The organism is Nitrospinota bacterium, assembly GCA_029881495.1.
Classification (GTDB): Bacteria; Nitrospinota_A; UBA7883; order JACRGQ01; family JACRGQ01; genus JAOUMJ01.
This window is the reverse complement of the sequence record JAOUMJ010000020.1, coordinates 1-54484: the sequence shown is the minus strand read 5'-3', so window position 1 is coordinate 54484 and position 54484 is coordinate 1. Positions and strand designations below refer to the sequence as shown.

Here is a 54484-nt window from a genome sequence, read left to right as displayed (position 1 = left end):
TCGAACGTGAGCCTCCGGCGCGACCGAAAAGGGAGCGCAAGCAAACAGGACGTTTGCTTAGGAGCCGAATCGGGGTCGAGCGAGCATTGCAGGAGCAATGCGAGAGTGACCGTATCCCCGTCTCCCGCTCCAAATAATAACTCGATAATACCGCCAAGACCGACGCTCCAAACAGTTCCGATTTCCCGACAGGGGATCGAACGTGAGGCTCCGGCGCGACCCTACTGCAGAGGGTTAACAGATTTCATCAATCAATCAATCAGACCAGGGAGCCCCAATACCTATTCCAAACGCCACGGATTTTGTAAATGTGTTTACTTCAACCGAAAGGGTTCCCAATTCAATCCAAAACTGCAACCCAGCATTCAGGTTTATCCCGCTCTTCGTTCTTGATGGTCGTTCGATATTATAAATTTCTGTTTGAGCAGGATAACCTGCCGGCATTCCAGGGAATTCCTTCTGCCTTTCAAAAACATCATAACCTGTCGCATTGCCATACCCGATCCCCGCAAAAGCTCCCACTCCACCTGCCTCTCCAATGCCTAGAGTTTTGGTAACCCCTACAGTGATAACTTCACTATTCCATCGGCTTTCAAATTTATCCGTGCTTAACAGCTCGCTTTCAGTCTTGGGAAATCCCATATCATTATCGACGGTATATTGTTTACCAGCATAAAAACCAAATGGAATCGCATTGGTATAATAAAATATCTTTGGGCCAATAATCATAGGCACTCCATCTGTCTTTCCGGCGAGGCCTGCAATCCCTAAAAAATGATTGCCGGCTTCAGCATGTTTAAAAGGAAAAAACAAAAGCAATACCAGAAAGACAATGTAACGAATTCCTGCCATAAACAATCTCCCTATATTAATTTGAATTTAATGCTATAAGAATACAATAAGAACTTGCTAAATTTTCCACCTTTTTTAGCCTTTCCCCAGTGTCAACGAAATAATAAATATAATTTTACCTGCCAATCTGTCACGAAAAGGACATGATTAAATAGCCAACCTCTTGAAACTGTACAATGTTTATAATTGCCATCAAATGTAACGTTATAATATTGCGTATTTTTTAAAATAATTTCTAAAAGGGAGTGAATTTACAAAATAACTATGACGATTCAAGTCTGATATTTTCGTCTGTCTATAAGTCTCAGGAACCATAAATTACACGTTTATTTTTTTATGCTATCGACCAATGGTTGTCGATCGATATTTGCCTGTAATTTTAATTGCTGTAATCACACTTCTACTTTATTGGCAGGGGCATCTTTTCCGCTATCCTCATTTTTAACTTGAAGAGTTTTTACACAAACTTGCATAAAAACATCACCAGTCAGCGATGACACATTCATTCATCTAATCTGTTTCCTTGTTGCCAATTTATAAAGCGGATAGAATGACGGGATGTTTGTACTTAAAGCCAAGAAACTCGACCCTAAAGCGAAACTCCCGAATTCGGCGCACCCGGGCGACCTGGCGTGCGACCTCTTCGCGCTTGAAGAGACCGTCATCCCGGCAAAGGGACAGGTGAAGATAAAGACCGGCATCGCGCTTGAGTTCCCCGATGGGTGGGGGGGAATAGTAAAAGACAGGTCCTCGCTCGCGTCCGCACGGCTATACACCTCCGCGGGGGTAATTGACGCAGGGTACCGAGGCGAAGTGATGATCCTCATGAGGAACGACAACGATAGCGACTACACCATAGGGAGGGGGGACAAGATCGCGCAGATAGTCCCTCTGCAGGCCCAAAATTGGCGGATAGTGGAGGCTATGGAGCTCTCCGATACCGTCCGCGCCGAAAACGGTTTCGGCAGTACCGGCAAACGCTGAACAAATCAGGCAACGAACCTCGGATCTTCGAAAATAATCCCCTCTTTCCCCTGAAATTCCATAAAAATCAGGCCACAGCTTGACTAGGCCGTTATAAGGTCTTATTCAACTACAAGAAAATAGCAAACAAACCGAAATTTGGAGGAAATATGGGTAAAATTGTAGGAATCGACCTCGGTACGACCAACTCCGTCGTAGCCGTTATGGAAGGTGGAGAGCCAAGGGTCATAGTGAACGAGGAGGGTTCCAGGACTACTCCATCAGTTGTGGCCTTTACAAAAGATGGAGAAACACTCGTCGGGCAGGTGGCCAAACGCCAGGCGGTTACGAATCCGCATAACACCATTTATTCGATAAAAAGGTTTATGGGTCGCCATTACAGCGAAGTAACCGAAGAGGCGAAAATGGTTCCTTATGAAGTGAAGGAAGCTTCGGGCGGAACTGGGGTTGTCATAAAAGTCGGCAAGAAGGAACATACGCCGGAGGAGATATCGGCAATGATCCTTCGCAAGCTGAAACAGTCGGCGGAAGCGTACCTCGGCGAAAAAGTAACCGAAGCGGTTATCACCGTGCCGGCCTACTTCAACGACGCGCAGAGACAGGCGACCAAAGACGCGGGAAAGATAGCTGGTCTCGAAGTAAAAAGAATAATCAACGAACCGACAGCCGCGGCGCTCGCCTACGGCCTTGATAAAAAATCTGATGAAATGATCGCCGTATACGACTTCGGCGGTGGTACGTTCGATATCTCCGTCCTTGAGGTAGGAGATAACGTCGTCGAGGTTAAATCGACCAATGGCGACACCCACCTGGGGGGTGACAACCTGGATCAGAAGATCATCGACTGGCTGATAGCGGAGTTTAAAAAGGACCAGGGTATCGACCTCTCCAAGGATGCCATGGCCCTGCAGAGACTGCGCGAGGCGGCTGAAAAGGCGAAGATGGAACTCTCCACCGTGACCGAAACCGACATCAATCTCCCTTTTATCACTGCTGACCAGTCGGGCCCGAAGCATATGAACATGAAACTTTCAAGGGCGCAGTTCGAGAGGATGGTAGACAGCCTGATAACCAGAACACTCGGGCCGCTCAAAAAGGCCCTGGCTGACGCATCCCTTTCACCCAGCGACATCAAGGAAGCCGTTCTTGTGGGTGGTTCCACAAGAGTTCCGAAAATCTCCAACCTCGTGAAGGAATACTTCGGCAAGGAGCCACACAAAGGTGTGAACCCGGATGAAGTCGTTGCCCTCGGCGCGGCTGTTCAGGCGGGCGTACTCGCGGGAGACGTGAAGGACATCCTTCTTTTGGACGTTACCCCGCTATCGCTCGGCATCGAAACCCTCGGCGGCGTCATGACGAAACTGATAGAGAGAAACTCGACTATCCCGACCAGGAAAAGCGAGGTATTTTCAACCGCGGCAGACAGCCAGACATCTGTGGAGATACATGTTCTCCAGGGTGAACGCGAAATGGCCTCCGATAACAGGACGCTTGGAAGGTTCCACCTGGAAGGGATACCGGCGGCGCCTCGCGGAATTCCGCAGATCGAAGTGACTTTCGATATCGACGCTAACGGAATAGCCCATGTCTCCGCCAAGGATAAGGGTACAGGCAAGGAGCAGAAGATCACCATCACATCGAGCACCGGCCTTTCCGATGACGAAGTGAGCCAGATGGTTAAGGACGCCGAATCCCACGCGGAGGAGGACAAGAAAAAACGGGAAAAGGTCGACGTGCGCAACACGGCCGATTCGCTAATTTTCCAGACCGAAAAGACCCTCAAGGAAAACGGCGACAAACTGCCGGATGCGGTTAAGAAGCCGGTGGAGGACGGCATTGCCGAACTGAAATCCGCGATGGAGTCGGACGACATCGAGAAGATGAAATCGGTAATGGAGAGCCTCAAGGAGAAGGCGCACAAGATGGCGGAAGAGATCTACAAGACCGCCGCCGCGGGAGCGCCAACCGATGGGGACTCCGCTTCTGGCGGAGCCGCTGGAGGCAACAAGGATAACGTCGTCGACGCCGAATTCGAAGACGCCGAAAAGAAATAATCGAACAGTCTATGCCGGGGCGGGAACTCTTTCTCCCCCGGCTTTTTATATACCAGGCGGCTTAACAAACCGCATATCAGCTTTTATACCTTCCAACAAACTTCAGCATATCCGCAACTCCCCCTTTTGATAGCGCGTTGTCGGCATGCAGAAGATTAAAGAGCGCCGAAAAGGCGAAAAAGCCGAGGAGATATTCATGGTACGGAACTACCAATATGCCGGGAAGCGCCGAGAAAACTATCGCTGCCGCCAAAGGGAGTGCCGCATCCCCCCTCGCTCCGTAAAACCACGCGGCGGCTATCCCGACATTCGCGAATAGAAGAAAGAACATCAGCAACACGCCGCCCTTCGCCGAAATATTCTGAAAAGCGAAATAGGGGTGTTCAGACAAAATCCTTATTACCTCTCCTTTCAGTATCTTTTCATATCCGGACGTAAAAGGGGCAACCCCAGGCTTTATCTCGTTCGCCCTGCTGAATCCAACGTCGTCCCTGTACTCCGCGACAAAAGGATTTTTCAGATAGCCAAGGCCTATATAAACCGAATGCCATATCGTGTTCCCGGTCTCCTCGCTTGTGTATCCGGGGCGGTTTTCCAGAAGATACCTGTCCCTCTCCCCCGCAAGATGACCAAAGAATAGAGATGGAATAACAAACGAGACCAGAAGAATGGCTGTATTAAGAGCTGCGCCACTGCGGGAAACTCCCCTGGAAAAGAAAAGGTAAAACACCAGAAAGATGAGCGCTCCGCTCCCGGCGTGCGCCCTTGTTTCGTTGGCAAGACCGCATGCAAGACCGGCTATCGCGAGAAGGATAAAATCCCTTTTCGCCTCCCCCTTTCCATACAGGAGGAGGAACGGAAGCACCGTGAACATAACAACCGCCGGGGCGATGCTGTAAAGATCGCCGACCCTGAATGAGATGAATCCTGTCAGCAAGAGATTCAAAACAGCCCATACCCTCCCCTGCTTCGTTTTACACAACTTGACGGCAGACACAACCGCTACAAAAAGAGAGATGGAGAGTATCCCGATAAAAAACGTGTCGATGCCGGCTTCTATTGAAACTCCAAAAAGGCGGGCAATTTTCGGAACAAAATAATAGATCGCGGGGTCGTCGGCAAATCCTGCCGCCTTGAACCCGCTACCATCAACCGCGACGAGAGGAACACCGCTCTTCTCAAGCCCTGCCAGCGTATCCGCCAGGAGTTTATGACGGTAATCCATCAGGGAGATTACTATGTCAGCCCCCTTGCCCGTTTTATCGCCCCTTCCAGCTCCGCTATATTCTCTACTACGGTAACGCCGGGAAAACTTTTCAATCTCGCCGTGTTCTCAAGATCCACCGGACGCGGAAATACCTTGACCGGCTTCGTCGCGCCGGTCGATTCAACGACCTCTTCCAGATCGGTGGGGAACACTACTATCGGTACTCTCGCCTTCCCGGCCTGCGCGAAGAGGTTCGTGATAAGAGAATCGGATATCCCGCAGACAAACTTGGCGACCGAATTGGACGTAGCAGGCGAAATTACCAGCAGATCGTATTTCCCTGTGAAGAAACCTTTCACTGCTACGGTGGATGCCGACCTGTCGGAAAGCGGCTTTGAGGGGAGCGGCACCTTGTAGATGGAAACTACCTCTATCCCTGCCGGAGAGACGAATACATCGGCCTCTCCTGCTCTACCGATAACGTCGGCGCTCTCCCTCAGCATATGCCCCGCGCCGGTTATACCCCAGGCGATTTTCCCCATATCATCTCCATTACATAATCTATTACCCGTTATGTTAATATCACAGCCACTGATAGGAAAGGGCAAATATTTCTAATGACTGACGCTTTCGAAAAAAAGGTCGCGGATATTTTCCCGCTTTTAGGGAGACGGATCGTGACCGAAGTCCCCTACAACGACCCAATGGAGTACTTCAACTCTATTGAGACCGGAGCCGAAGGGGATATCCTGCTCCTTGGCGGCGATTCCGTTTCCGGAAACGGGAGATTCTCCATCGCGGCGGTAAAACCTCTCTTCACCATATCGGCAGAGAAAGGGGAAACGCTCCTGAAATATGGCGGCGAGACCTTTACTTTCAGAACATCGCCGGAAGAAGTCATCGATATCCTGCACCGGCATCTGCCGAAAGAGGAATCATCCATCCCCTGCTTCGACGGCGGCCTTGTCTTCCTTCTGCCGTACGAGCTAAATCGCCGTTTCGAAAAGCTCCCCGCGCGAAAAAACAGAGCAGGCGAAGCTCCGCTCTGGTGCGGAATGTACGCCACCGTCCGCATTTTTGATTCCCTTTTATCAAAGGCGCACGACGTCTCGTTCACCGGTGAATATCCGGTTTCAAAAGACAACAACTCCGCCGAACAGGAGCAACAGTATTTCATCTCCCCGTTTGAATGCGATGAAAGCAAGGCAGACTACATCCGCAAGATAAAAGATATACAAAGTAGAATAGCCGAGGGGGACGCATACCAGGTAAACCTCTCCCGCAGGCTCACAGCCTTGTTTGAAGGCTCCCCGCTTTCCCTTTTCAGGGATCTGGCAATTATAAACCCGTCATCTTTCGGCGCGTATATAAATGGAGGCGATTTCCACTTCATTTCAATGTCCCCAGAACTTTTTTTCAGGACGGAAGGAAATCACATCACGACAAAACCGATAAAGGGGACATCTCCCCGGTCCGAAGATCCAGACATCGACGCGCAAAATAAAAATATTCTAAAGCTCTCCGAAAAGGACAAGGCGGAGAACGTGATGATAGTCGACCTTATGCGAAACGACCTTTCAAGGATCTGCTCCCCCGGATCGGTAAAGGTCTCCTCCCTTTTCAACTGCGAATCGCTTCCGACAGTTCACCACCTTGTATCAACCGTGGAAGGGGAATTGAAAAATGAGATATCTTTCCCCCGGATCATCAGAGCGCTCTTCCCCGGAGGCTCCGTAACCGGCGCGCCAAAAATAAAATCGATGGAGATCATTCAGGAACTCGAAACTACCCCGCGAGGTTTCTACTGCGGAGCCTTGACCTGCTGCGGTATCAATGGAAACATTACCGCGTCGATACTTATACGCACTCTGACCATCGCCAACGGCAAGGCCGAATACAGAACAGGCGGAGGAATCACAGCCTATTCCGACCCTGAACAGGAATTCGCCGAAACAGGATACAAGGCGAAGGTGCTCCTTGAACTTCAAAAGAAAGGCGACACGCAAAAATGTCTGGAACCTACTCGATAGTAAACGGCGAACTGAGACTGGTGGACGATCATTCGGTGAACGTCAAAGACAGAAGCTTTTCGCTCGGGGACGGCCTTTTCGAAACCGTGAAGGTGAAAAACTACATGCCGGTATGGATATCCGAACATCTGAAAAGGATGGAGAACTCCGCCCACTTCGCCCGCATAGGATATCCCGGCAAGAACAGGATGATAAAACATATCGATACGCTTATCGAAAGCAACGGCATCAAAAACGGATTTCTTCGGATAACGCTTTCACGCGGAACATCCGAAAAGGGGAGCTTCGGCGATATCCCCCTGGATTGCACTTTCGCAATAATCGGCTCCGAGAGTGAAACCCCCGCAGACCCGCTGAAAGCAAAATTCGCCCCCTGGCCGTCAAACGCCGACGACCCGGCGGTGAAACACAAAACAACATCGAGGTTTTCAAATGTCCACGCCTGGATGAAAGGCAAGGAGCAAGGGATGGATGAACTACTCTTCGTGAACACAAGAGATGAGCTCGCCGAAGGGGTATTCTCCAACATCTTTTTCGCGAAAGGGAAAACCCTCTGCACACCGTCGCTTGAATGCGGAATACTCCCAGGAATAACGAGAGAAAAGATTATCGACCTCGCCCGGCGGATGCAGATCGAAGTAAGCGAAGGGGCGTTTCGAAAATCTGATATTCTCGATGCCGATGAAATCTTTTTCACGAACTCCCTGTCGCTGGTGCGCTACTGCGCCGAGTTTGAAGGAAAAGAGCTCGGCGAAGGGAAATTCGCCAAATCGCTAAAGAGGGACCTGGCGTCAATTTTGTAATTCGTCGCTCCCCCAAATCGCGCCGCCGGACAAAGATAATAGATAAGAAGCGAATATCTCTCTGCCCCCTGCTCCCTCACTCCTTTCTGGAATGAAAGCGGAAGGGGTGTTTCAATTTCCAAATCCGTCCGCATGCTCCTGACCATTCGGCGCCTCCGCCTGATAAAATAGCATTCATGGGAAAAATGAAGGCGTGGCTTATCGAAGAGACCGCACCCGCGGAAGAAAAAAAACTTGCACTGCGCGAGGTCGAAAAACCGGAGCCTGGAAAGGGGGAGGTGCAGATTAAAATCTCCGCCTGCGGAGTCTGCCATACCGACCTTCACGCCGTGGAGGGGGAGCTTCCTCTCCCGACGCTCCCGATCATCCCCGGCCACCAGGTAGTAGGCAAGGTTTCAGGGAACGGTGAAAGCGCAAAAAGATTCAAGCCGGGGGAAAGGGTCGGCATCGCATGGCTCCGTTCCGCGTGCGGGAAGTGCGGATACTGCCGCAGTGGCCTTGAGAACCTGTGCGATTCTATCAGCTTCACCGGCTTCCACTCCAACGGCGGTTACGCCGAATACATCACCGCGCCGGAAGATTTCGTATACCCCCTTCCTGACCACTTTGACGACCTACATGCCGCCCCCCTTCTCTGCGCTGGGATAATAGGCTATCGCGCGCTTAGACTCTCGGAAATTAAGAGCGGAGAGACGCTCGGCATTTTCGGTTTCGGCGCATCGGCGCACATTGCTATCCAGATAGCGATACACCGCGGCGCGAACGTTTATGTTTTCACCCGTTCAAAGGAGCACAGGGAACATGCCATGAAACTTGGAGCCGTCTGGGCAGGCTCTGCCGATGATCCATCCCCCGCTCTTCTTTCCGCCGCGATATCTTTCGCCCCCGCCGGCTCGCTCATTCCAAAAGCGATGGAGAAGCTAGACAAGGGGGGAACTCTCGCGCTAGCCGGGGTATATGTCGACGATGTTCCGCGCATGGATTATGAGAAACATCTCTTCAACGAAAAGAGGATACTCTCCGTAACAGCCTCGACGAGGAGCGACGGCATCGAGCTGTTAAGGGCATCTGCCGAGATCCCCGTAAAGACCGATATAAAACCTTACCCTTTCGAAAGAGCGCCCGAAGCGCTTATCGACCTGAAACATAGCCGGATAAACGGCGCTGCTGTTTTGCGTATCAAATGATCCATTTTCACCTCTCTTTGGAGCGTGGGTACAGTCAGAAAACCGCTCACGTGGGGGGAAACCGGTAAAAATCGGGTATAATCAAAAGACAGATTTACCAGAGATTTGATCCTTTTACACGCTATTAATTGAAATTGAGGAGATGATTATGCCGCTTCCACACACCATGCCAACACCTCTCAGATTGTTGTCTTTCGCGCTCTTCACCGTTTTCCTTATCGGATTGCCAATACATTCCGCGCATGCCGCGGATGATGCCGCTCTCCGCGATGAGGCTCTCGGATACTTCGAGCCGCTCCCCGACAAACCGGTATTTAAAAACGAAAACCCGGCCAACAAGGAGAAGCTGGAACTTGGCAAGATGCTCTACTTCGAAACGCGTCTTTCAAAATCGAATGTATTTTCCTGCGCGTCGTGCCACAATCTCTCAACAGGCGGCGTGGATAACAACCCTTTCTCCACCGGGCATAAATGGATGGTCGGCGGAAGGAACGCTCCAACGGTGCTGAACGCTTCGCTACACATCGCCCAGTTCTGGGATGGACGGGCCGCGGACGTGGAGGCGCAGGCACAAGGGCCGATACTAGCCGATGTTGAAATGGGGGCAACTCAAAAACTCGTGCTTAAAAGGCTCGGCTCGATACCGGAATATGTCTATCGATTCGGAAAGGCGTTCCCAAACGAAAAGGAACCTCTCAGGTATGAAAACATCGCTAACGCCATCGGCGCCTTCGAAAGGACACTCCTCACCCCTTCAAGATTCGACAGCTTTCTGAAAGGGGACAACAAGGCGCTCACAGAGAAAGAGAAAGAGGGCCTGCGCATCTTCATGAACATCAATTGCGCCGGTTGCCATAACGGACCAGCGGTAGGAGGAAACGGATACCAGAAATTCGGCGTGGTAAAAAAACCGAAAAACATGGAAGACCTGGGGCGATTCGGCGTGACCAAGGCGGAAGAGGATAAAAATGTTTTCAAGATCCCCTCGCTCCGAAACATTGAGCTGACATACCCCTACTTCCATGACGGGCGGCACTGGAAACTCGAGGACGCGGTAAAGGATATGGCACTCTACCAGCTAGGTGAGCCTGTCTCAAGGGACGACGTCGACGCGATAGTGGCGTTCCTTAAATCGCTGACAGGCAAGATGCCCGATATAGTCCTCCCGATACTCCCGCCGTCGACCGATTCGACGCCGATACCGGACAGAAACTGATCCATCAACCGGCAGAGGGGCGAGAGCATACGCTCCTCTGCCGGTTCTCTATACCTATCTGAAACTCTTACGACTCACATGGTCGCCGACACGGCGCATCCAGGCAAGCTCCTCCTCGCTCATCGCCCCGCGGTCAAGAGCGGCGAGAGCCTCCCCCATCTGTGCAGTGTCGGCGGGGCCTGTCATGCAGAGGTCGAAATTTGGATTCGACAATACGAACCTGTAACAGTCCGAAGCCCGCGGCACCATTTCTCCGGCGGGCATTTTCCCCTTCTTTAACAGCTGTCCCCACGAAGTGGCCGTATAGGCAACCGTGCCGGGACGATCCCCTTTCAGCATCGGGAATACGTCCGAGTCCGCCCCCCTGTGGGCGGCGTTGTACCGTATATGAAATATATCTCCGACACCCTTCTCGGCGAACACCGGGAACGCCGGCCTGTTGTGCCCCGAGATGGCGATATGGCGAACAAGCCCCTTCTCCCTTAGTTCCGCGCAGATGTCGAGTATCTTCGGGGAGGGGGTAGAGTTGTACCAGCCGAGTAAGAGCGCATCGGCATAATCAAGGCCGGTTTTCTTTAGGAAGCTGTAAAAACTTCTGCGGAACTGCCAGCCCCATCTCGTATAGACCTGGGCGACTATGAAAAGCTCATCCCTCTTCCCGGCGGCGCAAAGATTTTTAATCGCTTCATTCATCCCTTTTTTGCGGAATGAACCGTGATAGAAATAGTTGCACCCCCGCTCGAACGCCATCTCGACCGCGCCAGCCGGCACACCGTAGCCGCCGGAGACGGCAATCCTTCCAACTACCCTCCCTGTCTTGCCAAGCGTTGTTTCGCGGAACGAATTTTCCGTGACTGACGATGATCCCAATTTGCCACCCCCCTCTTCGAATTGTTAAATTTCAATTTTCCAGAACGAAAGATCTATTTACTCGGTTTCTCCAGATCCCGGGCAAATTTTCATTGCCATGAATGCGCTGTTTACCAGTAATAGTATACTAGCTGTTGAGAGCAATTTTCGCTCATCGACTTGAAAGAACAGCGAGGGCTCGCTTATAGGGAGACTTTATTCAGCTATGGCAAATTCGGAAAAGATCGCGACAAACCGGGTGAAAACGGCTTCCAGAAGCCGGGTGCGGAGAAGGCTCTTTTGTTGCTATAATATGTTACGTTTCATTCAAACCAAAGGGAGAAAGATGCTCAGTTTAGGGAGAAATATATCCTACATTTTTTGTAGGTTGGCCTCACAATTTTGGAAAATTCGCTTTTGTAGAGATTGTCACCACCTCCTCGCTTCTTTTAAGGAGATAAAACTGGAGCAAGTTTCCTACGTAAAAAAGGGAATTTACGTCAATTTTTTAACGCTCCCCTCTCTCTATGTGGTTATTTTTCCGGGATTTTCAAATATTGGAATGATTACTGCATACTTTTTGACGCAAGAAGGGATAAATGAATGAAATACGTCAAAGTTTTGCATCTGGGTAGATATACCTGGTTGTCAGCGATATTGTTTGCGCTTTTAGTGGCCAATCTGTCATACGCGCAGGAGCCTCCGGCGGGTGCATCACCCGACTTTCAACCGGTGAAGAGTATAGAACTGCCGCCTGAAGACGAGCTTCCACCGGATGGTGAGCCACTTGAGCTTCCGCAGGATGAAACCGTATTCGACGATACCGCGCCTCTCCCCGGGACAACACCGCAGCCTGGGAACAGACAGCCGGTAAAAAGCCTCCTCACAGGTGAGGCCTTTGAGCAGACGCGAAACCCGAATCTCTACGAACGTGTTCAGACGCTTATCATGGCGATGAATTTCTCGAAAGAGGAACTTTTATCTATCAGTCCGCGCGTGAACAAGATCGCCCTTTACCGGAACGCCGACAAGCAGAACAAAATGCTGCCAGCGAAGATATACGAGCTTATCGAGAACGGGCTAACACGCAAACTTCTTGAAACCGGCAGGTTCCAGATATTCGAATGCATGGAGTGCAAATCGACCCAGCTCATCCTCAAGGAGAACACGTTCACCATCCTGAGGGCCGTGGAATCGAACCAGCGGCTCGCGGAAATTGCAAAGAACATAAAGGTCGACGGCTTTTTCCTCTGGAACGTATATGTTGAAAACGACAAGCTGTTTCTCAATTTCAAGGTCGTAGACGCAAAGACAGGGGAGGTCGTATGGGCGAGAAAGTTCCAGGACATCTTTGAGGAGATCGAAGAGGAAAAGGAACTCCGCCCGTACGAAGTTGCTCTGGAGACCGGCATATGGGGCTACAAATATGAGAGAAAGTCCGCCACTCTCCCAGCAGAGCATCTCGACAAGGTGGCTACTCTTAGCCTCAAGGTATTGAGAGAATCGAAGAACTCCAAACATATCATATACGGCGTTGGGCTCGATTATTTCGCCAATATCGTAAGGCCCGAGTTCTTCGACATTGCGGGAGGGGCATTTTACGGGCACCTTATCCTAAAGCTCGACAAGATATTCTTCTCCGGTGAGGGATACGAGCCGGTAGATGAAAAAAATCTGCGGAAGGAATATTTCTCCACATGGAACTACTACGTCTCCCTTGGCGAGGCGCTGTTCATGAAACACCACACCGAAATCTATAAGAGCGGCCTGACCCTTAGATTCAGCGAGCGCTTTTCCTTCTCTCTGGGATTTGTGAATATCCCTGAAAAGAGGATCGAACTGGTGCCTATCGGCGATTTCGAATCGCATATCAATTTTGGCGGAACGACGTATGAAGTCGGTATCGGATTTGTTTTTTAAATGAACAAGGTGATTGAAATGATGAAAACTGTATGGCGGTCAAACTTGGCAAGGGCGGTTATGGCCCATGTTATCCTCCCCGCCTCCATATTGCTATTTGCATTCTCCCCCCTTACAGCCTGCTCCTCTACAAAGGATATGGTGAAACAGGCGGCCAGGGAAGAGGCCGCCCGCAAGGGAGAGGATACCGGCGACCTGCCGATAAATCTCGAGCCGCAGAGGAACGGAGCAAACGAACAAGGGGCGGCGGCAGATGATACTCTTGCCACGCGCTCGCCCCAAACCGTGCAGATAAGGCGAAAGGGGAGAAGTTACGACATCGTGATGAACATCGACCCCGGCGATGAGAACGTATTTGTGCAGATGGACATTCCGGAGGAGGATGTAGCGATTTCCCCCGGCGAGCCGTCGGAGGCGCAATCCCCTTTCAACAGGGCAAGTAACCATCTGAACAAGGCGCAGAGACAGTTCTATAAGAAGCGGTACACGCTCGCCTTGAAGGAAGTGAACAAGGCCCTGCTGATAGCCCCCGACTATGCCTACGCGCACGCGCTGAAAGGCTCCATCTTTTACAGGATGAAGAAGCTCGATCTGGCGGTTCAATCGTGGCAAGCGGCGCTTCAGCACGACCCTTCCATGAATGACGTAAGACGCAAACTAGAGGAAATGGGGTACTGATATGTCAATATCAACCTTGATCGGACTTATTGCCGGTATCGCGATATTCGTCGCCGCTATCGTAAGCAGTACGAAAGAGTACCTGGTATTTGTAAATATGCCGGGCTTCGCGATTGTCCTTGGGGGAACGGTTGCCTCGACATTCATCGCGTTCCCCTACGAGGACGTCAAACGCTCGTTCCTGTCGGTATACAAGATATTCATGTCGCATGACACCACATACACAAACCTTGTTCCGAGGTTTGCGCGGTGGGCGGAGATCATAAAGAGCAAGGGGCTCTCCGCGATAGAGGACGAAGCTCTCAAGCTTAAAAATTCATTTGAAAAGGACGGTCTCATGCTCCTTATCAACGGGTACAAGAGAGATGAGATCAAGGCCAACCTGGAAAACATGATAGAAGGGATGGTGGACGCCCAGCAGGGGCAGTACAGCATGTTCAAGGTTATGGCATCGTACGCGCCTGCCTTTGGGATGATCGGTACCCTCGTAGGCCTTATAATCATGCTTCAGCAGATGGGGGAAGACCCTTCTACAATAGGGCCCGCACTTGCGATAGCCCTTACTACGACGTTGTACGGAACCCTCCTGTCGAACCTGCTGTTCATGCCGATAGCGGAAAAAATAAGGCGAAGAACCGATTACGAGGTGCTGGTGAGAGTAATACAGATGAACGGGATACTCCTACTGGCGGAAAAACAGCACCCCATATTCGTTGAAAACAAACTCAACTCTTTCATTGAGCCAAAAAAGCGGTTCAGCAGAAAGAAAAGCGGCAGGTAATGAAAAACATTAAAAGGAACAGGTAATGGCTTTCAACAAGAGCGGCTCTCCCGGAAGAAGGAGATCCGAAGAATCGGAGGAAGGAACATGGATGACCACCTATTCGGACATGGTCACCCTGCTCCTCGCCTTCTTCATTCTCCTTGCCGCGATATCGGTAGTAGATGCTTCAAAGTATGAAGAGGTCAAAGCCGGACTTATTGAATCGGTTAGCAAAAAGAAGGTTACAAAACCGTTCCATGAACTGAAAAACGAGCTGGACAAGATGATTAAACAGGAAAACCTGGAAAAGGAAATAATGGTCGACCTCTCCGCACAGGGTATAAAGCTGGAATTCTCCAGCGCCGCCCTCTTTTTGTCCGGCGACGCGGAGATAATGGATACCGCGAGACCGATCATCGACAAGGTAGCCAAATCGCTGAAAGTGATCTCATACGACGACCACAAGGTCTCGGTGGAGGGGCATACGGACGACGTTCCTATCAATACTGTGAAATACCCCTCCAACTGGGAGCTCTCGACCGCGAGGGCTACAAACGTGCTCCGCATGCTTATCGAATTCGGTATTGAAAAAAAGAGACTGCAGGCTTCCGGGTTTGCCGACATCGCGCCCAAGGCTCCAAACAGGGATGAACTTGGAAACGCTATTGCGGAAAATCAAATGCAGAACCGCAGAGTGGTAATTAAAATACACCGGTAATGGTAAAATGGAAAATATGACGATTATGAAAAATAGATGGGTGAACGGAAGGGGGCTCTTCCTCTTCAGTGCGCTTGTATTCTTTCTCACCTCGACCGGAATCACCCTGGCCCAGGATGAAGTAAAAACCACACTCGAAGAAGACAAACTCGGCGGAATTGTTTTTGAAAAACGGGTCGAGGAGAGATTAAGCCGGGATATATCGTCATACCTTGGTCATTCCCGTTTCATCCTGAGGGTCGACGCTGAAATATTCGACTCAAAAACCGAGACGATCGCTCCTAAGGCTCCGGAGCCGGTAGCCCAGCCGCTTGCGCAGGAACAATCGCAGATACAGCAACAGCCTTTGGCTCCGCAGACTTCAGTCACCCAGTTCCAGCCTGTTCTCACACCGGAACAGCAGTTCCAGCAAAACAGGTTCATCAAACGGAGAGTGACAAGGGAGGATTCAGGAGACTTTGCGTCAGGCGACGATTTTGGCGAAACACTTCCGGGCCTCCCCTTTTCGGATCTCGGATCGGACTTCGGCGATGAAGATATGGAAGACGATACAGGAAGAGCGCCGGGACAGAAAAGGACGGTAACTACCGATGAGACATTCATCCCGCCTGCCGCGACGATTGTTCAGCAACAGCAGCCTGTTTTGCCGATGCCGGTTCAGTCGCCTCCAGTCCGGGAGACGAAGCAGGAGATTGAAAAAATAATCAGGAAGATATTCGTTACCTTCATGGTCGACAGGAATATTACGAGCGAGCAGGAATCATTCATTAAGAACCTCGTTTACAAAAAGCTCGACATGGACGTCACCAGAGGGGACGGCTTTGAAGTCATAAAGATAGATTTCCCGGCAGAGAAAGTTCCAATGGACGACAGGAAATGGGAAAATCTTGCCATAGCGCTCCTTGGCATAATGCTTCTGCTGATGCTTGTAACCATATTCGGAATTTTTTTTCGTAATTGGTCCGCCGCGCGAAAACTCAGAAAGGAAAAGATGGCCGAAGCGCAGAGAATAGCCAGGGAGAAATCAGAATCCCTAAGCGAAGCCGAGAAAAGGAGAGGGCTCATCGATGAGGAGAAAAAACTCCTGAAGCTCCAGATGAAAAAAGAGCAGTACAAGCAGGAGATCGTCAGCCTCGGTGTAGGCAAACCGAGGCTCCTTAACAGCAGGATAAAGGAAGAGCTTGAGAGCAGTGAGGGCGTGAAAAAGGCCGCCATCCTCTTCTCTGTGCTCGGCTTCAACCTCGGCAAGAGCATCTTCAGCGAGCTGTCGGTAGATAGGCTGATAGAGATAGAAACCGTCATGAAGGAAGAGGAGATCGGCGAGGAAGAAACCGTTCAGTACCTTGAGAGGTTCCACGACGACACCATGAGAAAGATACTGATGGAAGATCACGGAGCCAAAAAGCAGAAAGTAAAACCGTTCAGCTTCCTAAACGATCTGGATGAAGCGCAAATAACCTATCTCGTCAAGGAGGAGGAGATAAAGGTCAAGGCTCTCATTCTCTCGCAACTTTCACCGGAAAGGATGGCCGGGGTTTTGAAAAACCTTCCGATAGAAGAGCAGGCGTCAATTGCGTACGAGCTGGCGAAATTCGAGAGCATACCTATAAACGCCTTCCAGCCGGTTGCGCAGAGGATCGCCAGACGGGCGATTGATGTGCCAAGCCTTGAAAACATTACCGCCGATGGCGTCGGCATCATGGTCAGCATGATGGACTTCATGGATATGTCGTCGCAGACAACGCTCCTCGAACATCTCAAGTCCGAGGACCCGGAGACATACCACCTGATAAAGAAGGTCTACTTCACGTTCACCGACATTCCGAAGGTGCCGAGAAACGTGCTGAAGGATTCCATCAGGGATCTCGAGAGAAGCACCATCGCCAAATCCCTTGTACAGTCCGACAAGAACGTGCAGACGGCGATACTTTCGGCACTCAACGAGGACGCAAGAAGGATAGTGCGCGACGAATACAAGATCGTTGCCAAGGACGCTACGGTCGCGGAAGTCGATCAGGCAAAGATCGCGGTTGTTACAAGGGTGCGCGGATTCCTCAAGAGCGGGGCCTTCTCCATGGAAGACCTCGACAAGACCCCTCAGCAGAAGGCCGCCCCTTCCGACCCGACCGAGATCCGCTACTGATCGCAGTCACCGATTAACGGAACATACCCTGAAAAGCGGCTGAAAATACATCTATTTGCCCCTTTACGACATTTCCAATTCCCGGCGAAAGGGATATAATACGCGCATGGCAGGGGAAACGGTAAAATTCGAAAAAGCCCTTCAAAAGCTGGAAGAGATTGTTTCTCAGCTTGAGGGGGGAGAACTGGAACTTGAGAAATCCCTGAAAATGTTCGAGGAAGGTATCCAGATGGCGCAGGTTTGCCAGAGCCAGCTTTCCGGCGCCGAAAAAAAGATCGAAAAACTCATAAAGGATCAGAAAGGAAATCTTTCCACGCAACAGATGGAAACGGACTCCACATCGGAGCAGGATGAACTCCCATTTTAAAGAAATCCGAAAAGAGATAGAATCGGAACTAAAGCGCATTTTCAATGTCCGTCAAGACATCCCGAAAAAGCTTTTTGAGTCGATGTCCTACTCCGTTTTTGCCGGGGGGAAAAGGCTGCGCCCATGCCTGGTGGTCGCCGGGACAGAAGCTGTCGGCGGAAACAGGAAGAACGCCTTGCCGACAGCGGCTGCCTTAGAGCTGATCCACACATACACACTTATCCATGACGACCTCCCCGCGATGGACAACGACGATCTCAGGCGGGGGCTCCCAACAAATCACATAAAATTCGGCGAGGCCACTGCTATCCTGGCGGGGGACGCCCTCCTAACGCTCGCGTTTGAAATACTGTCCGAATCCCCTCCCAACGGCTCTGGAATCCCTTCGGATATAATGATTAGAATAATAGGGATAGTCGGCCAAGCAGTCGGCGCGCAGGGTACCGTCGGCGGCCAGGAGGTAGACATCGAATCGGAAGGGAAAAAGGGTGATATGGAGACGCTCGAATACATCCATACCCGTAAAACCGGGGCGATGATAATTGCCGCGGTAAAGGCGGGCGGACTGATAGGAAACGCGAACGACCGCGAATTGGCTTCGCTCGCGAAGTACGGCGAGAATATCGGCCACGCCTTCCAGATAGTCGACGATATACTCGACGTAACAGGGAATACGGAAGAACTCGGAAAATCCGCCGGAAGCGACGACGCAAGGAGCAAGATGACATATCCTTCCCTTCTTGGACTCGACAGGTCCCGCGAGCTTGCTTCGGAAAAGATCATTAACGCGATAGCGGCTCTAAAGGATCTCAAGGGGAACATAAAACCGCTTGAAGAGCTTGCGCTCTTCATCGGGAGCAGGACGCACTGATGAAACACCTCCCTAATATCAAAACACACGACGACATTGCGGGTCTATCCCTGAGCGAACTGAAAGAGCTCTCGCAGGAACTTCGTGAAAAGATCATTCAAACCGTCTCGGAAAACGGGGGACACCTTTCGCCAAACCTCGGCGTTGTGGAGCTTACTGTCGCCTTGCATGCCGTTTTCGACTTTACAAAAGACAAGCTCATTTGGGACGTGGGGCACCAGTGCTACAGCCATAAACTGCTGACAGGGCGCCTCGACAGGTTCGACACACTTCGAAAAGAAGGTGGTCTCTCCGGGTTTCCAAGAAGGGAAGAGAGCCCGTCCGACCACTTCGATACCGGTCACGCGGGGACATCCATCTCCGCCGCTCTCGGGTTCGCCGCGGCGCGCGACATGAGAGGGGAAAAGCATGACGTACTCGCCGTCATAGGGGATGGTTCGATGACATCGGGACTATCCTTTGAAGGGCTTAACAACGCAGGCGCGCTTGGAAAGAACCTGATGGTGATACTCAACGACAATGAGATGTCTATCTCCGAGAATGTCGGCGCCCTTTCTGCACATCTGAACAAGATCATAAGCGGCGAGACATACAACAAAATGAAAAAAGAGGTGGATCACATACTCTCTCTCATACCCGGTATCGGTAAACAGGTGGCCACCTTCGCGCACAGAGTGGAGGAGGCAGTAAAAGGTATTATTGTTCCCGGAAGGATATTTGAAGATTTCGGCTTCAAGTATTTCGGCCCCATAGAGGGGCACAATCTTGAAACCCTCATAGATTCCTTTAGGGCAATAAGGAAACTTTCAGGCCCGCGCATCATACATGTCATTACCAGGAAGGGGCTTGGCTATGCACCCGCGCAGGCCGACCCCGGACCGTTCCACGGAACCTCGCCGTTCGATATCGCCACAGGAAAGAAAAAATCCAAAAGCAGGCCTACATACACTTCAATTTTCGGAAAAACTATTGTGGATCTTGCCGAGCATGATGAAAAAATAGTTGCCATCACCGCCGCGATGCGAGACGGAACCGGCCTTGTGGAATTTTCCGAAAAATTCCCCAACAGGTTTTTCGACGTCGGCATTTCCGAACAGCACGCGGTCACGTTTGCCGCCGCGCTGGCCGCCGACGGTTTCAAACCGGTCGTCGCCATATACTCGACTTTCCTTCAGCGCGCTTTTGACCAGGTGATCCACGACGTCTGTAACATGAATTTGCCCGTGACCTTTGCCATCGACAGGGCGGGAATCGTAGGTGACGACGGCTCCACGCATCAGGGCATTTTCGATATCAGCTTTCTTCGCGAAACACCGAACATGACCTTGATGGCGCCCAAAGATGAAAACGAGCTTCGCCACATGATGTACACCGCCGCTAACCATAACGGCCCGGCTTCTATAAGGTATCCACGCGGCAATGTGGAAGGGATCCCGCTGGAGCAGGAATACAGGTTAATCGATATTGGAAAGGCCGAGCTGATCCATGAGGGAGACGATATCGTGATCTGCGCCATAGGAAATGCCGTCGTGAATGCCGTAAAAGCTGCCGCGCTTCTTGAAAAGGAAAATATTTCCGCGGCGGTAATAAACGCCAGGTTCGCAAAACCTCTCGACATGGAGATGATCTCAAAATGGGCCAAGCACTGCGGCAATATCATAACGGTAGAAGAGAACTCACTCATCGGCGGGTTTGGATCCGGCGTTTTTGAAGAGCTGCGCGCCAAAGGGCTCGGCTCGATCGCCGGCGCCTCTATCGGGATTCCCGATCTTTTTGTTCCTCACTCCACGCAGGAAAGCGCCAGAAAAAAATACGCCCTCCATCCCGAAGGGATCTGCAAGAGATCAATTGAGCTTCTGAAAAGCCCAAAGAGCATCTCCATCATCGAACACGAAGGAAAGCATCACAATATCCAGTAGCTTAACCCTATCGCATTGCGCGGCAGGAATGAAACACGCTCTTCCCTATTCACCGCTGAAGCAGACAGCATGATAGCCGCAGTTTCCGTCGGGACACTTTATTTCCGCTCCGCTCTCGCCAAGGATATTTGAAAAGTCGGCGTCGGGTATCCCTTCAGTTCCCCTAAGGCTCCTCTCCATCTCCGAAATCATTTTCATGGAACCGGTTATCGCCTCCTCAGCTTTTTGAAGTTTCACTGTATCCATTTTCCATTCCACACACTCCGGCTCTTCGCCGCCAAGATAGACTATCGCGCACACGATCTCCTCGACACCGAGAACGCGCTCCGCGGCAACCGCGTACGCCTCCACCTGAAAGCGATAAGTCGTCTCGCTTTCGCCCCTCACAGCGTATTTGTAATCGACGATCATCACCCCCGTTTCGCCCCTCCTTAGCAGGAGATCGACCTGCCCTTTGAGGAAAAATGCATCTCCATCCCTGCCGAATCTTGCAGTAAACGGCACCTCTCTCCCTTTTTCTTCCATTTCACCGCTTCGAATTTTTTCAAAGAGCGGAGTTTTAAAAAGTCGTTCCAGCTTTTGCGAAACTTTCAGGAGTTCCGCCTCTGATGCTAGAGGCAATTCCCTTTTCGCCATTTTGATAATTTCTGTCCTCATTTCATCTTGCGGGACCTCAAGATCGAGCTTTTCAAGAATCGCGTGTATCGCGTTGCCGATCTCCATCGCTTCGTAAACACCCTTGCGCCCTCCGCGCCCGCCATGATAACTCCTCTCTGCCGGCACGCTGTACAATCTCCCAAGCATGTACTCCCTTTTACATTTCGCGAACGAGGCGAGGCTCCTTGTATCGACAAAGACCTCTTTCCTTTCATCTGCGGGTTCCATTGGCGCAACCCCTTCGCCCCCTTTGCCCAATTCAGTATTCTTCGGCTCTTCTCCGGCGGACAATACATCATATGGGGTTCGCTGTTCCCTTATCTCCTCCATAGTTGCAACGGGTATGGAAACGATATTGAACAGGGAGGGTTCGCGCTCCATCAATTCATCCAGGCCCGACAAAGCTTCACTCCTCTTCTTTTTCGGGTCCGGGCATCCGCTAAGCACCAGCATATCCTTCGCCCTGGTACAGCCGACGTAGAAAAGCCTCTTCGCGTCGCTCTTCTCTTTTTCTTCTATCTCTTCCTTAGTGGATTCAAAGACGATCCCTGAATGGGATGACAAGGTTTCCTTCTCGACATATTTTACCGCCAAGCCTTTACGCTTATGGAATATCGCCGATCCTCCTCCGCGCTTCCCGCTTGATCCAATGTCCGGCAGGAATACAATGCCGAATTCCAGCCCTTTGCTCTGATGCACGGTCATTATCTTTACAGCATTCTCCTCTTCCGATACGACAACTGCCTCGGATTCCCTCTCCTCCTGTTCATAGAGTCGCGTGATGTGCCTTACGAAATTTTTCAGCGTAAATCCCGGCTCCTGCTCCATCATCCTCGCGGTTTCGATAAGCTTCAGCACGTTGGCAACTTTTTGCAGACCGTCGTTCTGCGCTCCAAGAAGGCCGGTTATCCTGCTCTTTTCCAGAACAGTTTCGATTATTTCCGATACCGCCATCCTGTCCTTCAGATTTATCAATAAAGTGACCCATTCCGCAAAGGCGGAGAATTTCTCCCCCTCCCCTTCATCAAGCGGGGGGAGATAGGCATCCCTTGAAAAGAGGCGGTACGGCTCGACCGTTTTTCCTTCACCATCCCTCCTCAGCGTGAAAAGGGTCCTGTCCGAACATCCGCAGTATGGGGAGCGCACCGCGCCGACCCAGGATACTATGTCGCCGGGATTATCAATGAAGGAGAGAATCGAAATAAGATCCGCCACCTCCTGGCTCTTGTAGAATCCTGTTCCCCTGTGTACCGCGTATCTCACTCCATTCCGGGAAAGCGCGGCCTCGTATATAGGGAGGGGGGTAAACTTTCGCAGAAGGATCGCCATGTCGGAAAACTTTGCCTTGTTTTCACCTACCAGCCGGTTTATTCGCGACGCGATAAAATTTGCTTCGCTGAACCGCCTCTTGTCGGCGCTCTCTTCATCAGAGAAGGTATAGTACTCCACCGGCGAAACTTCGGTTTCATCCATCATAGATACGCATTCATCACCAGCGTCGAAAACGCTCTTCTCATATCTTCCGAAGTAGCTGTTCACGAATTTCACAAGACCGGGATTTGAACGCCTGTTTACATTCAGGCGGAAAAGCCCGCCGCCATTCTCTACAATCGCTCTTTCGGTTTCGTCGAACACCTCAAGGTCTCCCCCGCGAAATCCGTATATCGCCTGCTTTACGTCCCCCACCACGAAAAGTTTCCCTTCGCCGGGAGGGGCAAGTTGTTCCACTATCATTTTCTGCAGACCGTTCACATCCTGAAACTCGTCTACCAGCACATTGCGGAACATTTTTCTGTAATACGCGAGTATCCTTTCATTTCGCCTGAAAAGCCAGAGGGTCATCTCCTGCAAGTCGTCAAAATCAAGCAAGCCCCTGTTCTTCACGGACGATTCCATGTACTGATAAAACTCTCCGACAAGCTCGGCTATCTGCCTGGCTGATTCACGCGCGAGAGAAGAGACAACCGTCATTTCATATAATTCCAGCGTCTCTTTTAGCTCGGTTGCCAGCGCCTTTAGATTGCCATCTTTTTTACCTTTAAAGGTATTCAGGTTGATGGCAGATTTCATACCGCTTACGCTTTTCCGCGTGTCCTCATTCCCAATATCGCTTGAGGGTGAAAGAGCGGAAATCCCACTCACAAGCATTTCCATTATCACCTTCTGTTTCTCGGTTGAAATTTCAGCCGACATCCCGTTTAGAATGGACGCACACTGCTTCTTTTGTTCTGAAAGCATTTTCTCAGCATCATCCAGCTTTTCCGAATACTCGGACAGCAAGGCCCTTTCGGAGAAAATATCTACTCCCGCCGCTCTCATCAAAGGGAGGAGGCTCAATACGAGGCTGAAAAGCGAACTCTCAAACGCGAAATCCGAATCGAATCCGAACCTGTATGCAAGTTCGGCAACCGGCTTGTCGCCTCTCCTCAGTTTATCCAGAAGGAAACGTTCAAGCGATCTGGACTGCAACGCGCCAGTCCTCTGCGCGTCAAGTATCTCAAACTGCGGGTCTATCCCTGCCTCCAGCGGATTCTCCCTTAATATCCTCGCGCAGAAGGAGTGAATCGTTGAGATGTACGCCTTCGTCAACAGCCTCCTTGCCGTGCGAAGATGCCTTAGCAGTTTTTCCTCTTCCTTTGTTCTCTCCCGCTTTTCAAGCTCGCGCACCTCTTCATATATTTTGTCCCCTATCCTCTTCCGCATATCCTCCGCTGCTTTGTCGGTAAAGGTTATCGCGAGGATATTTTCTATCTTCGTATAACTGTCGTCGGTTTTCTCTTTCAGGATGTGCATGAATTTCTCGACGAGAATAAAGGTCTTCCCCGTCCCCGCCGAGGCGCGAACGCAGGTGTCCCCTTCGAACCCTACTATCTCCTCTGCCCTGCTACTCTCCAAGTTCAACGCTCATAACCTCTCTGTACCTGCATGCCCTTCGGTATTTGCAAAAAACACAATCCTTCGGCGTAACGGAAAAATCGCCCGAATTCATCTTCGTTCTGATATTCTCAAACCTCGAGAGGAATTCCGCGTTATCGAAGGAGAAATCGCCGTCACCCGACGACAGCGAGGCCGTTGGCGATACAGCCGATTCCTTCGGCTCCTTCTTCAAGGTGATGTAGCTTGCCACCGCCGTTTTGATTTCGGAGAACTCTTCCTTTCTTTCTGCCAAATTCAGCGCGGCGAGAAGATATACAGGAACCTGAAAACTCTCTTCGCCATATTTTTCACTCTTCACCAATTTTGAGAACTTCGATGTGTTGCTCGAATATTTGTAATCAACTACCCTCAGCATCCCTTTCGCGTCCAGAAGATCAATCCTGTCGATAAGGCCGTTGAAAGACATCTCCCCGCCCGGCAGTTTTAATGATACGGAGAAGGGTTCATCCGGGCCGAACTTCAATTCGGTAGCCACCACAGTGAAGGGCTCCTTTTCGAACGCTGTCTCTTCGGAGCGGAGATAAAGCGAGAGCGCCCTCCTTATCTGCTCCTTGGTTATCTCCCAGATGGCAGGCTCCCCTTTCAGTTCGGACTTCTCCCACTTTGCAAATACCTTTTCGGCAACGGTGTTCAACCTTTTCTCCCTCGCATTTCGAGGCTCAAGAGATGAGCGAACCTTGAATTTCCCCTTTGGCGCATAATATATCTCTAGGATCTCATGCGCGATGCTCCCCTTCACGGTCCTTTCAATATCGGCCCTTGGCAGCTCCTGCGGCTTTACCTGGAGCGGCCTGTCCATGAAATAGCGAAACGCGCAATTTGCAAACCTCTCGATCGCGGTTGCGGAAAATCCTTTCCGCGCTTCCTTCTCAACGTATCCCGAGAGCAATGGCATCTCCCCAACCTTGCCGGTATATACGCTTGACGCGTTTGCCCGGACGTCAGGCTCGGCAGACGAATAAAATTTGTCCCGCTCCCTTTCTATCATGCTCCTTTCGCACGAGTTTATGAAACTCTTTCCCGTGACCGGATGGCCAACCACGCTTCTGTAGTAATCAGCCAACGCTCCGGCGTTTTCCTCTGGCGTATTGAAAATGTCGCGCAACAGCTTTGCCTCACGCGCCGGGTGGTCTATCTGCTCGAAATATCCCTTCTCAAGCGCGACAGACCTCGTCGCTGTTTCGGCAAGCGCAGGTAAGACCGTTTTTATATCGTAAAGAAAGGTCGACTTGCCGAGTTCCTTTCCGTTCAGGTCGTGCGTGGAGTATGAAAAATATATTTTCTCCCTCGCGGAACGTACGGCAAGAAAGAAGAGGAAAGATTCTTCGTCCCACGTCTCTCCGAGCCTGCTGAAAACCTGCCTCCCCATTTTCCTCTCGGCCATTCGGGCGAGGACGGTTTCAGAGTGTTTTTCATTGAAAAGCTTTTTTTCAGATTCTGAAAGCACAGCCCCATGCTCCGATTTAAGCGGGAACTCCCCGTCGTGCAGACCGCAAACAAAAATGTAAGGGAACCTCCTCCCTGCCAGCTCATGGATATTGAGCGCGTAGACATGATTCTTCTCAGACCATTCGGGAAGCTCCGCGTTTCCAAGCGAGTTGAAAAGCAACCTCCTTAGATCCCCCCATCCGAAGCGGGACTCCCCCAGCTTATGCTCCTTGACCGCATTTTCAGCTTCCTCCACTACTTCATAGAACCTCCCCTTGCAGAAGAGGTCTCTTGTGAAGAACGGGAAGCCGAACTGGATCGCCCTGGGAGAAAATATTTTTAGCAGCTTCCTGAATATCGCTATGGTCTCCCCCGCTTTCGATGCGCGGGAGAGTTTTTCAACTTCCTTCAGTATGGAAAATACCTTTTTTAGTCCCGCGGAAATATCGTCGACTGTTTCTGCCGCTACCGGCACACCATCCATTTCAATGCCCCGTTTCAAATAAGCGGCGCATTTCTTTTCCAGCAAGGAGGGAGGACCGCTGATGATTCCGGCATCCATGAATATTTTTTCAAGATATCTCGCAAATTCACGGGAGAGGCCGATATCGAAGTAATCGGAAGTCATAAGTTTTACTATTTCATCCCGGTCATACCCGGTTTCGATTATCCTGAAAATTCCAAGAATCGTCTTTACAAGAAGATTGTTCTTTACGGGCAATCCGCGTCTTATATAGACAGGTATCCCGGCGCGGCGGAAAACATCTTCCACTATATTCGCGTAGCTCCCTGTCTGGCGGAATACAAGACAGAAATCAGACCAACTCCTCCGGCTCTCCTTGAGATCCATTATCCTTGAGGCGACTTCCTCTATCTCCCGGTATCTGCCGGAATTTTTTACCACCTCTACGCTATCGGATATTTCCTCTTCGGCATCCCCCGCCTCTTCTGAGAATATCTGCCCTGCAAGGATATCAAGCGCGGTTTTTTTCTTATTCCCGGGATCGTCTCCTGGGAGAGAATCAAACGCAAGCTCAAGCTTCCCTTCCATACCGGCCAGGCTCTGGAATTTCTGAATGTCCCGTTCCACAAAATCAAACGCCTTCCGCCTCTCATCCGGCAACGGGAAATGAACAACTATATTTACCACTTCAGCAAGCCGGGTAATCATTTCGAAACGGAAAGGTGTGTAGTGATAGATATCGAAAAAATCAATTCCGCTGAAACTCCTCAACCATGCAGGAGGAGCCACTCCGTCATGGAGTTTTTTGACAAGCTCCATGCTGATATCCGCGGAATCGTAAAGCCCCTCGGTTCGAAGCAATTTTTGATAGGCGGCAAATACCTTTTTTATCCACCCCTCCTTGCCGGGGGCAAACCCGTTTATTTTTTCAAGATCGGCTGAATCGACAAGACCGAGTTTTATCTGCTGGATCAATTCCCCAACGGATCTTACGAATCCGTCACTTGATATGAGGGGGGCCATCGCTCTATCCCTTCCGAGCGATTTTTCGGAAATTATCGACTGATTGATGAGAAGCCATCTCTCGACTTCGCTTATCGGATTATATGGCACGAGGTCGCGGGCGAGCCGACCTTCCAATTCGAAAATGCTTATCAGGTGTTTGCTGAAAACAGCCCCGGCTGAGCGATACCTTTCGGCCTCGACCTCCTCGACCTTTAAGCGTGTGGGATAGACGTGAAGACGCTCATCCATAGATCAGCGTAAATGCAAGTTGAGAAGTGCCGGTTGGAGTGTTTTTTGCACCAAGATGCTAAATCTTGATTTTACCCATGTTGAAAAAGCTTATCAGCTGGTTAATGACTTCCTTCGGAGTTTTGGAAGTCTCCTTCAGCTTTTCCTCGAAGTTCTTGTAGAGTTCGTCCTTCAATTCGAAATTGTGTACCGTGTACCCTTTTCTCTGTGATTTCGATGGACCAACCGGACCCTTAGGTCTTGGTGCCTGATGCCTCCCTTGTGCGGGGCGCGCATTAATCCCCTTGGACTGTCCATATCGAGGACCACCGCCCGAAGAGGGTCTCGTGTGGCCGCTCGGCTGCTGTCCCGCCTTGGCGCCTATCTGGTGATGAAAAAGATCTACCTGATAGTTTGAAGATACGGGTCTGCTTCTTCCCTGCGGCCCCTGTGAGCCTCTCGGTTTGCCGTGCGGAGGGCCGCCTGGGCGCTGGCTTCTGTTTCCTGAATTAGAATTATTCATTATTTTTGATCCGTAGATTAACTGCGAAAATATTGCGGAACATTTTCCATCTGCTGGAAATAGCCCGTCCCCAGATACAGCGACAAGGTAGCAGATTAAAAAACCGCTTGTCAACGGTTATTAGGCGCCAAAAAAAAGCGCTCTGCTGAACATCTTGTGTTCTTATTATAGCAAAAGAGCTTTAGAATAGCCAATTAATCGGAAATGGATTTATAATTTATGAGATTTGCACACCCTTACTTCCTGCTTTTATTGGCATTGGTCCCGTTTCTGGCGATCCTGTACCGGAGGAGATTCAGAGCAAAGAAGAGCGGGATTCGGTACTCCTCCATCGGGAGGATAAAAGCGATAGCTCCATCCGGGATTACGCGCCTGCGCCCTCTCCCTTTTACGCTGAGAATCTTTGCGATACTGCTCCTTATCTTCGCCATAGCGCGCCCGCAGACCGGGCAGGGGTACCGGGAAATTACCCGCGAGGGTATCGATATCTATCTTGCCCTTGATACGTCGACCAGCATGGACATAATGGATATGCAGCCCTCTCGGCTGGAAGCCGCAAAAAACGCAATTTCGAGATTCATCGGCAACCGGGTGAATGACAGAATAGGGCTTATACTCTTTGCCGGCACCAGCTTCACCAGATGTCCGCTTACCCTCGATTACGACGTCCTCAGATCCTTCATCGCGCCGGTTCACAGCGGACTTCTGGAGGACGGCACTGCGATCGGAATGGCGATCGCCAACGGCATCAACCGCCTGAGGGATTCAAAGGCGACAAGCAAAATCATAATCCTCCTGACGGACGGCGTGAACAACCGGGGGCTTATAGATCCGCGGTCGGCGACCGAGCTTGCGATTGCCGAGAAGATAAAAGTCTACACGATCGGGGTTGGCAGAGAAGGGATCTTTCAGCAAACCATCGACGATCCGCGATACGGAAAAAGGAAAGTTTCGGTAAAAAGTGAAATAGACGAAGCGCTGTTACGCGAAATAGCGTCTAAAACAGGGGCCAGGTATTATGCCGCTCGCAACGAAAAGGAACTTACAGGGATATATGACGAGATCGACCACCTGGAAAAATCCGAAGTGAAAAGCAATATCTATTATGAATATACGGAACAGTTCACTTGGCTCGCCGGGCTTGCGCTCTTCCCTCTTCTTTTCGAATGGATCTTGCGTAACAGGTTCCTGAGGAGTCTTCACGAATGATAAAATTCGGCAGTCATGAATGGCTATATCTTTTGGCAATTGTGCCTTTGCTCGTTCTTCTATTCTGGCTTTTCAACAAGGAGTTCGCAAAGCGTCTTGAGAAATTCGCCGACTCTTCACTCCTCCCAAAGCTCCTCTCCGGCGCCGACAGGTGGAAAAGGTTCTTGAAATTTGCCCTGCTCATGACATCGCTTACAGTTCTTATTGTCGCTCTTGCGCGGCCCCAGTTCGGTGTTGAGCCAAAGGAAGTGAAGCGTGTCGGGATAGATATCCTCGTGATGCTCGATATCTCGCTGAGCATGGCCGCGGAGGATGTTGCTCCAAGCCGCCTTGCCAAGGCCAAAAAAGAGATCGAGCGGCTTGCCGATACCTTCGCCGGAAACAGGGTGGGCCTTCTTGTGTTTGCGGGCTCCAGCGGCGTGGAATGTCCGCTCACGCTCGACATTTCCACATTTAAAATGTTTCTCAACTCCATCAGCTTCAGCTCCGCCCCTCTTTCCGGAACCGATATTTCAGGAGCTATGAAAAAAGGGATAACACTCCTTGAGCAGAGCCAATCCAAATCAAAGGTGATCGTGCTTATTACGGACGGGGAAGACAATGAAGGGAATCCCGCTGAAACGGCGAGGGAAGCGGCAAAAAAGAAAATAAGGATCTATACGGTCGGGCTTGGAAGCGAAACAGGAGCGCCTATACCGATAAAGGATAATAACGGCGATCTAGCTGGATATAAAAAGGACAGTTCCGGGAACACTGTCTTTACGCGGCAAAACAGCGACGCCCTGAATGAAGTGGCCAACATCACCGATGCGCTTTTCATATCGTCATCCGGCGGCGTATTCAACATCAATCCGATAATAGAATCTATCCGCGCCCTTGAGAAAAGCGATATCTCTTCTACGAAATTTACAACATACGTTGACAGGTTTCAGTGGTTTCTGGGAATAGCGCTCATTCTTCTGGCAGTTGAAATTCTGATATAACTGTGGCCTCTTCGCCACGGCTCTGATGGGAGCTTAACGGAAAAGTTTTTCGAAGACCCCCTTGTTCTTCCCTTTCACGCTATCGCCCGATATTTCCGCAAACTTTCTTAATATCTCTTCCTGTTCGCCCGTGAGGTTTTCGGGTGTTTTAACTATCACCTGAACGATAAGATCGCCTCTCCCTTTTCTTTGGAGCATCGGCATCCCCTCGCCCTTTACCCTCAACAATGACTGAGACTGCGTGCCCGGCGGGATCTTTATAGTAGCTTCATCAAGAAGCGTTTTTATTTCCATGTCCGCGCCAAGAGCCGCCTGCGCAAACGAGATCGGCAACTGGCATACGAGATCGTCGCCGTGACGCTCGAAGTTGTCATGCTGGCGTATATGGACTACGGCAAAGAGATCGCCGTTACGCGCGCCGTATTTGCCCGGTTCCCCTTCGCCTGTGAGTCGGAGGTTTTGCCCGCTTTCGATCCCTGCCGGAACCTTTACCCGAAGTTTTCTCTCTTTCATTTCAACGCCGGTGCCGCCGCACTTTTTACACGGATTTTTAATCACCTGCCCCTGTCCGTTGCATTTCGGGCATGTTACGGCAAACGAGAAAAATCCCTGCCTCCGTGCAACCTGCCCCTGCCCGTTGCACGTCGAGCATGTTGTAGGCCCGTACCCTTCTGCGGAACAGGACCCTTCGCAAACGGGACAGAGGATATTCTTGACAACAGTTATCTCCTTGTCCATCCCGCGGGCCGCATCCTCAAGGGATATCTCCAGATCGTATCGAAGGTCTCCCCCCTGCCCCTGCTGTTTTCTTCTTCCGAATCCGCCGGAGAAGCCTCCGCCGAAAATGTCGCCGAAAATGTCGCCAAAGGCGGAAAAGATATCTTCCGCGCCGCGAAATCCGCTGAATCCCGTCCTTTTTAAACCGTCATGGCCGAACTGGTCGTAGAGCCTCCGTTTTTCATCGTCATGAAGAACTTCATATGCCTCCGATGATTCCTTGAATTTCTCTTCAGCTTCCTTGTCGCCGGGATTTTTATCGGGGTGATATTTCATCGCGGCCTTCCTGTAGGCCTTTTTGATCTCCGATTTATCCGAGTTTCTCTCTACCCCAAGAACTTCATAATAATCCCTTTTAATCATCGCTTTTCGTACTTTCCTACTTTCACGCGCGCAGGCCTGATCAGCAGTTCGTTCAGCATATAACCAGATTGCAGCACTTCGATTACAATATTGTCTTCATCCTCATTCTCAACGGCAACGCTGGCTACAGCTTCCGCGACGGCGGGATTAAACGTTTTTCCCATGCACTCTACTTCCATAACACCTGAATTCTTAAGAATATTTACCATGGAATTCCTGATAAGTACTAGCCCCTCCCTCATCTTTTCCGCGTCTTTCGCGCCATCCGCAGAGGCAACGGCAAGATCAAGATTGTCCAGCACCGGCACTATCTGTTTCATCAGGCTCCCTATCCCCTGCTCAACCCTTCTATTGACATCTTTCTCAAGCCTTGCCCTGAACTGATCGTTCTCGACCATTTTCTCTTTGTACGCGGCAATATACTCCTTGAGTTTTTTGTCGTGCTCCTCGGCCTGAAGTTGTAGCTGTTGCACATATGTAGGGAGACGTTCAATATCGGCCTCGACGACTGAATCATTCCGGCTCTTTTCGTTCGCTTCCTCAAGAACCCAGTGCCGTCTATCTTTTATTATCAGCTCTTCTTTCGCTTCGCTCATATGATCAATCCTTCAAGCTTATCCATTGAAATATTCTTGAGGAAACTTTCCGGGAGGTAATACAAAATATCCCTCCCTTTTACTCTTGCCTTAAGCATCGTCTTATCCCTTGTAAAGCCCATGACTGTTATTTCATGCGCGCTTTTGCCGGACGCATCCGTCATGGAGATTACAGCGAGAGGAACGCTGGGGGAGCCGCTGCTACCGGTATTTGCTTTTCCTTCTTCCATTTTCACGTATTCACTGCTTAATACCGATGAAATCAGCTGTCCAACTCTCCTTATGGATACTTCGCCCTTCTGTGGCGAGTTCATCTTCCACTTGCTTCCGCTTTTTTCAAGCAGATAATTCTCCCCCTCGTAATGGATGGAGAGTTTTGATATCTCCGCCTGGAGCACCTTGAATATTTTCCGATCAATAAAATCATCGGGCCTCTTTACCAGCTTGTCGAAATCGCGCCGGGATATCCTGAACGTGTTTTCCTGGAAACTGCTTAACCCGTAAACCCTGTCGCCATAGTCGTATAATCCATAACTTCTTTTCGTCTCTTTCTCCATTATCTCCAGAGAGGAGACAAGTTTTGTTTCGCTAAGCGGGAGGTCATTATAAAACCTCTCCACCTTGGACTCTCCAAGAGAACGCAAGAATGAGATTACTTTGGCCTGGTCGACTTTCTCCCTGGTATTGCCAATAATCTCCCAGTCACCATCCTTGTTTCGCTCCATTCGACCTTCCCTGCCGCCCGCGCCCCAGGAAACCTTGCTGACATCCATGTAGTTAACTGGGAAAAAATGCATGTCCCGGAAATCGGACGGATTGCGCGGAATATCGTCAAAAAAATCGAGAGGAAGCATGGCAATCTCGCCAGCCCCTTCTCTTCTTGCGGGAACTCCGTTTTTCTCCTCGTCTTTTTTCCCAACATGCAGGTTGAATTCCTTTCCGGCAGAATTGGTAAAGGTAAAGGCGAGCGAGGGAGGATTTAATCCGATTTCATTTTCATTCACCTTGCCGTCGATGAAATTCGACGCGTACGCTCCGAATATCTTTGCCTGCAGGTCAATCATCTCTTTCTGTGTAGCTCTCGCGGTATACGGCTTTTTCATTATCCATAGATTATCCTTGTCTTTCTCAAATACTGTCTGCTTGCCATTCCTGACAATCTTGATCGAAACAATATCCGCGCCTTTTTCGGGAAAAATCCTTTTTTCCCTTAGGTCATAAAGCTTTTTTGACAGCAGGTTTTTAAAATCCGCGGAGGCCACAAACACATTCTTGATCTTTGAGCTCTGTCCGTAAACTTTCCCTCCCACCGGCGTATCATTCCCTACAGAAACATTCTGGGATCTCTTAAAGCCCTCAACGTAGAAATAGCCGTTTATCGCAGGTGACGACAGCCCATAATCGGCAAGGTTCTCCGTCCCATCGCCGATTATCGAATCGACCTGCATGCTGGAGATACCTGTTATTATCTGCTCCAGAGTAACACTGTCGGCCTTTGTCTTTATGGGGCCGGTTATTTCCCACTGACCATTGACCTTGTTGAGCGAAACGATCATTTCACCGTTATCAAGAACCACTTTCGCCACTTTTCCCGGTTCCAGGTAAACGATCTTTTTCTGCTCACTCTCCTTTCTCTCCTTTTCCAGGTCTGCCAGATATTCATACCGGTAGACCAGCAAGGCGCTTACCACGAGAACAGCAAAAATTATCGCAATGTTTTTAAATTTCAAGCACGTCTCCTGCGAACATTAATCCAAACACCAGCAACCCCTATTATCGCCGGAATGCCGACAATACTGAAAAAGGCAAGCATCCCTATTTCCGCATCCGAGAACAGCAGTGGATCCATCTCGCCTTCCCTGGGGCGTATCGCTATCTTGTCTTCATCCCCCGCCAGCCATTCAACAACATTCATAAAAAAGTCGCGGTTGCCACCCGAACCGATATAGGGGTCGGCGACAAAATCCGAATCGCCGATAACAACCATCAAACCTTTACTCTCTTTTATGTGAAGCGGATGCCCGTGACTATCCAGATCCACATCTTCCTTGTCGCCGGGAGTCTTTTTCGGGTCAACCTCTACCGCAACAGCCACGACCAGCGGACCTACATTGTCTTCCTTCTCGTCCATCGAAGCAATCCCGCGCTCAACCTTTTCACGGCTCGTCTCCCCCCATGTTCCGGGGAGGGTGAACGCAAGATTTTTCGTCTGAATCCTTTCAACACCGCTCTGGTTTGTTTTGATGGAACGAGCGAGAGGATAAATGGTTATCAGCCCAAACTCCCTGGTGATGCTGTGCTCCTCGCTGTAAGTCCCTACCGCAGGCATCAGATAATCCCCTCCAAAAGCCCGGCTGAATTTATCCACTATGATATCGTTGGACGGGTAAACGCCATATCCGTTCAGGAATTTCAATGTATCCTTGACCGTAAAGGGATCTACCATAAAAAGGAGGTTTCCTCCGTCATCAATGTATTTTCCGAGCATATCAAGTTCGCTTCCGAACAGATCCTTCTCGGGACCCGCTACTATCAAGACATCTGCGTCCTCAGGAACCTGCTTTAAGCTGCCGAGCAGAAGCGTTTCCACCAGGAAATTCTCCTTCAAAAGGGATGCTTTCGCCTCTCCGTATCCGTTTCTCCCCGAACCGTTTATATCCTTCTCTCCGTGCCCTTTTACGAAATAAACTTTTTTCCGTTTATCAGACAACGTCCTTATAAGAGCATTCGTCAACGAATCCTCCGAAATAAGGCCGGTAACCCCCTCCTTGCGCCCGTTCTCCACCCCTTTTTCCTCGACGATAAAAGTACCGTACTGTTTTATGCCGTACTTCTCCGCCATCAAAGGGCTCTTGTCGGGATCAATAAACTCCCAGCTGAATTTTGAAGAATGATACCTGTACTCCTCGAAAAGCCTTTTGGGGCGGATCCTTGTGTCCCCCTCCTGCATAAAGGCAAGAACCGTAATTTCACGATCGAGATTTTTCAGGATATTGACAGTTTGAGAGGAGAGTGAATAAATCTCGTTTTCCGAAAGATCAAACCGCTTGCTGTGCTTCACCGACAGATAGTCTATCAGAGCTATAATGCCGATAACCACAATGAGATATGCGGCCATGTTCGGAACCCATTTCATCAGTCTGCTCACCATCAGCCCCTGTACCTCCTCGATTCAAGAACGCGCAGAGTCGAAAAAACAAAGATGAAGATGAAGCTCAAATAAAAAATGATGTCCGATGTATCTATCACTCCGTTCGCGAACGAATCAAAGTGGTCGAAGATAGAAAGATAGCGAAGGATTTCGGCGAGCGCAGAGGTTGAATCCCCGGCGAGCCACGAAATGATCCAGAAAACCATTATCATTCCGAACGACCAGACCGCCGCGACTATCTGGTTTTCCGTGAGCGAAGAGATAAAAACCCCAAGCGATATATAGGCGCACCCTGCCAGCGAGAGACCAAGCAGGCCGGTAAAAGTAACGCCAAGCGGCACCGGCTTGAACATAACCAGGAACAGGTCGTAAAAGAGGGTGAAGCCGAGCATCGTTCCATACAGAGTAAAAAGTGCGAATATCTTTCCAAGCACAAGCTCCATATCCGATATCGGATATGTAAAAACAAGCTCTATCGTTCCGCTCTTCTTCTCCTCCGAAAAACTTTTCATGGTCAGGAGCGGCATCATCAGTATGAGGAGGAAACTAAGGGTGCGGTAGAGCGGGCTTATTATCCCTTCGGCTACATTGAGGCCGGGGAGATTGTAGCGGTAGTTCGAGCGTATCACCTCAAAACTGTATCTCGCGTAGTCGTTCAATATCATTATGAAAAAAAGGCCGGAGAGTATCAGGAACACGACGATAACCAGATAGGCGATAGGGCTGTAGAAATACGATTTCAGCTCCCTGCGGTATACCGGAAGAAAATTATTCATCTTCTTCCCCCTTTTTCTCCTCGTCCGTAACGAGATCCATGAAGACGTCCTCAAGAGAAACCGACTGCAGTTTCATCTCCAGAAGTCCATAACCTTTATTCACTATAGCGGAAGAGAGCGATCTCCGTATATCCCTCTCGCCGCCAGCCTCGATCGAAAAGCGGCACTCCCCCCCTTTTGCGGAATCAAGAGGGGTAAGCCCCTTTACGCCATCTATCGAAGAGAGGAAGCCGTCCATCCCCTCGCGCTCCCCTTCAATGGCGATCTCGATGACCGATTTTCCGAGCGTGCCGCTCGTCAGGTTCCGCGGTGTGTCTTCGGCAACTATCTTCCCCTTGCTGATTATCATTACCCGGTCGCAAAGTATCGATACTTCCGGGAGGATGTGCGTGCTGAGGATAACGGTCCGTTCGCCGGAGAGTTCCTTTATAAGATTTCTTATCTCGACTATCTGAAGGGGATCCAGCCCTGCCGTAGGTTCGTCGAGGATGAGCACTTCTGGATTTCCGATAAGCGCCTGGGCCAAACAGACACGCTGGCGGAAGCCTTTCGAAAGTTTGCCTATCATCTTTCCGCTCACTTCGGAAATGCCGGTCTTTCCCATCGCCTCGCTTATCGCGGATCCCTTTTCGCCTCCGTGAAGATCCTTTACGCTTGCCGCGAAATCGAGAAATTCATCGACCCTCATATCCCTGTATAGAGGCGCAGACTCCGGCACATAGCCGATACGGCTCTTCACCTGCATCGGATTTTCCGATACGTCGTATCCTGCAATAACCGCCCGCCCGGAAGTGGGGGGCATGAAACAGGTGAGCATTCTCATGGTGGTGGTTTTCCCCGCGCCGTTCGGGCCGAGAAATCCGAGTATCTCCCCCTTCTTTACGCCAAAGGAGATGGAATCTACCGCCTTGAAACCATCGTAACTTTTCGAAAGGTTTTCTACTTCAATCATTGCCTAACCTATATATATAAAACCTTAAAACATGGTTAATTGATTTCAATAAGACCGGGTGTCGGCTTTGTCAAGCTATGGCGGTAAAAAGAAATTTCGCTTTTAGCCTCGGCGGAACTCGGGGCTACTGGATTTTCATTATCAGCGCGTCGTGCCTTCCGTTTGACGGATTACTTCCATAATCACCGACGGTATCACCGGCGACATAGACCCTCTGATTTCCGTCCATATATCTCGTTGCAATGCTGTTGCCGTGGTTCACATCGGAACTACCGAATAGCTTCGACCACTGTTTCACTCCGCTGTTATCGTACTTGATGACGAATATTTCGGGCCCGCCGGAACTGATAAGACCGTCGAAAGTGATATTCTCGGTCGTACCGGTTGCGTAGATATTGCCGCTCTCGTCGAGCACTATGTCGTTTCCGCTATCCATCGAAAAGCCGCCGAAAGTAACGGCGGGCCATACCTCAAGGCTTTCAGTATCGTACTTCCCTATGAAGAAATCCCCTCCGAGAAAACCGGTAATGTATATATTGCCTGTATTGTCTACTGCAATCGCATTGCCAGAATCGGACTCGGCACCACCTATAAGTTTGGGCCAGAGCACAACCCCATTTGGATCAAGCTTGAAAATAAAAATATCCTTCTTGCCAAGGTTTGTACCGCCAAAGCCTCCCTCGGTGTAGCCGGTGACATAAACGTTGAACTCCTCGTCAACCGCAACACCGTTGGCTTTATCCAGCTCAATGGTCCCGAATGTCTTTACCCATACAACCTGCCCTTCGGAATCGAACTTTCCGACGAGGACATCCGCTTTTCCAAGATTGGTGTTTGTAAAAATATTCCCGTCGCTGTATCCGGTGACATAGATATTGCCTGCCGAATCGACCGCTATGTCGTTTGCTCTTTCAAAGCCGCTGGAACCGAACTGCTTTATCCACTTTTCGTTCCCTTCCGAATCGTACTTTGCTATGAAACAATCCTCGTTTCCCGCGTTGGTACCTGAAAGGCTACCGTTTGTTCCGCCAGTCACATAAATATTGTTGCTGGAATCTATCGCAATTCCATACCCCATGTCGTTGGACGGTGTGCCAATAAGTTTCGACCATGCTTTTACCCCCGTAGAACCATACTTGGCTATGAACATGTCGGAACTACTGTTGGAATCGGTTGTATCACCGGAATTGGAATTTTCATCCATATCCCCATGAGAAACGCCGGTGATATAGGAGTTTCCGCTTGAATCTATCGCCATCGCATTGCCGTAATCGTCCCTGGCTCCGCCGAGGAGCTGTGACCATGTCGGAGTTGACGCGTTGGGTGCAAGCGTATTCGGATCAACGTTGTCTTCAGGATCCGCGGCACACGTAATCAGAAAAAGAGACCCCGCGATAAGAACTGAAAACCTGCCAAATACATTCATCACCGCTACCCCCAAATAGTTACATGCCGGTTTCGGCATACCGCCAGTACCAAAGCACTGATACTTCATACTTCGGGCTATTATAAACAGATACAGCCGGAAGACAAAATTATTCTGGCAAGATGGAACAGCAGGCGGCGCATCCGGGGAAAATGCGGTTTTTCTTGAGCTTATCCCGGAACAGCCTCATCCTCTCCCCGTTCCATATCTTCATGAACGGCTCTTTCCTGATATTCCCCGCCGGATAATTGGAGCATGGCGTAACTTCGCCGTAAGCGGAGAGGAGCGCCGTACCCCATGGGGTATGACAGTGCTTGTTCGACATATCGAGATCCCCTCTATATATGGCGACAATATCCTCCGGAGGGAGTGCGGGAGGGGTGAGGCGCAACTGAACCTTTGAACCGGCGGAACGCCGAACCATCGCGTCTATCTCCTTTTCAAGAAGGCCGATATCGATACCGTTTTCCGGCTTCGGCTCCTTTGTGAGATCGGGGGTGCTATCCATTTCGAGCCGGTTGGTGTTCGGAATGTCGTAATGGGCTATCGGATTGAATATATCGACCCCTACCTCTTCCGCCAGCCGGTACAGCTCGTCTAGATGATTCGCGTTATGCCTTGTCATTACGCATTTAAGCGCAATGACAGGATACGACTTCCCCGTTCTCCTCTTCAGCTCGACCAGCTTTTTCACGTTCCCGATTATTTTCTGATACGAACCCTTGGCGTTCACGATATTGTCGTGTACCGCTTCCGGCCCTTCGAGCGATATCCCCACCGAAGCCATGCCGGGATGGAGCAGGGTGCGGCATCCAAGCGAAACGAATTCACGGGAGATATCCTCGGTAAGCAGGACACCGTTGGTGACAAGGTAGCTCTTCCGTTTTTCAGATGCGTATCGCACCGCCTCCATGATATCCCTTCGCAGAAGCGGCTCCCCTCCGGTAAAAACTATCATCCCCAGCCTGCTCACCTGGTCGATGGCCGATCTCATCTCGTCGAGGGTAAGCTCCTCCCCCTTCTTCTCGTTCAGTCGTGGATCGTCCATGATGTTGAGGAACTGGCACATGTTGCACCTGAAATTGCAGCGGTATGTCACTTCAATGAACAGGCTCAACGGCCTGAAGGCCCTTCCCATGCCGAAATGGTATGGAAGTTTCGTGTATGCCGCGAGCGCCATGTCGTACAGCTTCGAATAATTCATCTATTAAAGTATATCGGCAAAGTTCCCGTTTTTGTTATACCGTCTGAAACTGGTAATATGACGTTGATATCTTAAAACAAAACTGAATAACCGATTATTCAAAAGGAGGATCCTCATGTCCGATGCGCCTAAACCCAAAATCGCCGGAAAAAACCCTAAGGTACTCGAGATGGAGGAGGGAACCTACATATGGTGCGGTTGCGGACTCTCGAAGGACCAGCCGTTCTGCGATAACACGCACAAAGGGACCGAGTATGAAGGAACCGATGTCGCCGCGTTCCGTGTCGATATAGAGGAGGCCGACTCCTATCCGTGGTGCATGTGCAAACATACCAAGAAAAAACCGTGGTGCGACGGTACCCATACAAAGCTCTAAGAAGTGTTCACCCCGTTCAAGATAGGGCGTACCTCCATAAAACCGGGGAGAACTGTCATTGCCGGCATCTTGAATGTAACGCCCGACTCCTTCAGCGACGGCGGCGTTTCCTACACTCTTGAGAACGCCGTCCGAAACGGGCTCCGCATGGAAGAGGAAGGGGCGGAACTTCTCGACATAGGGGGGGAATCGTCACGGCCCGGCGCGGAGGGGGTAACTCTACGTGAAGAGCTGAAGAGGGTAATACCTGTCATAGAGGCGCTGAGGAAAAGGTCGTCCGTTCCCATCTCCATCGACACCTGCAAACCGGAAGTCGCGCTCTCCGCCATATCCGCCGGAGCCGACGCGATTAACGACATAACCGGTTTCATCGATCCCGAAATGCTCGCTGTCGCCGCGAAATGCAAAAAACCTGTCATCGTCATGCATATGAAAGGGAATCCCCGCACCATGCAGAAAAATCCGAAATACGGAGACGTGGTAAAGGAGGTCTCCGCTTTTCTGAAAGAGCGCGCAAAGACGCTTAAAAAAAGCGGCGTCAGGAATATCATCATCGACCCCGGAATAGGATTTGGAAAAACGGTGGGACACAACCTGAGGCTCATTCATGAAACAGGGAGGCTCGCGCGTCTCGGCTACCCTGTGATGGTCGGCGCGTCGAGGAAATCGTTCATCGGAAAATTGACAGGCGCGGATACAGCCGACCGGCTCGGCGGAAGTATCGCCTCGCACCTCTACTCGGCTGAAAGAGGCGCGGCAATCATCCGCGTCCATGACGTTGCACCGCATGTGCAGGCGCTTGCGGTGGCAAAAAGGATCATCCGCAGCAAATAAAGATCGGGCTCTCCTTCTTCTCTATCAGAGCGCGCTGATATCCCACTTTGCGAGGGCGTCGCGCAAGCCGCTTATATCCCTCTTCTCTTCCATCGCCTTTACCAGCTTCATGCGCGGGCCAACGTCGCCGTAAAGGATGATCCCAATTATTTTGCCATCCTTGATAACCATCTTTTTATATACATGCGCCACACTGTCCGCGAAGGTGATGTCGTCATACTTCCCATCCGCGTCGATATCCCCCGCGGAAAAGAGCTTTACCCCCGCCACCTTCAGCGAATTCGACATGATCGTCCCTTTGTACAGTGCTTCTACCCCCGCCATGTTTTTTCCGGCGGTCTCTCCCTGCGCCATCGACGCCGCCCAAAGGCCGTAGAAGATCCCATTGTGTTCGATAACGTCCCCGGCCGCGTATATCCCTTCAATGGATGTTTCCATCCTGTCGTTCACCACAACCCCTTTCCCTATCTGCAGACCGAGATCCTTGGCAAGCGTATCTGCCGGCCTGACCCCTGCTGAAACTATCACCATATCCGCCTCGATGCGTCTGCCGTCCTCAAGCAACAAGCCGTCGGCCTTACCCTCGCCGGTGATCTCTTTCGTCTTTGCGTTTAAGTAAAAGCGGAAGCCGAATGATTCAAGCTGGTTTTGAAGAACTGCTGCTCCGTTCCCGTCCATCTGTCTCGGAAGGAGCCTCGGGAAAAATTCAACCACCTCAACACTGTTTCCTGCCTGTATCAGGTTGAATCCCGCCTCAAGCCCCAGCACACCGCCGCCGACGATGACTACTCTTTTATTTTTCCCCGCATAACTGTTTATCGCTTTCGCGTCATCCAGCGTCCTTAGCGTAAATACCCCTTCGCGCTCCGCGCCTGGGAACGGCGGAACGAACGACACCCCGCCGGTCGCGATGAGAAGCTTGTCGTACCCGATCGCGGAACCATCATCGGTTTCCACCTTCCTTGAAGCGTGATCTATCTTTTCCCCCCTTGCGCCTGAGAGAAGCTCTATCCCGTTGTCCGCGTACCACTTCTCCCCTTTCATGATAAGTGTCTCCTCTTTCATGTTGCGCGAGAGGAAATCAATAAGCCGGATGCGGCTGTAGAACGGGTACTTTTCATCAGTCAATATCTTTATCTCGCCGCGCGGATCTGCCTTTCGGATATTTTCCGCCGCCGTAATTCCCGCAATACCGTTGCCGATTATCAGATATTTCAATTTGAAATCCTTTCAATTGCCAAACTGCCGGAGATAGAAGAACCTTTATCCCGCATTATACCTGCTCATGAACAACAAATAAAATCGACCCCTTCCACATAACCGGCGATCTCCGCTTCGCTCTTGATATCATCCCGCGCCCCCCACGACGTGACCGCCGCAAGGAGCATATACCCATCTCTCCTGAATCTCCCCTTTTCCGAAGCGGGATAAACAGGGAGCCCGTTTTTCGTACCCCCCGCCTTGCGTGGATTTATATCGAGATACGCCTTGAGGTCGGCTCCGTAATCTAGAAGGTATCTCCCCAATATCTTCCCTGTCGGGCCGGTCCCGTGCAAAACGATCTTTCTCCCTTCAAGGAAGCGCGTGAGGTAGTACGCGCGAACTTTCAGAAAACTTTTTTTTGAGTAGCGTCTGCTGTTCCTTGTCAATCGCTTTCCATGCTCCCTCCACCTCAGCAGTTTTTCAGGGAGTTTCGCCATAGGCTCCCCTTTCAGCACGGAGCGGAGCCAGAGATCGTAATCCTCAGGCCATCCGTGATCCTCGTATCCCCCCATCCTTTCCATGTAGACGCGTCTCATCATCACCGACGGATTTGGAAGGGGGCTTTCCACGAAGATCTCCCGCTTTATCTCATCCGGCTTTGAAATGGAATTGATCCACTCCTCATACCGCCTGTAACCTTCCATCACATCTTCGCCGAATATCTCCACGCCGGAACCGACAACGGCAATGCCGGGATTCTCCCTCAGGTATCCAAGCTGTAGCTCAAGACGTTCAGGAGAGGAAATGTCGTCGCTATCCATCCTCGCTATGAATTCGCCTCTGCAACGTGACAGTCCGAAGTTGAGGGATTCGATAAAATTATCCCCCTCGTACCGGAGCAGATTTACCCTCCCATCCTTTCCTGCAAAATCAGAAAGAATTCCGGGGGTGCCGTCCGTGGATGAGTGGTCGACCAATACCAGCTCAAAATCCCTCAAGCTCTGCGCCAGTATCGATTCGACAGCTTCCGCGATATGCCTCTCGCCGTTTCTCACCGGGAGGTGCACGGAAACAAGTCCCGGTTCGGCGCTATTAACAAAAGTCATAACCATCGGATTCCACCATAAGCTATCATAGGGTTGAATTGGAACATCACTATTAAAGCAGACATGACCAGATATTGAGAGGATGCAGTTATGAGAGAAGCAGTGGAAAAAGCGCTTGATGAAATTCGCCCGATGTTGAAAAACGACGGCGGGAATGTTGAGTTGGTTGACGTAAACAGCGACGGCGTAGTCCTTGTACGCCTGCAGGGAGCATGTTCGGGATGCCCAAGCTCCACAATGACCCTGAAGCAGGGTATTGAAAGGGTAGTCATGGAGAGAGTCCCCGGCGTAAAAGCCGTTCAGGCGATAGGATAGAGGGCCAAATGAAAGAGAAAATATTTGCCGCGCTTAAAAACGTAAAATATCCCGGATTCGAGCAGGACATAATGACCCTCGACATCGTGGAGGAGTTCTCCCTCTCCGGCGACCTGGTAAAGATCAGGTTGAAACCTATCCATGCCGACGAGGAGTTCAAGGCGGCGCTTGTAAAAAATATCGAAGACGCTCTTGTGGCGCTCAACCTGAAAGTGGAAGCGACCTTCGGAAGCACGTCGCATGAGCCGCCGCGCAAAGAGCCACCACCCAAGAAGGATATCCCCGGCGTAAAGAAGATCATCCCGGTAGCGAGCGGAAAAGGGGGCGTAGGGAAATCCACCGTCAGCGCAAACCTCGCCATCGCGCTTGCAAAAGAGGGGTACAAGGTCGGCCTCCTTGATCTGGACGTTTACGGCCCGTCGGTGCCGATAATGCTCGGAATAGAAGGGCTCCAAAACCAGGGGAACGACGGCAAACTGCGCCCTGTCGACAAATACGGAATAAGAACGATGTCGATCGGCTTTCTCCTCGAGAAAGACAAGGCGCTAATCTGGCGCGGACCGTTAATTGGAAAAATCATTAAACAGTTCTTTTACGACGTTGACTGGGGCGAGCTTGATTACCTCCTCCTTGACCTCCCTCCGGGAACGGGCGACGTGCAGATAACGCTTATACAGTCGTTGCCTATTTACGGCGCGGTAGTGGTAACAACTCCGCAGAACGTGGCGCTTGCCGACGTTGAAAAAGCCATCAACATGTTCAACCAGACCGACTCAAGGATACTTGGGATAATCGAGAACATGTCCGGATTCCTCTGCCCGCACTGCGAAAAGGAATCGCACATATTCGGTCACGGCGGAGGCAAAAAGGAATCGGAGAGGTTCGATCTCCCGCTCCTCGGCGAAATACCGCTTGAGGGGAAGATCACCGAAACAGGCGACAGCGGAGAACCTATCGCGCTTGGCGACGGAAAGATCTCCGACCTCTTCCGCGACATCGCAAGGAACCTCGCAAAGGGGTAGCGCAAGCTACCCTGCCAGCAAAACGCCATTTTTGAAACTCCCCCCTTGCCGCCAGGCAAGAAGGGGAGAGACAAAAGGAGAAATAAAAAAAACTGCTGATACATTTCTGCGGTTCTTCTACTTTATTTTTCAGGATCCTCTTTTTCGAGGTGGCACATTTCGCACTCTTCATTGAGCGAAAACGCCTTCCTACCGTTGTGACACCTGCCGCAGAAGAGCCCGGCCCCCATGTTCGCATGATCCAGCGCACCCTCTACGTCGGTACTCCCCGGCTCCATCAGGAAAATCGAATCGTGGCAGGTTCGGCAATCGGGGTGCGCACGCTGGTGATCGAAGTGGTTGAAGCGTACAGGTTTTTCGTCGCCGGTATCGGTGAACCAGAATATGCCGTTATTCAGAACAAACGGGAGTTTTTCTATATTCTGCGTGTCTGAACCCGTGGTACCGGGCGTTCCACTCCCTGCCGGATAAAAGAGGATCAATCCGAGTAATGCAAGCCCGAGGAGAGACAATATCCAGCCAACGGCTTTCATATTGGTCTTTTGCAGGCGTCCCATGAATTAAAACTACCATTCTGAAGCGATACTTTGAAGGAAATTCAGCGGTACCTCGGTTCAATCGACAATGATGGCGGCAAAGAAATGATATAGAAAGAGTGCTATAATGTGACAAGGGAAGGTATCGGGTCGGCGTGGAATTAAAGCCCGTTTACAGTTGACCGCACCTAAGTATCATGCTCATAGAAAACAAATGTTCGTGAGTGAGTGGGGCGCAGTACTTTGAGTGACAATGTAAAAAAGTACTCTCTTATAGCGATTGCAGTCGCGGTCGCTCTGACAATAATAATCTCCATTTCCGCGATCTATACGTCGCAATCCGGCTTTTGCACCTCCTGCCACTACATGCAGACGTTTTACGACAGCTGGAAAACATCCAAACACGCCGATATTGAGTGCATTCAGTGCCACTTCGCCCCCGGCCTGAAGAACAAGATACGGGGGAAAATGGAAGGGCTTGTCCAGATAGTGAAATACGTAAGCCTGGCCTATAAAAAATCGAAACCCTGGGCGGAGATACCTGATGAGAGCTGCCTGAGGGAAGGGTGCCACGAAACCCGGCTCCTCGAAGGGGAGGTTGAGTTCCTCGAAGGGATAGTATTCGACCACAAGCATCACCTTACAGAACTGAGGAGAGGGAAGAAGCTGAGATGCACGTCGTGCCATTCACAGATAGTGCAGGGGGAACACATATCGGTGACCGAAAGCACATGCTTCATCTGCCACTTCAAGAATGCCGAAGACACCGGCGAGAAACTTTCCGAATGCACCACCTGCCATTCAAGGAAAATCATGCTGGAGAAATCGCGCGACGGTGTGCTGAAATACGATCATACCCAGATTATCGAGAAAAAACTGGGGTGCACGGATTGCCATTCCGGCACGATAGTGGGTGACGCGCCTGTTTACAGGCAGAGCTGTTTCACCTGCCACTGGGAGGCCGAAAGGCTGGAGCAGTTCGAAAATACCACGCTGATGCATGAACAGCATATCGCAGTTCATAAGATCGAATGCCTCAATTGCCATATGGCTATCGACCACCGGATAAGCAAAAAGGATATCCAGACAAGAGCGGAATGCCTCACCTGCCATCCGACGCACCACGACGCCAAAAAAGCGCTCTTCTCTGGCACCGGAGGCAAAAACGCAAAGGAGCACCCCAGCAAGATGTTTGAAATAGGCCTCAACTGCCGCGGATGCCACATTTTTCACGGAGACGTCGCTAGCGGAAAAGGGGACGAGGCTACTTTCGTCGCAAGAGAGAAATCGTGCGACGCCTGCCACGAGCCCGGGCTTGGAAAGCTCCTTGCCGAATGGGAGAAATCTACCGGCAAAAAGATGGCCCAGCTGAAAAAGATAATGAACACCCTGAGGGTGGACGTCAAAGCATCGAAAATGGACAGGGATAAAACTGCAAAGGCGGAAGAACTGCTTGCCGACGCCCAGTACAACATGGACATGGTGGAAAACGGGAAGAGCCTGCATAACATACGCTACGCAAACGACCTCCTGGCATCTTCGTTCGAAATGCAGAAGGAGGCGGCAACGCTTATCGGCTCAAACTACACGCTCCCCTCCATCGTCACCGGGGATATGCAAAAGATGGAATGCCTAACCTGCCATTTCGATATCAAACAGCAGAAGCCGTCGTTCGCCGGCCTCACATTCAGCCACAAGAACCATCTTGAGAGGGGGCGCGTCTGCACCGATTGCCACTCCGCCAACGGCAGGCATGGCAACCTGAAGATAACCAAGCCGGAATGTGCCGATTGCCATCACAGGGAGACAGTGAAAAAAGGGTGTCCCGACTGCCATCAGCTTCAAACTGAAATCTATGGCGGGCTATGGAAGTTTTCCGATGGGCAGGCAAATCTGATGGGAGACGCGGTTGAATGCGAAGGGTGTCATGGAGAACTGGTCGACATCGCAAGGCCCCAAAAGGAGATATGTCTCGACTGCCACGATCCCGGTTACGAGGCGATGATGACCGAATGGCAGGATACGGTTGCGGAACTTATCACCGAGATAAGCCTGAAACTCGATTTCCTGAGAGCGGAAAATCCCGATATTTTGGAGATGTCCGAAATTAAGGAAGTCGAAGAATTTCTCAATGATATAAAAAGCGACGGAAGCAGAGGGGTTCATAATCCCCTTGCCATCGATCAGGCGGGTTCGGCATACATGGAACAGCTCGACAAGGTGGTCACCCCGCTTGGCTACAAAAAGGAGTAATGCCAACAGTAATAAAACGCAGATAACAACATGACCTGCATGGAGGATCAATATTTTTCTGGGAGGTAGGATCATGGAAAGGAAAAATTTCAAGGCTGGGCAGTGGATAATCACCGAAGGGGATACCCCTGCATATTTCATCTACAAACTTTACAAGGGGAAGGTCTCTTACCACGAGAACGGGAACATGATAAGAGAGATCGATATGAAGAACGGCGATAAGCCGATCTATCTTGGGTTCACATCCGCGCTGAGGGAAGATAGAATACACAGCGCGTCCATCAAGGCCGAAACCGATATCGAAACCGAGGTCTTCTCCGTGGATGCCATCAAAGGGGCATTGAAGCACGACATCCCTTCAAACATGAAGGACGACATTGAAAGCATGATAGAGGTGATCGTTCTTGAAAACCACATAAGGAGCCTCAAAAGAATGGCGAGGGACATCCCCGTTATCCCCGAAGACAGGATGCAAATACCAAGAGGGCTTACGCCTGAAGTTGCCGAGCTTGTCTCCGAGCTGATAGACGTTTACAAACATAACGTCCCTCACGTCTCGCTGAACGAGTAGAAGTGAATAATACCTGTTTGGGGGCAAGGCTCGCTCGCCCCCAGACTTTCGATGTAATCCGCGAAAGGGAAATTTACCCGAACAGCATCGAGTAGATGATCAGCAGGACAAGGACGATGCCGGTGCCGAGGAATATGCCGCCGAAAGCGTATATATAGCCGTCCCAATCCCGGTACCCTTCGGTCACGACGCGCTCTTCCAGTTTCCCGCTCGCGGAAAGCTCTTCATATTCGCGCTCGCGCTCCTCCCTGTACTTCTCCTCCGGCACTACGCCTGAAAAGATCACCTTGTCCATCGGGAACGCTTCCGGCCTCAGGTGGGTATTGAAAAAATGTATCGTGAAGATGAAGCCCACGGCCAGGAGCGCCTCATCGCTGTGGATTATCATCGCGACGTTTATCGCCCATCCCGGGAAGAACGCGCCGAAGAATTCCGGGAACCAGAGGACAAGCCCTGAGATGCCGATAACCGGCACACCCCAGAAAACCGCGAGATAATCGAACTTCTCCCAGTATGTCCACCTTCCGAATTTCGGGCGCGGGCCGAGGCCGAGGAACCATTTGATATTCGCCATGAAATCCTTCAGATCACTGAGCGCCGGCACGAGTGTGTCCCCTTCAAAAAGGAAATATTTCCACCCTCTGCCGCTACTCCGCTTTTTATTCAGAAGATAGTAAAAATGGTAAACGAAATATCCGAATGTGATTATGGCGCAGAATCTGTGAATCGCTCCGGCCACTTCCACCCCACCCATCAGTTTAGATGCAACCAGCGCCCACTGCATCGAGGAGAATTTAAGCATCATCCCGGTAAGCGCCAGCAGGAGAAAACTCAGCACTACAAAAAGATGCGTCATCCTCTCGGCAAGGTTGAAGCGGATAACGTACCGCTCCGGCGCGTCCCCCTTGTCGATATCCCTGAATTTTTTCCTCTCCCTTAGAGCTGTAGGGAGCCACAAGATGGTATGTATCCCGAAAAAGGCGAACACCCCGACAAGAAGCGACGTCATGGCGATGTATGTGTAATATAGCGCCGGGTATTTCTCCCTGTCGGTGTGCGTCGCGTGCGTGAGGTACTCGGCGAAACCTGCAGTAGCATCGGGGTGGCACTTCCGGCAGGTATTCAGCCGGTTATTCTCCCCTACGGATGAATCGGGATTCGATACCATCAATGCAAGATGGGGGTCGTGGCAGTCCGAACAGCGGGCAACCTTGTCGTAACCGAGCTGATATGCCTTGCCATGTATGGTCTGAAGATAGGTTTCCGAAAGATCCGCGTGGCATGTTCCGCACTGGTGCGTCACCTCGCGCATGAACAGGTTCTTGTCGACTTCGGTTATGTGGTGAGCGGAGTGGCAGTCGGCGCATGTCGGCAGTTTTGCCATCTCCCGTTCATCCGCCGAATAGTGAACCCCTTTCATGTACCTGTCGAGCATTCCTCGATGGCACGTCCCGCATGTTGCCGACACGTTCCGTCTGTTCACGGGTGAATCGGGATTGTCGACCTTCAGCACCTTGTGCCCCTGGTGGCAGTCGGAGCAGATGGCCGACGGCAGGAGCCCCTTTTCGGCAACCCCTCTCCCGTGAACGCTGGTAGAGTAGTCAAAGAAAACCGCCAGATCTCCCCTTCCGTTCGACCTTGTCGCCTCCCCCTTTTCGCTGTGGCACTTTCCGCAAAGCACCGGGATGTTAAGCCTGTAACTTGCCGAATTCGAATCCCTGGAGGGGAGGATGTCATGCTTGCCGTGGCAATTGACGCACGAGGGAGATTCATTCGCTCCGTGGCTTCTCGCCGCGTTATGCGCGCTTGATTCGTACTCCTCTACCGCGTCGGCATGGCAGGCGCCGCAGTCGACAGTTTTTGATATCTTGGCATGAGGTATATCTTCGGGGTCATAACCGATATGGCAGTCGCCGCACTCCATGTCGCCATGGACCGATTTTAAATAGACATCTTCATCGACATGCAGGGAGACAGCCGCACCTTCTCTCTCCATTTCCAGTTCGGCATCGGCGTGGCATCCAAGACAGATCTCCTCCGCCGACGCCCCAGCATGGATGGATAAAAAAAAGAACGGAATAATGTAGAAGAGCATCCGGCGTATTGAAGAACCGTTTATTGCCATTAGAGGTTGTCCTTCACAAAATATCCCCACACAAGCTATATCTAAACCAACTTCAGTACCGCAACATTAACAGTACAACACAAAGACCGGCGCTCCGGCTGACCGAAGCGGGAGCGGCAGTGAAAAACTGCGGCTCCCTATCCCAGCGAGGCAACCTACTTGACCGAATGGCACTTTACGCAGTTCTTCTCGTCCTTCGTCCCGAATGAATCCTTTCCGTTATGGCACTTCCCGCAGAACTCCCCCTTCTCCATCGCCGCCATGGTTATCGGGTTCTTCTCGCCGGTCTTCCCCATTTTCATCTTGAACATTTTCGGGTGGCATTCGGTGCATTTGATCTTTGCGTCGACAGCGTGGGTAGTGTGTGTAAAAACTACAGCCGCGGATTCACCGGTCTTCACCATATTGAATGGCTCGGGTATTTTTTTCTCCTTCTCAGCTGAATAGGAAACTTCCGGAATCGCCATCTGGAATGCCAGCAATCCGGCAACCAGTGCGAAAATGATGAAGAAATACTTTTTGCAGTCAAATTCAGGACGCATATTACCCCCTTGCTAAATCATTAATCGGGGCGCCGGCAACAGCTGCCGGCGCCATATCCTAATTATACCCTTACGGTCTTCCGTTGGTCGAACTAAGCAGGTATGCCGTCGCCCCGGCAACATAGACCGATGGGGTATGAGTAGCGGTCGCCAGTGTCGTCGAGACTGAAGCGTTAAGCAGACCGTCATCCAGCCAATCTATGGAGTCATAAATCAATCTCTTCACGTAATACCTGTTGTGCGCGAATCCGCCCGGCTCGTGGGCCAGGAGGTTCAGGTTGAAAGCCGCGCCAAGAGTGTTCTTGGAATCCCACAACTTGAAGGCATTCGCAGATGTCTGATCTGCCGTTACCGATGTCGTGAAGAAGTAGGGATAACCGGAACCGTGGTAAATCCCCTTCACCGCAAGCTGAGCCTTCAGCGCCGCAAGCGAGTCGTGATACTCCTCTTCCTCGGTATTCAGCTTGGCAACGGTCATCTCGTAATCACCGCCAAGCGCGTGGCACGCCGCGCATGTGGTGGTATTGATAGCCGTTATCGCCCCTGTCGCATCCTTCTCAAACGGGTTGAACGTGTGGCTCTCGGTGTTGTTAGTCATGTGGCATCCCACGCACGGCCCTTCGGAACCAGTACCTGTAACGGTGCCAATATCGATATGGGCAAAGTACGATTTGTTATCGTAATTTGCCGTTGTATCAACATGGCCTGTGTACTCGTATCCTGTGGTCCTGTAAAGCGTCCCCCCCGCAGTGAGGTAGTGCGAATTGAACCCGCTGAAGTTTGTTCCGGTCGTCGCATTCATCGGGAAGGTCTTGGTGGAGTCGTGTATCTCCTGTCCGCTTGCCCTGCCGGAATGGCACGACACGCAGATGTTGGAACCACCAATATCGCCGATCAGAGCCACGCGCCCGTCATTCAGTTTGGGCAAGGTTGTGTCGCTCATCACGCCGGGATCCCTGAGTCCGCCTTTGTTATCAATGTGGCAGGCCCAGCAGTAGAGCATCTCCCTCTGCTCGCCGGTTGCGATGAATTCGTTCGGCGTTGTCGCGGGATCATAGTTGGCCGCATCATTGGCGAAATTCCTGAACCCTGTGGAGGTATGGCACCTCTGGCACGATGAGCGATCTGTCCCCTTGAAATCGTAATGTGCCCATGCCGGACCGGTAGTGTCGTCAACACCAGCCGCATAGACAGTCTTTACATCAGCGGCCTCAGCCGTCGCCTTGACCGTGGCTATATGCCCGCCATGAGCGGACTTCGCCCACTGCCGGTTGATGGTGAGGTCAGCCGCATGCTGGTTATGGCAATCAAGACAGGCACCGCTGTTTGTATTCCCCTTGCTTGTGCTGTGCGTCGCCTTTGGATCGACGACGTATCCTTCAATGATGGTCGTCGTTGGAATATCGTAATGCGTATCGACTATCAGTTCACCGAACGCTCCATAGGCGTTAACAACTGTGCCTGTTTCGTCTACAGGCGTATGGTAGGTCTTGAAATTGGCCATATTGCTGCCATTAAGCAGTTGGTGACAGGAAGTGCATGTAATGAACTGGTCCGACCATCCAAGACCGCTCGCCGAACTCAGCGTTGCGTAATCCTTTACGGTCTTTGCCAGAAGCCTGTGCGGGTTATGGGAATCGTGGCACGTTCTGCACTGAACTACCGAAGCCTTCGCAATATCTGCCTTTGCCTCGGTACCGGATGGGAATGCCTGACCGATTTCATCATAGGTAGCCGTACCGTTTATCCCGTTGTTTATAGCCTGTGTATACTTCCTTGCACCTTCATCGGTGTGGCACCTTGAGCACTTCGCCCTTACGTCGGTCGTACTGTCGGTAACATAGTTGTGATCGTTGATGGAGCTGGCATGGCTCGCAAGCGAGTAGTCCTCGAAAATGTCCCCGCCTTCAGGGTGATACTGCTGGTGCCCAAACGATGAGTTGTGGCACTGCGAGCATCTTGCCGGTCCGGGAGAGTTGTATTCAAGATCCTTGCCAGTAGTCGCGATATGCTCTGATGCATCGCCGTGACATGAAGCGCAGGCAACTATCGGCCTGTCCTTAGATCCGAGAGCATCGCTACCTGTACTGCTCGCCGCATAGGAGGCAAACAGCTTCCCCTGACCGAGCTGGTCGTGGCAGTCAAGCGTGCAGGTGGATATCAGGCCGAGGTCAGAATAGCCATAATACGGGAAACCGTCGTTGCCCGGATGGTTATCCGATATTGAATGGTCTGCATTAACCGTCTCGTTGTTCGCGTGAGGGCCATTCAGCCACCCAGGCTTGCCGGCACCCTGATTGCTGTCGCCGAAAACGGTCAAGACGCCCCCTACAGCCTGCGTATCCCCATGGCATTCAAAACATTTGGTGAAAGCCTCGCCCTTATATGTTTTCTCTACCGTAGCAGTCGTGGTTGTGGGCTTATCGTCCTCTTTGAAAATGTCGCATGACGGTAGAATCAGAGCCGCAAATAGCAGAACAATGGTACACATGAATAATCTCTGAACATAGACATTCATAGTTATACCTCCTCAAATATTATTACCCCATATTGAATATCAAATGGACTGAATCGGTCAAAAGCTCCCCCCTTTCGCTGCTGACGGAAACGTAGATGAAGCGTTATGTTTTCTGGGATTTGAAAACGAGATATCGAAAAGATATCTTCGCAATCCGGAACAGGAGATAGAAAAGGGATTCGACCGGAGATTTGAAGAGGAAAAGGGCCGACTGTCCCTATCGGGGCAACAGCAGCAAAATATTGCGACCATGTGCATCCACTCCTCAGATGGTAAAAATACCATCTGTGAATTCACAGGATATACAGTTGAACCACTTCAACTGTATGTCATATTTATAACATTTTATAGATGCGATTACTACTACTATCGGTTACCTGAGTCCCATAATATTTTTTTTTGGCTTATTAAAAATTGTTATAAATAACTAAATCAGTAGGCAAAAATCTGAATAACTTCGTGTTTCTTCAATGACATTCCCTTTGAAACTCTGATATAATTTCTACAAGCATAAATAATTTCATTCTCTTTTCAGGGATGGCTGGGTTATTCGATGGGGAAAAGCGGACTCTTGCCTTTCAGAATATCGTCACGGAAAACCTGTCGCCGGGATACAAACATATGAACCCATACAGGCATATCAACCGGGCATTCATCATACTTGGAATATTGATAGTCGGCGGGCTTATCGCAAGGCCTTTTCTTGTTCCGCACTCTTTCGGTCAGTACGGGCCATACAGGGGCGATTCTCTTCTGGAGGAGATGGCGCCGGAACCGGTCTATTACAGCGACGACGAGTGCGTTGTTTGCCACAAGGAACGGCTCGAAAAGGCCGAAGGGAAGCACGCAAACGTTCCGTGCATAGACTGCCATTTCCTTACCATCCCCCACGCCGAGGGGGAGCCTGTAAGCTTTCTGGAAATGATCGCGAACAGCGCGCGAAACTCCTCCGCCCTTGTTTTCCAGTCGCTCTATTCAGTTATGCAAAAGGGGTGGGACAGGGAGAAATTGTCCCAGATGCTGAAGAATTTTAAAAAGACAAACCCGGACATGACTGTACGGATCTTCCGCGGCTACCCCGTAATTGAGCTGTTTGGCGAGACCGCAGGGGAACGGGAGGCGAGAGAGAAGGAGAAAGATATCATGACTGCCCTGAGGGAAGGTAAAGAACTCCTCACCTCACAGGGGGAGAACGACGTGCGTTTCATATACCCGGTAATCGCCGAGGAGTCATGCCTTGAGTGCCATACGAACGGAAAATCGGGGGACATAAACGGGGTGATAGAGATAACTTTCCCCGTAAAAGCGAAAATTCCGTCCATGAAAGAGCGGTTAAAACCGCTGGTAAAGCCGAAATCGATGCAGACCGCCGTGGAACAGGCCAAAAAAAGGCAGAGGGTACTGAGCAAGGCCGATGAAAAGGAGAGACAGCTGTCAACCCTTGTGAGGGAAGACGCGCAACAATCCGCCGACCTTGTATATGAAAGCCTCCACACTGTCCTTATCAGGGGATGGGAGAGCAAGACCGTGAGGGAGATGGTGGAGAGGCTGAACAAGAACGAACTCAAGATGTCGATTGCTCTTTTTCGCGGCGATTCGGTGATCTCGCAGTACGGGGAGCTACCCGGTGAGAGAGCCGCGCGGGAGAGCGACCCGGCAATATTGAAAATGCTCCGGGAAGGGACCGAAATGGAAATGACTGAAGAAGGGGATATTCTCCGTTTCCTCTACCCGCTAAAGGAGGATGGAAAATGCCGCGACTGTCATACCCGCGGAGCAAGGGGATCCGTACTTGGAGCGATCGACATCAAATTCCCGGCAAGGAGCCTGATGGTCCATGGACT

General features: G+C 50.9%; 44 protein-coding genes. 23 read left to right on the top strand and 21 right to left on the bottom strand.

Features of this window, described 5'->3' with window-relative positions:
• Positions 1 to 255: 255 nt before the first annotated feature.
• Complete coding sequence (locus tag OEY64_09490) at positions 256 to 852, bottom strand: hypothetical protein (GenBank protein ID MDH5543183.1); 597 nt, start codon at positions 850 to 852, stop codon at positions 256 to 258.
• 558 nt (positions 853 to 1410) lie between these two features.
• Here OEY64_09490 and dut point away from each other — a divergent pair.
• Both dut and dnaK read left to right on the top strand, forming a co-directional pair.
• The gene (dut, locus tag OEY64_09485; GenBank protein ID MDH5543182.1) at positions 1411 to 1836 is read left to right on the top strand and encodes a dUTP diphosphatase; all 426 of its coding nucleotides are present in this window, start codon (positions 1411 to 1413) and stop codon (positions 1834 to 1836) included.
• 149 nt (positions 1837 to 1985) lie between these two features.
• On the top strand, positions 1986 to 3890 hold the full coding sequence (dnaK, locus tag OEY64_09480) for a molecular chaperone DnaK (GenBank protein ID MDH5543181.1): 1905 nt from the start codon (positions 1986 to 1988) through the stop codon (positions 3888 to 3890).
• Between the two features lie 76 nt (positions 3891 to 3966).
• Here the strand turns inward: dnaK and OEY64_09475 are convergent, their stop codons facing one another.
• Positions 3967 to 5115: a hypothetical protein gene (locus tag OEY64_09475; protein ID MDH5543180.1), complete on the bottom strand. Its 1149-nt coding sequence runs from the start codon at positions 5113 to 5115 to the stop codon at positions 3967 to 3969.
• Between the two features lie 11 nt (positions 5116 to 5126).
• Positions 5127 to 5639: a flavoprotein gene (locus OEY64_09470; protein ID MDH5543179.1), complete on the bottom strand. Its 513-nt coding sequence runs from the start codon at positions 5637 to 5639 to the stop codon at positions 5127 to 5129.
• Positions 5640 to 5714: 75 nt separating this feature from the next.
• On the opposite strand from OEY64_09470, the gene pabB reads away from it, so the two are divergent.
• From pabB to OEY64_09450, 4 genes are all read left to right on the top strand, one after another.
• Positions 5715 to 7127, top strand: a complete 1413-nt coding sequence (pabB, locus tag OEY64_09465; protein MDH5543178.1) for an aminodeoxychorismate synthase component I — start codon at positions 5715 to 5717, stop codon at positions 7125 to 7127.
• The gene (locus OEY64_09460) at positions 7106 to 7930 is read left to right on the top strand and encodes an aminotransferase class IV (protein ID MDH5543177.1); all 825 of its coding nucleotides are present in this window, start codon (positions 7106 to 7108) and stop codon (positions 7928 to 7930) included. Before pabB ends, OEY64_09460 begins: the two co-directional genes overlap by 22 nt.
• Positions 7931 to 8115: 185 nt before the next feature.
• Positions 8116 to 9117 (top strand): zinc-dependent alcohol dehydrogenase family protein, encoded by a 1002-nt coding sequence (locus tag OEY64_09455; protein MDH5543176.1) that lies wholly within the window; start codon positions 8116 to 8118, stop codon positions 9115 to 9117.
• A 148-nt stretch (positions 9118 to 9265) separates the two neighbouring features.
• Positions 9266 to 10333, top strand: coding sequence for a cytochrome-c peroxidase (locus OEY64_09450; protein MDH5543175.1), 1068 nt, complete (start codon positions 9266 to 9268; stop codon positions 10331 to 10333).
• Between the two features lie 54 nt (positions 10334 to 10387).
• On the opposite strand, the gene OEY64_09445 is transcribed toward OEY64_09450, so the two are convergent.
• Positions 10388 to 11203, bottom strand: coding sequence for an aldo/keto reductase (locus OEY64_09445; GenBank protein MDH5543174.1), 816 nt, complete (start codon positions 11201 to 11203; stop codon positions 10388 to 10390).
• A 582-nt stretch (positions 11204 to 11785) separates the two neighbouring features.
• Between OEY64_09445 and OEY64_09440 the strand changes: the two genes are divergently transcribed.
• The 8 genes from OEY64_09440 (at position 11786) to dxs (ending at position 20561) form a co-directional block, all read left to right on the top strand.
• A complete protein-coding gene (locus OEY64_09440; GenBank protein ID MDH5543173.1) occupies positions 11786 to 13102 on the top strand; it encodes a hypothetical protein in 1317 nt (438 codons plus the stop codon).
• On the top strand, positions 13103 to 13780 hold the full coding sequence (locus OEY64_09435) for a hypothetical protein (protein ID MDH5543172.1): 678 nt from the start codon (positions 13103 to 13105) through the stop codon (positions 13778 to 13780).
• A gap of 1 nt (position 13781) precedes the next feature.
• Positions 13782 to 14561 (top strand): MotA/TolQ/ExbB proton channel family protein, encoded by a 780-nt coding sequence (locus tag OEY64_09430; GenBank protein MDH5543171.1) that lies wholly within the window; start codon positions 13782 to 13784, stop codon positions 14559 to 14561.
• 25 nt (positions 14562 to 14586) lie between these two features.
• Positions 14587 to 15261: an OmpA family protein gene (locus OEY64_09425; protein MDH5543170.1), complete on the top strand. Its 675-nt coding sequence runs from the start codon at positions 14587 to 14589 to the stop codon at positions 15259 to 15261.
• A gap of 25 nt (positions 15262 to 15286) precedes the next feature.
• A complete protein-coding gene (locus OEY64_09420) occupies positions 15287 to 17404 on the top strand; it encodes a hypothetical protein (protein MDH5543169.1) in 2118 nt (705 codons plus the stop codon).
• A gap of 106 nt (positions 17405 to 17510) precedes the next feature.
• On the top strand, positions 17511 to 17771 hold the full coding sequence (locus OEY64_09415; protein ID MDH5543168.1) for an exodeoxyribonuclease VII small subunit: 261 nt from the start codon (positions 17511 to 17513) through the stop codon (positions 17769 to 17771).
• Positions 17755 to 18642, top strand: coding sequence for a polyprenyl synthetase family protein (locus OEY64_09410; GenBank protein ID MDH5543167.1), 888 nt, complete (start codon positions 17755 to 17757; stop codon positions 18640 to 18642). Before OEY64_09415 ends, OEY64_09410 begins: the two co-directional genes overlap by 17 nt.
• Positions 18642 to 20561: a 1-deoxy-D-xylulose-5-phosphate synthase gene (gene dxs, locus OEY64_09405; GenBank protein MDH5543166.1), complete on the top strand. Its 1920-nt coding sequence runs from the start codon at positions 18642 to 18644 to the stop codon at positions 20559 to 20561. Before OEY64_09410 ends, dxs begins: the two co-directional genes overlap by 1 nt.
• Before the next feature lie 45 nt (positions 20562 to 20606).
• Here the strand turns inward: dxs and OEY64_09400 are convergent, their stop codons facing one another.
• From OEY64_09400 to OEY64_09390, 3 genes are read right to left on the bottom strand one after another with little or no spacing between them, the layout of a single operon-like run.
• Complete coding sequence (locus tag OEY64_09400) at positions 20607 to 24119, bottom strand: UvrD-helicase domain-containing protein (protein MDH5543165.1); 3513 nt, start codon at positions 24117 to 24119, stop codon at positions 20607 to 20609.
• Positions 24103 to 27300: a PD-(D/E)XK nuclease family protein gene (locus tag OEY64_09395; GenBank protein ID MDH5543164.1), complete on the bottom strand. Its 3198-nt coding sequence runs from the start codon at positions 27298 to 27300 to the stop codon at positions 24103 to 24105. Before OEY64_09395 ends, OEY64_09400 begins: the two co-directional genes overlap by 17 nt.
• A gap of 58 nt (positions 27301 to 27358) precedes the next feature.
• A complete protein-coding gene (locus tag OEY64_09390) occupies positions 27359 to 27802 on the bottom strand; it encodes a hypothetical protein (GenBank protein ID MDH5543163.1) in 444 nt (147 codons plus the stop codon).
• A gap of 219 nt (positions 27803 to 28021) precedes the next feature.
• Between OEY64_09390 and OEY64_09385 the strand changes: the two genes are divergently transcribed.
• Both OEY64_09385 and OEY64_09380 read left to right on the top strand, forming a co-directional pair.
• Positions 28022 to 29011 (top strand): VWA domain-containing protein, encoded by a 990-nt coding sequence (locus OEY64_09385; GenBank protein ID MDH5543162.1) that lies wholly within the window; start codon positions 28022 to 28024, stop codon positions 29009 to 29011.
• Positions 29008 to 29994: a VWA domain-containing protein gene (locus OEY64_09380; GenBank protein ID MDH5543161.1), complete on the top strand. Its 987-nt coding sequence runs from the start codon at positions 29008 to 29010 to the stop codon at positions 29992 to 29994. Before OEY64_09385 ends, OEY64_09380 begins: the two co-directional genes overlap by 4 nt.
• Before the next feature lie 33 nt (positions 29995 to 30027).
• Here the strand turns inward: OEY64_09380 and dnaJ are convergent, their stop codons facing one another.
• The 8 genes from dnaJ to OEY64_09340 form a co-directional block, all read right to left on the bottom strand.
• Complete coding sequence (gene dnaJ / locus OEY64_09375) at positions 30028 to 31134, bottom strand: molecular chaperone DnaJ (protein MDH5543160.1); 1107 nt, start codon at positions 31132 to 31134, stop codon at positions 30028 to 30030.
• Positions 31131 to 31730, bottom strand: coding sequence for a nucleotide exchange factor GrpE (locus OEY64_09370; protein MDH5543159.1), 600 nt, complete (start codon positions 31728 to 31730; stop codon positions 31131 to 31133). Before OEY64_09370 ends, dnaJ begins: the two co-directional genes overlap by 4 nt.
• Positions 31727 to 33460, bottom strand: coding sequence for a DUF4340 domain-containing protein (locus tag OEY64_09365; GenBank protein ID MDH5543158.1), 1734 nt, complete (start codon positions 33458 to 33460; stop codon positions 31727 to 31729). The genes OEY64_09370 and OEY64_09365 overlap by 4 nt, the downstream gene beginning before the upstream one ends.
• Positions 33457 to 34881: a GldG family protein gene (locus tag OEY64_09360; protein MDH5543157.1), complete on the bottom strand. Its 1425-nt coding sequence runs from the start codon at positions 34879 to 34881 to the stop codon at positions 33457 to 33459. The genes OEY64_09365 and OEY64_09360 overlap by 4 nt, the downstream gene beginning before the upstream one ends.
• Positions 34881 to 35657: an ABC transporter permease gene (locus OEY64_09355; GenBank protein MDH5543156.1), complete on the bottom strand. Its 777-nt coding sequence runs from the start codon at positions 35655 to 35657 to the stop codon at positions 34881 to 34883. The genes OEY64_09360 and OEY64_09355 overlap by 1 nt, the downstream gene beginning before the upstream one ends.
• Positions 35650 to 36609 (bottom strand): ABC transporter ATP-binding protein, encoded by a 960-nt coding sequence (locus OEY64_09350; GenBank protein MDH5543155.1) that lies wholly within the window; start codon positions 36607 to 36609, stop codon positions 35650 to 35652. The genes OEY64_09355 and OEY64_09350 overlap by 8 nt, the downstream gene beginning before the upstream one ends.
• A 124-nt stretch (positions 36610 to 36733) precedes the next feature.
• Positions 36734 to 38035 (bottom strand): SBBP repeat-containing protein, encoded by a 1302-nt coding sequence (locus OEY64_09345; protein MDH5543154.1) that lies wholly within the window; start codon positions 38033 to 38035, stop codon positions 36734 to 36736.
• A 109-nt stretch (positions 38036 to 38144) separates the two neighbouring features.
• Positions 38145 to 39239: a radical SAM protein gene (locus tag OEY64_09340; GenBank protein ID MDH5543153.1), complete on the bottom strand. Its 1095-nt coding sequence runs from the start codon at positions 39237 to 39239 to the stop codon at positions 38145 to 38147.
• 115 nt (positions 39240 to 39354) lie between these two features.
• On the opposite strand from OEY64_09340, the gene OEY64_09335 reads away from it, so the two are divergent.
• Complete coding sequence (locus tag OEY64_09335; GenBank protein ID MDH5543152.1) at positions 39355 to 39615, top strand: CDGSH iron-sulfur domain-containing protein; 261 nt, start codon at positions 39355 to 39357, stop codon at positions 39613 to 39615.
• 3 nt (positions 39616 to 39618) lie between these two features.
• Positions 39619 to 40449, top strand: coding sequence for a dihydropteroate synthase (gene folP, locus OEY64_09330; protein ID MDH5543151.1), 831 nt, complete (start codon positions 39619 to 39621; stop codon positions 40447 to 40449).
• A 24-nt stretch (positions 40450 to 40473) separates the two neighbouring features.
• Here folP and OEY64_09325 read toward each other — a convergent pair whose 3' ends face one another.
• Positions 40474 to 41667, bottom strand: coding sequence for an FAD-dependent oxidoreductase (locus OEY64_09325; GenBank protein MDH5543150.1), 1194 nt, complete (start codon positions 41665 to 41667; stop codon positions 40474 to 40476).
• Between the two features lie 65 nt (positions 41668 to 41732).
• Complete coding sequence (locus OEY64_09320; GenBank protein MDH5543149.1) at positions 41733 to 42764, bottom strand: glycosyltransferase; 1032 nt, start codon at positions 42762 to 42764, stop codon at positions 41733 to 41735.
• A gap of 84 nt (positions 42765 to 42848) precedes the next feature.
• Here OEY64_09320 and OEY64_09315 point away from each other — a divergent pair, with 84 nt between their 5' ends.
• Positions 42849 to 43073 (top strand): NifU family protein, encoded by a 225-nt coding sequence (locus OEY64_09315; GenBank protein ID MDH5543148.1) that lies wholly within the window; start codon positions 42849 to 42851, stop codon positions 43071 to 43073.
• An 8-nt stretch (positions 43074 to 43081) separates the two neighbouring features.
• Positions 43082 to 44095 (top strand): Mrp/NBP35 family ATP-binding protein, encoded by a 1014-nt coding sequence (locus tag OEY64_09310; protein ID MDH5543147.1) that lies wholly within the window; start codon positions 43082 to 43084, stop codon positions 44093 to 44095.
• A 122-nt stretch (positions 44096 to 44217) separates the two neighbouring features.
• Here OEY64_09310 and OEY64_09305 read toward each other — a convergent pair whose 3' ends face one another.
• Positions 44218 to 44628 (bottom strand): hypothetical protein, encoded by a 411-nt coding sequence (locus OEY64_09305; GenBank protein MDH5543146.1) that lies wholly within the window; start codon positions 44626 to 44628, stop codon positions 44218 to 44220.
• 246 nt (positions 44629 to 44874) lie between these two features.
• Between OEY64_09305 and OEY64_09300 the strand changes: the two genes are divergently transcribed.
• Both OEY64_09300 and OEY64_09295 read left to right on the top strand, forming a co-directional pair.
• Positions 44875 to 46884: a NapC/NirT family cytochrome c gene (locus OEY64_09300; GenBank protein MDH5543145.1), complete on the top strand. Its 2010-nt coding sequence runs from the start codon at positions 44875 to 44877 to the stop codon at positions 46882 to 46884.
• 73 nt (positions 46885 to 46957) lie between these two features.
• Positions 46958 to 47455 (top strand): cyclic nucleotide-binding domain-containing protein, encoded by a 498-nt coding sequence (locus OEY64_09295; GenBank protein MDH5543144.1) that lies wholly within the window; start codon positions 46958 to 46960, stop codon positions 47453 to 47455.
• A gap of 73 nt (positions 47456 to 47528) precedes the next feature.
• On the opposite strand, the gene OEY64_09290 is transcribed toward OEY64_09295, so the two are convergent.
• The 3 genes from OEY64_09290 to OEY64_09280 all read right to left on the bottom strand — a co-directional run bounded on the left by OEY64_09290 (position 47529) and on the right by OEY64_09280 (position 52640).
• Complete coding sequence (locus OEY64_09290; protein MDH5543143.1) at positions 47529 to 49580, bottom strand: cytochrome b/b6 domain-containing protein; 2052 nt, start codon at positions 49578 to 49580, stop codon at positions 47529 to 47531.
• 155 nt (positions 49581 to 49735) lie between these two features.
• Positions 49736 to 50122, bottom strand: a complete 387-nt coding sequence (locus OEY64_09285) for a cytochrome c3 family protein (protein ID MDH5543142.1) — start codon at positions 50120 to 50122, stop codon at positions 49736 to 49738.
• A gap of 70 nt (positions 50123 to 50192) precedes the next feature.
• Entirely contained in the window at positions 50193 to 52640 is a 2448-nt protein-coding gene (locus OEY64_09280) for a hypothetical protein (GenBank protein ID MDH5543141.1), read from the bottom strand.
• Positions 52641 to 53177: 537 nt separating this feature from the next.
• On the opposite strand from OEY64_09280, the gene OEY64_09275 reads away from it, so the two are divergent.
• Positions 53178 to 54484: DUF3365 domain-containing protein (locus OEY64_09275; GenBank protein MDH5543140.1), on the top strand; the 1307-nt coding region annotated here is incomplete at its 3' end.

Bases quoted from the DNA above. Each gene is read 5' to 3' on its own strand.
- OEY64_09490 (MDH5543183.1), bottom strand. From the start codon at position 852: ATGGCAGGAATTCGTTACATTGTCTTTCTGGTATTGCTTTTGTTTTTT.
- dut (MDH5543182.1), top strand. From the start codon at position 1,411: ATGTTTGTACTTAAAGCCAAGAAACTCGACCCTAAAGCGAAACTCCCG.
- dnaK (MDH5543181.1), top strand. From the start codon at position 1,986: ATGGGTAAAATTGTAGGAATCGACCTCGGTACGACCAACTCCGTCGTA.
- OEY64_09475 (MDH5543180.1), bottom strand. From the start codon at position 5,115: ATGGATTACCGTCATAAACTCCTGGCGGATACGCTGGCAGGGCTTGAG.
- OEY64_09470 (MDH5543179.1), bottom strand. From the start codon at position 5,639: ATGGGGAAAATCGCCTGGGGTATAACCGGCGCGGGGCATATGCTGAGG.
- pabB (MDH5543178.1), top strand. From the start codon at position 5,715: ATGACTGACGCTTTCGAAAAAAAGGTCGCGGATATTTTCCCGCTTTTA.
- OEY64_09460 (MDH5543177.1), top strand. From the start codon at position 7,106: ATGTCTGGAACCTACTCGATAGTAAACGGCGAACTGAGACTGGTGGAC.
- OEY64_09455 (MDH5543176.1), top strand. From the start codon at position 8,116: ATGAAGGCGTGGCTTATCGAAGAGACCGCACCCGCGGAAGAAAAAAAA.
- OEY64_09450 (MDH5543175.1), top strand. From the start codon at position 9,266: ATGCCGCTTCCACACACCATGCCAACACCTCTCAGATTGTTGTCTTTC.
- OEY64_09440 (MDH5543173.1), top strand. From the start codon at position 11,786: ATGAAATACGTCAAAGTTTTGCATCTGGGTAGATATACCTGGTTGTCA.
- OEY64_09435 (MDH5543172.1), top strand. From the start codon at position 13,103: ATGAACAAGGTGATTGAAATGATGAAAACTGTATGGCGGTCAAACTTG.
- OEY64_09430 (MDH5543171.1), top strand. From the start codon at position 13,782: ATGTCAATATCAACCTTGATCGGACTTATTGCCGGTATCGCGATATTC.
- OEY64_09425 (MDH5543170.1), top strand. From the start codon at position 14,587: ATGGCTTTCAACAAGAGCGGCTCTCCCGGAAGAAGGAGATCCGAAGAA.
- OEY64_09420 (MDH5543169.1), top strand. From the start codon at position 15,287: ATGAAAAATAGATGGGTGAACGGAAGGGGGCTCTTCCTCTTCAGTGCG.
- OEY64_09415 (MDH5543168.1), top strand. From the start codon at position 17,511: ATGGCAGGGGAAACGGTAAAATTCGAAAAAGCCCTTCAAAAGCTGGAA.
- OEY64_09410 (MDH5543167.1), top strand. From the start codon at position 17,755: ATGAACTCCCATTTTAAAGAAATCCGAAAAGAGATAGAATCGGAACTA.
- dxs (MDH5543166.1), top strand. From the start codon at position 18,642: ATGAAACACCTCCCTAATATCAAAACACACGACGACATTGCGGGTCTA.
- OEY64_09395 (MDH5543164.1), bottom strand. From the start codon at position 27,300: ATGGATGAGCGTCTTCACGTCTATCCCACACGCTTAAAGGTCGAGGAG.
- OEY64_09390 (MDH5543163.1), bottom strand. From the start codon at position 27,802: ATGAATAATTCTAATTCAGGAAACAGAAGCCAGCGCCCAGGCGGCCCT.
- OEY64_09385 (MDH5543162.1), top strand. From the start codon at position 28,022: ATGAGATTTGCACACCCTTACTTCCTGCTTTTATTGGCATTGGTCCCG.
- OEY64_09380 (MDH5543161.1), top strand. From the start codon at position 29,008: ATGATAAAATTCGGCAGTCATGAATGGCTATATCTTTTGGCAATTGTG.
- dnaJ (MDH5543160.1), bottom strand. From the start codon at position 31,134: ATGATTAAAAGGGATTATTATGAAGTTCTTGGGGTAGAGAGAAACTCG.
- OEY64_09370 (MDH5543159.1), bottom strand. From the start codon at position 31,730: ATGAGCGAAGCGAAAGAAGAGCTGATAATAAAAGATAGACGGCACTGG.
- OEY64_09360 (MDH5543157.1), bottom strand. From the start codon at position 34,881: ATGGTGAGCAGACTGATGAAATGGGTTCCGAACATGGCCGCATATCTC.
- OEY64_09355 (MDH5543156.1), bottom strand. From the start codon at position 35,657: ATGAATAATTTTCTTCCGGTATACCGCAGGGAGCTGAAATCGTATTTC.
- OEY64_09350 (MDH5543155.1), bottom strand. From the start codon at position 36,609: ATGATTGAAGTAGAAAACCTTTCGAAAAGTTACGATGGTTTCAAGGCG.
- OEY64_09345 (MDH5543154.1), bottom strand. From the start codon at position 38,035: ATGAATGTATTTGGCAGGTTTTCAGTTCTTATCGCGGGGTCTCTTTTT.
- OEY64_09340 (MDH5543153.1), bottom strand. From the start codon at position 39,239: ATGAATTATTCGAAGCTGTACGACATGGCGCTCGCGGCATACACGAAA.
- OEY64_09335 (MDH5543152.1), top strand. From the start codon at position 39,355: ATGTCCGATGCGCCTAAACCCAAAATCGCCGGAAAAAACCCTAAGGTA.
- OEY64_09320 (MDH5543149.1), bottom strand. From the start codon at position 42,764: ATGGTTATGACTTTTGTTAATAGCGCCGAACCGGGACTTGTTTCCGTG.
- OEY64_09315 (MDH5543148.1), top strand. From the start codon at position 42,849: ATGAGAGAAGCAGTGGAAAAAGCGCTTGATGAAATTCGCCCGATGTTG.
- OEY64_09310 (MDH5543147.1), top strand. From the start codon at position 43,082: ATGAAAGAGAAAATATTTGCCGCGCTTAAAAACGTAAAATATCCCGGA.
- OEY64_09305 (MDH5543146.1), bottom strand. From the start codon at position 44,628: ATGAAAGCCGTTGGCTGGATATTGTCTCTCCTCGGGCTTGCATTACTC.
- OEY64_09295 (MDH5543144.1), top strand. From the start codon at position 46,958: ATGGAAAGGAAAAATTTCAAGGCTGGGCAGTGGATAATCACCGAAGGG.
- OEY64_09290 (MDH5543143.1), bottom strand. From the start codon at position 49,580: ATGGCAATAAACGGTTCTTCAATACGCCGGATGCTCTTCTACATTATT.
- OEY64_09285 (MDH5543142.1), bottom strand. From the start codon at position 50,122: ATGCGTCCTGAATTTGACTGCAAAAAGTATTTCTTCATCATTTTCGCA.
- OEY64_09280 (MDH5543141.1), bottom strand. From the start codon at position 52,640: ATGAATGTCTATGTTCAGAGATTATTCATGTGTACCATTGTTCTGCTA.